This is a genomic window from Streptomyces sp. NPDC057249 (genome assembly GCF_042669245.1).
Taxonomy (GTDB): Bacteria; Actinomycetota; Actinomycetes; order Streptomycetales; family Streptomycetaceae; genus Streptomyces.
This window is the reverse complement of sequence record NZ_JBHUXS010000009.1, coordinates 283,915-339,875: the sequence shown is the minus strand read 5'-3', so window position 1 is coordinate 339,875 and position 55,961 is coordinate 283,915. Positions and strand designations below refer to the sequence as shown.

Genomic DNA, 55,961 nt, shown 5'->3' with positions numbered 1-55,961 from the left:
ACGGACGTCGTACTACGGGATGTATCGTACTAGCGATCCATCCGTACCCGGTGAAACGGAGTCCGTCGTCGTGAGTGCCCTCTTCGAGCCCTACACCCTCAGGTCGCTTGTCGTGCCCAACCGGGTGTGGATGGCCCCCATGTGCCAGTACAGCGCCGCGGTGGAGGGGCCGGAGACGGGTGTGCCCAACGACTGGCACTTCGCCCACCTCGCCGCCCGTGCCACCGGCGGCACCGGCCTGATCCTCACCGAGGCCACGGCCGTCAGCCCCGAGGGCCGCATCAGCCCGGCCGACCTCGGCATCTGGAACGACGCCCAGGTCGAGGCCTTCCGCCGGATCACGGCATTCGTCACGGCGCACGGCTCCGTGGCCGGCATCCAGCTCGCCCACGCGGGCCGCAAGGCGTCGACCGCCGCACCCTGGACCGGCGGCGGACCCGTCGGCCCCGAGGCGCACGGCTGGACCCCGGTCGGCCCCAGCCCGCTGCCGTTCGACGACGGCTACCCGGTCCCGCACGAGCTGACCACCGACGAGATCGCGCGCGTCGTGGACGACTTCCGCCAGGCCGCCCGCCGCGCCGTCGAGGCGGGCTTCCAGGTCGTCGAGGTGCACGGTGCGCACGGCTACCTCATCGGCCAGTTCCTCTCCCCGCACAGCAACCACCGCACCGACGAGTACGGCGGCAGCTTCGAGAACCGCGTCCGCCTCGCCCTCCAGGTGGTCGACGCCGTACGCGAGGTGTGGCCCGAGGAACTGCCGGTCTTCTTCCGCGTCTCCGCGACGGACTGGCTCACCGAGAACCCCGAGGACGAGCGCGAGGGCTGGACGGCCGACGAGACCGTACGGCTGGCGGCGCTCCTCCGGGACCACGGGGTGGACCTGCTCGACGTCTCCACCGGCGGCAACGCGCCCCGCGCCCGCATCGCCACCGGTCCCGGGTACCAGGTGCCCTTCGCCGAGCGCGTGAAGCGGGAGACCTCGCTGCCGGTGGCGGCCGTCGGCCTCATCACGGACCCGCAGCACGCCGAGAAGATCCTCACCGAGGGCAGCGCGGACGCCGTCCTCCTCGGACGCGAACTGCTGCGCAACCCCTCCTGGGCCCGGGACGCAGCCCGCGCGCTCAACGGCACGGTGCACGCCCCCGCCCCGTACGGCTACGCCATCTGACCCACGCTCAGGTCTGCCCTTTCGTACCCGGCCGCCCCCTTCGCACCCAAGGTGTGCGAAGGGGGCGGTCTGCGTGCACCCGTTGCCGGGCTCGGACCGGCCGCGCTTTCTATCGTTGAAAAATCCTCGCGCACGACTGTTGTTTTGCGTTTGGTGCTGTGGCTCAATGTTCGATTGTGTGCTGTGCCTCACAGGTTCGAGGCACTTCAGCTCTCTCGACAGGACGACGCCTTGAGACCACAAACGCCCCACCCCCGCGCTCTGTTCAGGACGGCGGCCTGCGCCGCCGCGCTGCTCATCCCCCTCGGTGCCACGCTCGTCCCGGCCGCTGCGGCCGCCCCCGCGAGTGCCGCCTCGACCACCTTCAAGGCCGGCGACCCGGCCACCACCGTCCACGGGCTGAAGGGCGAGTACTTCAGCATGTCCGCGCCCGGCGCGCGGGACTTCGACAAGCTCGGCGGAGTCGCCCTCGAACCGAACATCAACTTCCCCGGCCTCACCGGCACGTTCGAGTCGACCACCGGCCGGACCGAGAACACCACCGCCCGCTGGACCGGCTTCATCACCGCCCCCGAGGACGGCGACTACACCTTCGCCGCCAGCGGCGACAACGGCTTCCGGCTCCTCATCGACGGCAAGGCCGTCATCGACCACTGGGAGCCCGACTGGGACAACGAGCAGACCAGCGCGCCGATATCGCTCAAGGCCGGCGAGGCGCACGAGTTCAAGCTGGAGATGTTCCAGGACACCGGCGGCGCCAACATGTTCCTGCGCTGGTCCAGCGCGAACCTGGCCAGGCAGTTCGTCCCGGAGTCCGCCTTCACCCCGCCCGCCGACTTCGAGGTCTACCCCGTCGGGCTGAGCGTCGCGGACAACGGCACGGAGCTGCACGCGGTCTTCGAGGACGAGGTCGGCGACTACGCCGATCTGAAGGACCACCTCACCATCGAGGCCGACACCACCCCGATGCCGGTCAAGTCCGTCACCCGGACCCGCGACGGCAGGGAACTCGTCGTCAAGCTGGACGCCGCCGTCCTCAAGGACCAGCGCGTCAAGATCACCTACGACGGCAAGGGCGGCCTGACGTCGGGCGGCGAGGCCGTCCCGGAGATCAACCGCACCGCCACCAACAACTCCACGCACCGCCTCACCACCAAGTGGGGCGACAAGGTGGACCGCGACCACCCGCTGCCCGAGTACCCCCGGCCGCAGCAGGTGCGCGACAGGTGGAAGAACCTCAACGGCCAGTGGGAGTTCGCCGGGGCCGCGGCGGGCGAGAAGCCCGTCTTCGGCAAGAAGCTCGACGAGCGCATCACCGTGCCGTACCCGGTCGAGTCGCAGCTCTCCGGCCTCGAACGCCACGAAGACCACATGTTCTACCGCAAGCTCGTCACCGTCCCGAAGAACTGGGCCGTCAAGGGCGACAAGCACGGCAAGAACAACCGGCTGAAGCTGAACTTCGGCGCCGTCGACTACCAGGCCACCGTCTGGGTCAACGGCAAGCAGGTCGCCGAGCACACCGGCGGCTACACCGCCTTCAGCGCCGACATCACCGACGCGGTCAAGGGCAGCGGCCCGCAGGAGATCGTGGTCGCGGTCACCGACACCACCGGCCCCGACCAGCCCACCGGCAAGCAGTCGGCCAACCCCGGCGGCATCTTCTACACCGCCTCCTCCGGCATCTGGCAGACCGTCTGGATGGAGCCCGTCGCCCCCTCGGCCGTCGACTCCCTGACCACCACCCCGGACATCGACGCGGGCCGTCTGGCCCTGAAGGCGAACTCCGAAGGCGCGTCGAAGTCCGCCACGATCACCGCCGTCGCCCGTGACAAGAAGGGCAAGGTCGTCGGCAGGACCAGCGGCCCGGCCAACCGCGAGCTGAGCCTCCCGGTCGCCAGGCAGCACCTGTGGACGCCGGACGACCCGTACCTGTACGACCTGGAGGTCACCCTCAAGGACGGCCGGTACAAGGACACCGTCGACAGCTACTTCGGCATGCGCTCCGTCGGCATCGCCAAGGTCGGCGGCTATCAGAAGATCGTCCTCAACGGGAAGCCGTTCTTCTCGCTCGCCCAGCTCGACCAGGGCTTCTACCCGGACGGCCTGAACACCGCGCCCAGCGACGACGCGCTGGTCTTCGACCTGAAGGCGCAGAAGGACCTCGGCTTCAACTCCGTGCGCAAGCACATCAAGGTCGAGCCCGCCCGCTGGTACTACCACGCCGACCGGCTCGGTCTGTTCGTGTGGCAGGACTTCGTCTCCGGCAACCTCACCAACGAGAAGGGCCACCAGGCCTTCCTCGACCAGGGCGCCGAGATGATGGAGCAGCTCCACAACTACCCCTCGATCGGCTCCTGGATCGTCTTCAACGAAGGCTGGGGCGAGTGGGACCGCACCGAGACCGGCAAGATCACCGAGCAGGTCCAGGCCGCCGACCCGTCCCGCATCGTCAACGCCCACAGCGGTGTCAACTGCTGCAACTCGAAGGGTGACTCGGGCAAGGGCGACATCATCGACCACCACGACTACAACAACACCGACCCGGCCTTCCCGGACGCCTCGCGCGCCGCGATGGACGGCGAGCACGGCGGCTTCACCCTGCGGATGCCCGGCCACATGTGGCCCGGCGCCCCGACCGTGATCTACAGCGGTGTCGCCGACAAGGCCGCCCTGACCGCCAAGTACGTCGAGAACACCCGCACGTACTACCTGGAAGCGGCCGGCGCCGAACTCTCCGGCTCCATCTACACCCAGGTGACCGACCTGGAGAACGAGCTCAACGGCCTCTGGACGTACGACCGCCGTGAGATCAAGGTCGACGCCGCCCAGGTCCGCAAGATCAACCGCGAGGTCATCGCCGCCGGCGCGGCGGCGGGCTCCCGCACCCCGGTCAAGGGCGGCGGCTCCTGGTCGCTGGACGAGAACAAGGGCACCAAGGCCGCCGACAGCGGCCCGAACCACAAGGACCTCACCCTCTCCGAGGGCACGTCCTGGACCCCCGGCGTGCACGGCTCGGCGCTGAAGTTCAACGGTGAGGGCCAGTACGCGGAGACCGACGGCCCGGTCGTCGACACCACCGGCGACTACACCGTCTCGGCCTGGGCCTCCCTGGACGCGCTCCCGGGCAACTACGCCACCGTCGTCAGCCAGGACGGCCGGCGCCAGGAGAACCCGTTCTACCTCCAGTACGGCCAGGGCGCGTTCGCCTTCTCCACCCCCGGCGCCCACCGCGCCCGGGCGGAGATGACCCCGGAACTCGGCCACTGGTACCACCTGGTCGGCGTCCGCAGCGGTGACGAGATCAAGCTGTACGTGGACGGCAAGCTCGCCGCCACCGCCGCGGCCGGATCGGCCGACGTCAGCAGCGGCGCCCTGTCCGTGGGACGCGCCAAGTGGTCGGGCAACAACACCGACTTCTGGAACGGCTCCGTGGACCAGGTCCAGGTGTACGACAAGGCGCTCACCGACCAGGAGGTGACCGCGCTGTACGACGGCGGGAAGGCGTAAGCCCTCCGCCCCCAGGACCGCTCCCGGCGGTGCGCGGCACAGGCCCGCACCGCCGGGAGCTTCCGGCTGCCCGAGCGCGCCTACGCCCCGCTGCTCTCCCGGACCAGCAGCCGGTGCGGGACCACGATCCGCCGCGCCGCCAGCCCCGAGAGCCGCCCGAGGACGCGCTCGCTCAGGCACTGCACCGCCCGCTCGGCGATCTGCGCCAGGTCGGGCGAGACCGTGGTCAGCGAAGGGGTGGAGAACCGCCCGTCCTCGATGTCGTCGAAGCCCGCCAGCGCCAGGTCCTCGGGCACCCTCACCCCCCGTTCACCGGCCGCCCGCAGCGCCCCCAGGGCCAGTTCGTCGCTGAAGCAGAACACCGCGTCCGGGCGCTCCGGCAGATCCAGCAGCTGGCGCAGCGCCCGCGCCCCCTCCGCCCGGTGCAGGTCCACCACCTCCACCTCGGCGACCGGGCTCAGCCCCGCCTCCGCGAGCCCCAGCCGGAAGCCCTCGGCCCGCAGCTCGGCCGTGCCGTGCCCCAGTGCGGACTGCAGCCCGATCGCGGCGACCCTCCGTCGGCCCGTCGCCACCAGATGCCGGGCGGCGTCCCGGGCCGCCGCCACGTTGTCCAGGGCCACATGGTCGATGGACCCGTGCGGATCGAGTTCGCCGAGCACGACGAGCGGCAGGCCGCCCGCGAGCGAGGCCAGTTCGGCGGGGGGCGTCGACCACGGGCTGATGACCATCCCGTCCACCTGGTGCCCCTCGGAGCCGTCCAGCAGCCTCCGCTCCAGGTCCGCCCGGCCCCCGGTCCGCTCCACGAGCACCGTCCAGCCGCGCTCCTGGGCCGCGTCGATGAGGAGGCCCGTCAGCGCGCCGAAGTAGGGGGAGTGGATCTCCGGGACGGCCACCCCGATGAGCCCGGTGCGGCCCTGGCGGAGGTTGCGGGCGGCGAGGTTGGGCCGGTAGCCCAGCTCCTCCACCGCGGCGAGCACCCGGGCCCGGGTGTCGGGGGCGACGGCGGCGGCGTTGCTCACCACGTTGGAGACGGTCCTGACGGACACACCCGCGAGCGCGGCCACGTCCTTGAGTCTCGCTGCCACGTTCGGTGCTCCTGCTCTCTGCCGGCGGGCGGAGGTCCCGCGCCCTGTGCGCAGTGACCGTAACAGGTGGTGCGAGATCGGACCGCGCAGACTCTTGCCACGTTGGTTGCAACGTTGCAATATGAAGGTGCTCCGAACGAAGGAAGGACCACACCATGACCGAGGCCGCGACCACCACCGCCCCGTTCCCGCCCGCCGAGGACGCGGTGCGCGATCTGTACGGCGCCGGGATCACCGCCTGCCGCGGGGCGTTCAGCCCGCAGTGGGCGGACCGGATGCGCGAGGACATCGACGCGGCGTTCGCCGAGGCGCGCGGCCGGGAGGGCGGCGCGGTCGGCCGCGGCCCGCACCGCTACTACGTGGAGATCCACCCCGAGCAGCTGCGGGGCTTCGTGGACCTGGTCGACCACCCCTGGGTGCGCGCGGTCAGCGAGGCGGTCCTCGGCCCGGACTACCGGATCGTGGAGCTGGGCTTCGACGTGCCGCTGGCCGGGGCGGTGAACCAGCCCTGGCACCGCGACTTCCCGATGCCGGAGGAGACCCGCCGCGACCGCAGGCTCACCTCGCTGGCGTTCAACCTCACCGCCGTTGACACCCGCGAGGACATGGGCCCGTTCGAGATCGCGCCCGGTACCCAGTGGGACGACGACGCCCGCTTCGGGCACGCGATGTTCCCGCGCCGCGAGGACTACCCGCGCTACGCGGCCCTGGCCGAGCGCAAGTACCCGCAGCGCGGCGACATCTCGGCCCGTTCGGCCCTGACCATCCACCGGGGGACGGCCAACCAGTCGCAGGACCCGCGCCCGGTGCTGGTGCTCGGGGTGGACGCCCCGGGCGCGGGGAACGACGGCCACCACGACATGGCGGTCACCCGGGGCTTTTGGGAGTCGCTGCCCGAGCGGGTCCGGGCGCACCTGGGCTGCCCGGTGGTCGACCGCCTCGCGCCGATCGTGCAGAAGCACACCATCGAGGGTCTGGTCATGGGCGACGCGTGACGGGACCGGGGCCCGGCGGGCAGTCCCGCCGGGCCCCGGTGCTCATATCAGGGCGCCCAGGGCGCCTCCACCGCCCAGGTGGTGTCCTCGGTGAAGGTGGCAGGGTTGTCCCAGTCGTGCCCGCCGCCCGGGGTGGCCAGCCACACCTCCGCGTTGATGTGCCGCAGATAGCTGCCCGGCAGGTTCGCACTGGTCAGCCGCACACCGCCGGAGCCCGCGACCGCACACCAGGTGGCATCGGCCCGGTACAGCGCGGAGCCGTCGTTCGCCTCGCGGCGGACCCGGAAGTCCCGGTGGCGCAGATACTCGCCGGGGTAGTTGCGCGACTCGAACGAGTAGCAGTTGCCGTTCGCCAGGCCCGGCACGATCTTCCAGGTGGCGTCGTTCTTCAGCAGGGCGCCGCTGCTGCCGTCGACCACCTCGGTGAAGGCCAGCGAGTCCTGGTGGCGCAGATACCTGTCGGTGTAGCCGGGCGTGGTGACCCGCAGGGACTTGTAGCCCCCGGTGGGCAGGGTCACCGGCGGGGCCGGGTTCTTCGAGGCGTTGATCAGGGCCTGGTTCGCGGCCCGCACCCGTGCCGCGTCCACCTTGACGACCTGGCGGTCATAGGTGAGGAGCCCGTTGGCCTCGTTCTCCACGTCGGTGATCTCGGTGTAGACCGAGGCGGAGAGGCCCGCGGGGAGCTGGCCGACGCGGATGCCGTCGATGAGCCCGACGAACCGGTCGTTCAGCGCGGAGACGCTGGGCTGGTCCTCGTAACTGAAGCCGCCGCCGGGGAACCACTCGTGCCCGGGGACCTTGTAGCCCAGGCCGCCGAACTCGCCGAGGACGGCAGCCCGGGTCGCGGTCGGGGCGGTGTTGCCGGGGCCGACGTAGATGTGGTGGTCCACCACGTCGCCGTTGCCGCCGTCCACCGAGCCGCAGCAGTTGACCCCGCTCATGTTGTCGACCAGGCGGGTCGGGTCGTACGCCTTGACCTCGTTCGCGATCCTGGCCTGGTCGTACTGCCCCCAGCCCTCGTTCTGGTCCACCCACATGACCAGCGACGGCGAGCTGCGGTGCTGGTCGATGATCGCGTGGAACTCCGCCTCCCACTGGGTGCGGGCGGCGGAGTCCGGGGACTTGCCGGTGTCCATGGCCGGCATGTCCTGCCAGACCAGGAGCCCCAGCTTGTCGGCCCAGTAGAACCAGCGCTGCGGTTCGACCTTGATGTGCTTGCGGACCATGTTGAACCCGAGGTCCTTGTGGGCCTGGAGGTCCGACTTCAGGGCGGCGTCGGTCGGCGCGGTGTAGATGCCGTCCGGCCAGTAGCCCTGGTCCAGGGTGCCCGTCTGGAAGACGAACTTGCCGTTCAGGACCGGCCGCAGGACGTTGTCGACCTTCGCGACCGCGATCGAGCGCATGCCGGTGTAACTGCCGACCGAGTCCGTCACCGCCGAACCGTCGAGCAGTTCCGCCCGGACGTCGTAGAGGAACGGGTCGTCCGGGCTCCACAGACGGGTGTTCGGCACCGGTACGGAGACCGTGGAGCCGACCGTACCGGTGGCCGAGCCGACCACGGTGCCACCGCTGGACACGGTGACCCTGGCCGTGCGCCCGGACGCCGAGTCGGCCTGCACCTTCACCCGCAGGGTGCTGTTACCCAGGTCCGGCGTCATGTCCAGCCGGGTGATGTGCGCGGCGGCGACCGGCTCCAGCCACACCGTCTGCCAGATACCGGAGGCCGCGGTGTAGAAGATCCCGCCCCCGCTGTGCGGCTGCACCTCATTGATGCGCTGCTTGCCGACCGCCTGGCCGCCGGTCTGCGTCGGGTCGTAGACGGACACCACGATCGTGTTCGTACCGCCGTTCAGCTGCGGCGTGATGTCGTACGAGAACGAGTCGTAGCCGCCCTTGTGCGCGCCCACCCGGGTGCCGTTGACCCAGACCGTGGTCTGCCAGTCCGACGCGCCGAAGTTGAGCACCGTCCGGCGGCCGTTCCAGTCCGAGGGGACGGAGAAGGCGCGCTTGTACCAGAGCTTGTCGTTCTCGGTGATCCTGCGCTGGATGCCGGACAGCGCGGACTCGGCGACGAACGGCACCCGGATCTGCTCCGGCCACGACGACGGCTGCCCGGCGTCCCGGCCGGTCACCGCGAAGTCCCAGATGCCGTTGAGGTTGGCCCAGTCGGACCGGGTCAGCTGCGGGCGCGGGTACTCCGGCAGCGGCTTGTCGACCGGGACCTGGTTGGTCCAGGGCGTCGTCATCGGCGGGGCCTTGGGCGACCAGGACGCGGCGCCGGCCGGCGCGGCGCCGGCCCCGACCAGCGCGGAGGACACCAGCGCCAGCAGGCCGGTCGTCGCGATCGCCCGTCTCCACCACGGCCTCCGGCCGGGCACACATAAACGGCTCACAGGTTCGTCTCCTTGATTCGGTTCGGCCCCCGGGAGGCGGGAGCGGTAGGGGGGAGCGCGGAGCGCCGGGAATCAGACGAGCTGCCAGAGGTGGTCGTCGGTGCCGTTGTCGCCGAACTGGACGACGTGGGCGCTGTCGTCCATGGACATGTGGTCGACGCCGAGGACCTTGCCCGAGTGGCGGTTGCGGATGCGGTACCAGCCGTCGCCGTCCGGGACGAGCTGCCAGAGGTGGTCGTCGGTGCCGTTGTCGTCGAACTGGACGACGTGCGCGCTGTCGTCCATGGACATGTGGTCGACGCCGAGGACCTTGCCCGAGTGATGGTTGCGGATGCGGTACCAGCCGTCGCCCTCCGCGACCAGCCGCCAGTCGTGGTCGTCGGTGCCCGTGTCCCCGAACTGCACCACGTGCGCGCTGTTGGCGGTGGACATGACGTCGACGCCGAGGACCTTGCCGGAGTGCCGGTTGCGGATGCGGTACCAGCGGTCCGCGAGCCACGGTTCCGCGTCCGGGGCAGCGGTCGGGAAGGAGGCGATGCGCAGCCTGGCGGCCCCCATCGGGACGAGGGTGACCTCCTCCACCGGCTCGGTGCTGAGGGCCGGCGAGTCCTGGAGCGGGGCGACCACGTGCTCGTCGTCGGCCGTCCACTCCGGGATGCGGCGCGCCTTCGCGGTGATGGACAGCGGGGTCCCGTCGAGCGTGAAGGGGTTGCCGCCCTTCACCCGGTGGGCGCGGTGGTGGCGCAGGGACGCGGCGGGCTTCTTCGCGTCCAGGACGAGCCCGTAGTTCCACGGGCCGCTCGCGTGGACCGCGTACTCGGGGAACTGCTCGCTGCCGCCGATGCGCTCGTACGTCTCGCCGATGCGCAGCGCGTACGTGAGCGGGCCCCGGTCCACGCTGACGGAGCCGTGGTTGTGCGCCCAGGTGCGTACGGTGGTGCGCTGCGGGAAGCGCAGGGTGACCCGGTCCCCGTCGGCCCAGGTGCGGTCGATCCGGGTGAAGGCGGGGCCGGCCGGGGCGTCCACGCGCCGCCCGTTCACCGTGATCTCGGGTGCGTCGCACCAGGCGGGGACGCGCAGCACCAGCGGGAAGGCAAGCCGCTTCGGCGCCTTGAGGGTGAGGGTGACGGTCTCCTCGAAGGGGTAGTCCGTCTCCTCGGTGAACGTGACCTCGGTCCCGTCGGCGACCTCGGCCGTCACCTGGCAGGCGGCGTACATCGCGGCGGCCAGGCCCCCGTCGGGGGTGGCCAGCCACAGCTCCTCGGTGAAGTACGGCCAGCCCATGCCGTAGTTGTGCGGGCAGCAGCGGTACTGGTCGACGCCCGGCAGGAACGCCTGCATGGCGAACCCGTTCTGGAACTGGCGCTCCGACTTGGGCACGTTGTCCAGGTCCACGCTGTTGGCGCTGGTGATGTAGTGGATCGCCCTCCCCGACGGGTCGAGCGAGGCGGGCAGCGAGTTGAACGCCAGCTCCTCGCAGCGGTCGGCCCACAGCGGATCGCCGGTGATCCGGGTCAGCAGCTGGTGGCTGGCCATGAACTCCACGATCCCGCAGGTCTCGAACCCCTGCCGGGGGTCGCCGTGCCCGGGCCGGGCGTTCTCGTCCCCGGCGAAGCCGCCGCCGGGGAACTGGCCGTACTGGTCCATGGCCTTGCCGTACGTCCCGTACGTGTCCCGGGTGTCCTGGGCCGAGCCGCTGCGCAGCGCGTACTGGGCGGGCTCGCGGAAGCCCTGGGCGATGTTCACGTTGTGCGGGTTGACCAGATTGTCGCCCCAGTCGGCGCCGTACGTGTGGATCTTGTCGGCGAGGTCCAGGAGGAACGCGTCGCCGGTGCGGTTGAAGAGCCAGAAGACGCTGTCCAGGCCGTCGCCCCAGCGCAGGGCGATCCAGCTGGTGTTGAAAGCGCCCGGGCCCTGGGCGTTCATGTAGCGGAAGAACCGGCTCAGGAAGGGGATGATCCGGGTGTCCCCGGTGTACTCCTGCCAGGAACGCAGGGCCTGCACCAGCGGCAGGAACGGCCAGAAGTCCGGGCCGCCGTTCAGCGAGGTGCGCAGCGCCTTCGGGCCGAAGAACCCGTCGGACTGCTGGGTGGCCAGGATCGCGTCGAACCAGCGGCGCACGGCCGCCAGCGCCTTCGCGTCGCCCGTGACGATCGCCAGGTCGGTGTAGCCGCGCAGCCAGTACGGGACCTCCTCCCAGCCGCCGAGCTCGGGGCGGACCCAGCCGGTGGCCGTGAAGTCGAGGAAGTGCGAGAACTCCTCGTACCGGCCGCACAACCCGTCCAGCTGAAGCCTCAGCTGTCCGGCGAGCCAGCCCCGCGCGGTGACCTTCCCGGGCGGGAGCTTCAGGAAGGCGGTGGGGTGCAGGGGTGCGGCGTTGGGGGAGTAGTGGCCGCCGTACGCGGGCCGCACCCGGTGCTCTGCGGCGGTCGCGGTGGCGGACCAGCGTCCGGCCGCTGTGGTGGCGGCGACGGTGGCGAGGGCGCCGGCCATGAGCTGTCTGCGGTTCAGGGGCATGGGGGAGGGCTCCTGCTCTGCCGGACGCGGAGCTCCGGCTTAAGGAATGCGCATGACAAGAAGAGGGATGTCGCGGGGCGGCGGGTCCGGGCCGGGCGCGCGCACGACGAAGAGCGCCGTCACGATCCGGGCGTGAGTGCGGTGCCTGTTCTGCAACGTTGGAAATCGGGGTTCCGGCGGTATGACAGCACGCCGTACGGCCGCTGTCCAGAGGTGCGGCGGCATCGCCTTCGCCGGGTGCCGCCGCCCGGGTGGGCTCGCGCCGACACATTTTGGAAACGCATCGACAACGCTCTTGCCGCCCGTGCCGCACCGCCTATATAACGTTGTAAACCGAGCCGCCGAGAGGCCGCGCAGGCTCTCACGACCGCAGTTTGTGCAGCTAGGGGCCGTCTCCTAGCGGGGCCGTGAGTGCAGTGCCATCAGCCGCCGCGCAGCGGCCGATGCATCGTCCAGCCATGACCGACCGCACGCTCTTCGGCGTGCCGTCATCCCGCCAAGGAGCCCCCGCGCATGATGATCCAGCGCCGACCCCGTACCCTCGCCGTGGCCTGCGTCCTCGCCGCCACCGCCACGCTGGCCGTTTCCGGCTGCGCCAAGTCGGAGGGCTCGGACAACAACGCGAGCAGCGACAGCAGTCAGGCCGCGCAGGCGGCCGAGACCCCCGAGTCGTCGTCCGGTTCCGGCTGCTCGTTGCAGAGCTACGGCGCGCCGAAGCTCGACCTGAAGAACGCGGTGGTCGGCTTCTCCCAGTCGGAGAAGGAGGCCAACCCCTTCCGCATCGCCGAGACCCAGTCCATCAAGGACGAGGCGAAGAAGATCGGCGTCAAGAAGCTGCTCACCACCAACGCCCAGTCGCAGCTGTCCAAGCAGATCAGCGACATCCAGGACATGCTCGCCCAGGGCGCCCAGTTCCTCATCGTCGCCCCGCTGAACTCGGACGGTCTCGAACCGGCCCTCAAGGCAGCCGCCGCCAAGAAGGTCCCGGTCCTCACCGTCGACCGCAAGCTCAACGCCACCGCCTGCAAGGACTACGTGGCCTTCCTGGGCTCCGACTTCGTGGAGCAGGGCAAGCGTGCCGCCGACGCGATGATCAAGGCGACCGGCGGCAAGGGCAAGGTGGCCATCCTGCTCGGTTCGTCGGGCAACAACGTCACCACCGACCGCACCAAGGGCTTCGTGGACCAGCTCAAGGCCAAGGCCCCCGACATGGAGATCGTCGCCCAGCAGACCGGTGAGTTCGCCCGCGACAAGGGCCAGCAGGTCACCGAGCAGCTGATCCAGTCCAAGCCCGGCATCACCGCCATCTACGCGGAGAACGACGAGATGGGCCTCGGCGCCGTCACCGCCGTGAAGGCCGCCGGCAAGAAGCCCGGCAAGGACATCAAGATCGTCTCCGTCGACGGCACCCGCAACGCAGTCCAGGCCATCGTCAACGGCGAGTACAACGCCGTCATCGAGTCCAACCCGCGCTTCGGCCCGCTGGCCTTCGCGACCGCCCAGAAGTTCTACGGCGGCGAGGAGATCCCCGAGAACGTCATCATCAGCGACCGCTCCTACGACGAGTCCAACGCCAAGTCCACGGTCGGCAACGCGTTCTGATCCCAGCCGGCCCCATCTGCCCGTACCGGCTCCGTCGGTTCTCGGCCGCCGTGGCGCACCCCCGTCACGGCGGCCGGCGGGCCCCCATCCTTGGAAGAGCGGAAGGCCAAGACCAGCCATGGCACCACCCGAAGCAGTACCGCAGCCGCCGGAGCCGGCCGCCGACGTGAAGGAGAGGAGCGCGGCCGGAACGGCCCTCGCGGACGAGACCGGCGCGGCACCGGCCGTCCTGGAGGCCCGCTCGGTCAGCAAGCGGTTCCCGGGCGTCGTCGCCCTCGACGGCGTCTCCTTCTCCCTGCGCGCCGGCGAGACGCACGCCCTGGTGGGGGAGAACGGAGCCGGGAAGTCCACCCTCATCAAGGTGCTGACCGGCGTCTACCGCCCCGACGAGGGCGAACTGCGGCTGGCCGGCCGGCCCATCGCGTTCGCCCGGCCGTTCGAGGCGCAGGAGGCCGGGATCTCCACGATCTACCAGGAGGTGAACCTCGTCCCGCTGATGAGCGTGGCGCGCAACATCTTCCTCGGCCGGGAGCCCAAGAACCGCTTCGGTCTGATCGACTTCCCCCGGATGCACCGTGAGGCGAGCGAACTGCTCGACGGCTTCGGCGTCCGCGTCGACCCGAAGCGCCCCCTGCACACCCTGGGCATCGGCACCCAGCAGATGGTCGCGATGGCCCGCGCCGTCTCGGTGAACGCCCAGGTCGTCATCATGGACGAACCCACCTCCTCGCTGGAGCCCCGCGAGGTGGAGACCCTCTTCCGGGTCATCGAGGACCTCCGCGGACGCGGCATCGCCGTCCTCTACGTCAGCCACCGGATGGACGAGCTGTACCGGATCTGCGACCGGGTCACCGTCCTGCGCGACGGCCACCACATCCACACCGGCGACCTGGCCGACCTCGACCGGATGCAGCTCGTCTCGATGATGCTCGGCCGCGACATGGCCGAGGTGCGCCGCGAAGGGCTCACCAACTTCGACTCCGAGGGCCACGAGGTCGCGCGCACCCCCGTCCTCACCGCTGCCGGGCTCTCCCGCGACCACCAGCTGCACGACATCTCCCTCGACCTGTACGCGGGCGAGGTCCTGGGCCTCGGCGGCCTCCTCGGCTCCGGCCGCAGCGAGACCGCGAAGGCCATCGCCGGAGCGCTCGCGCCGGACTCGGGAGAGGTGAGCATCGCCGGACGCACCCTGCGCCGCCTCACCTCGGCCGGCGCCATCCGGGCCGGCATCAGCCTGCTGCCCGAGGACCGCAAGGCCGAGGGCATCGTGCCCGGCCTCTCGGTCCGCGAGAACATCGTGCTGGCCGCGATGCCCCGGCTCTCCCGCGCCGGCATCGTCTCCCGTGCCAAGCAGGACCGCGTTGTCGACATCTTCATGAAGCGACTGAGGATCAAGGCGGCGAGTCCCGAGCAGAAGGTCGGCGAGCTCTCCGGCGGCAACCAGCAGAAGGTGCTGCTGGCCCGCTGGCTCTGCCTGGAACCCAAGGTCCTGCTCCTCGACGAACCCACCCGGGGCATCGACGTCGGCGCCAAGGCCGAGGTGCAGAGCCTCATCGACGACCTCGCCCGCGAGGGTCTGGCCGTCCTGCTCATCTCCTCCGACATCGAGGAACTGATCGAGGGCGCCGACCGGATCGTCGTCCTGCGCGGCGGGGCGGTCGCGGGCGAACTGGCGGGCGACGAGGTGGCGGAGAGCCATCTGCTCGAAGTGCTCGCCGACCACTCACCGGCAGCCGCGGACAAGGCGCCGGCCGCGAAGGAGGACCCCCGATGACCCAGGCCGCAGTCACCACCCCCGCAGCCCGGCCGCTCGCCCGGCTGCGCGACCCCGCCTGGTACCAGGAGTACGGCGTCTACCTCGCCGTCGCGGTCGTCCTCGTCTTCAACGCCCTGTTCACCGAGCACTTCATGACGGTGGACAACATGCGCACCCAGCTCGTCCAGGTCGCCCCGATCGTCATCGTCGCCCTCGGCATGGCGCTCGTCATCGGCACCGAGGGCGTCGACCTCTCCGTCGGCTCGACCATGGCCCTGGCCGCCGCGCTGCTGCCGCTCTACCTCGGCTACGGGCTGATCCCCGCACTCGTCATGGCGCTGCTGGCCGGCGCCCTCGTCGGAGCGGTCAACGGCACCCTGGTCTCGCTCGTCGGCCTCCAGCCGATCGTCGCGACACTCGCCCTGTTCGTCGGCGGCCGGGGCCTCGCCCTGGTCATGGCGGACAGCCAGCTCAAGCAGATCGTCAACCCCGACCTGCTCTCCCTGGGCACCGGCTCCTTCCTCGGCATCCCGCTGGTCGTCCTCATCGCCGGTGTCCTCGCCGTCGCCGTGGCCTTCCTGGTCACCCGGACCACCTTCGGCCGGCAGGTCGTCGCCATCGGCGGCAACCGCTCCGCCGCCGCCCTGGCCGGACTGCCCGTACGACGGGTGCTCATCGGGGTGTACGTGCTCTGCGGGGTGCTCGCCGCCCTCGCCGGAATCCTGGCCACCGCCAGGCTCACCGCCAGCGACCCCTCCTCGCTCGGCACCCTCATGGAACTCTCCGCCATCACGGCGGTCGTGGTGGGCGGCACCCCGCTCAACGGCGGCTCCATCCGGGTCCTCGGCACGGTCGCCGGCGCCCTGCTGATGCAGCTGCTGCGGGCCACCCTCATCAAGCACGACCTGCCCGACTCCACCGCACAGATCGCCCAGGCGGCCATCATCATCGCCGCCGTCTACGTCGCCCGGGAGCGTCGGTCCCGATGAACGAAACCTCACCCGCCCCGGCGGCCCCCGCCGCGGCCCCGCGCAAGACCCCCGCCGCCTCCGGCACCACCACGCCGGCGACCGCGGCAGCGGCGCCGCGCACGACCGGCCGGAGGATCGCCGAACTCCTGCAACGCCAGGGCGTCCTGGTCGTCTTCCTGACGGTCGTGATCGTCGCGTCCTGCATCTACCCGACGACGTTCTCCACCCTGGACAACGCCCGCGGAGTGACCGTCCAGGCATCGTTCCTGGCCGTCGTCGCGCTCGGGATGACCATGGTCATCATCACCGGCGGCATCGACCTCTCCGTCGGGTCCGTCTTCGCCCTGGGCGGGGTGCTGGCCGCCTGGGCCTCCCCATGGGGCATCCTGCCCGCCCTGTTGGTCCCGCTCGCGGTGTGCGGCGCGATCGGCCTGCTCAACGGCTTCCTCGTGGCCCGGGCCGGAATGGCCCCGTTCATCGTCACGCTCGCCACCCTCCTCGGGGCGCGCGGACTGCTCCTCGCGATCACGGACGAGGGCGCCACGACCTACCTGGTGCCCAAGGACTCCGCCTTCGCCGAACTCGGCCAGGGCGCGGTCTGGGGCTTCGGCTACCCGATCTTCATCGCCCTCGCGCTGTTCGGCCTCGGCGGACTCCTCCTCCAGCGCACCTCGTTCGGGCAGTCGATCTTCGCCGTCGGCGGCAGCAGCGACGCCGCCATGCTGATGGGCCTGCCCGTCGTCCGTACGAAGATGCTCGTCTACACGCTCAGCGGGCTGCTGGCCGGACTGGCCGGTGCGCTCAACGCCGCCCGGCTCTCCTCCGGAGTCACCATCGTCGGCGTGGGCATGGAGCTCGACGCGATCTCCGCCGTCGTCATCGGCGGCACCCTCCTCATCGGCGGCGCCGGCTCCATCAGCGGGACGCTCTGGGGCGTTCTGCTCCTTCAGGTCATCCAGAACCTGATCAACCAGATCGGCTCGCTGAACTCCTCGTACCAGTCGGTCGTCAGCGGCGGTTTCCTTATCGTTGTCGTCGTGGCGCAGCGCTATCTGGCGCGCAGCCGCAGAACCACCTGAACCGGTGCCGGGGCCCCACGGCCCCGGCACCGTTCGAGCCGTTCGAGCCGAACCGGCGGGAGCCGGGCCACCGCGCCTCAGCGCGCGACAAGTCGATTCAGGGAGTGCCGTGGGCGTCAGCCTCAAGGACGTTGCGCAACGGGCGGGTGTGTCCATCAAGACCGTGTCGAACGTGGTGAACAACTATCAGCACGTCACACCGAAGATGCGCGCCAAGGTGCAGCAGGCCATCGACGAGCTCGGCTACCGGCCGAACCTGACCGCCCGTCATCTGCGCAAGGGACGCACCGGGATCATCGCGCTCGCCGTCCCCGAGTTCGGCAACCCGTACTTCGCGGAGCTGGCGGGCGCGGTGGTCGACGCCGCCGCCCGGCACGACTACACCGTGCTGGTCGACCACACCGGCGGACTGCGCGAGAAGGAACTCCTGGTCAGCCAGGGATTCCGGTCGCACGTCATCGACGGGCTCATTCTCAGCCCCATCCACCTGGAGACCGAGGACCTGATGGCGCGCACCGAGACCGCGCCGCTCGTCCTGCTCGGCGAGCGCGAGTACGAGGCCCCGTACGACCACATCGCCATCGACAACGTCGCCGCGGCCCGCCAGGCGGTACGCCACCTCGTCGGGCTCGGCCACCGCCGCATCGCCTTCCTCGGTTCCCGTACCGGCCGCGAACGCCAGCCCGCCCACCTCCGGCTGCGTGGCTGGCGCGAGGAGCTGGCCGCCTCCGGGATCGAGCCCGACGAGGCGCTGGTCGTCGTCACCGACGGCTACGGACGCGAGGACGGGGCCTCGGGCATGGCCGCGCTGCTGGACCGCGGCGAGCGGCCCGACGCCGTCTTCGCGTACAACGACCTCATCGCCATCGGCGCCATGCGCACCCTCACCGCACGCGGTCTGCGCATCCCCGAGGACGTCGCCGTCGTCGGGTTCGACGACATCGAGGAAAGCCTCTACGGCGCGACCACGCTCACCACCGTGGCGCCCGACAAGGAGGCCATCGCCCGGCTCGCCGTCGACAGCCTGGTCGAGCGCCTCTCCGGCGAGCCGGTGGCGGAACCCCGGCGCCCCCGCCCCGGCTACCGGCTCGTCGTCCGCGAATCCACCGTTCCCCGCCCCGCCGCCGGACCCGCGGCGTCCTAGGCACGGGCCGGCCCCCGTCGACTCCGGGGGCCCGAGCCCGGCCCGCCCCGGCCCTCCGGCCTTCCGATCGCCCCAAGGATCATCGATGCCTCGCCCCACCGTGCACAGCAAACCGTTCGGCGCCCACGGGCCCACGGACGTCGACATCTGGACGCTCGACTCCGGCACCGGAGTCCGGGCCGAGATCCTCACCTACGGTGGCATCCTGCACCGGCTCACCGTGCCCGACACCGCCGGCACACCGGCCTCCGTCGTCCGCTCGCTGCCCGCCCTCGACGACTACACGGGCAAGAACCCCTTCTTCGGCGCCCTCGTCGGCCGTTACGCCAACCGCATCGCGCACGGCAGGTTCACCCTCGACGGCGCGGAGCACCGGGTCCCCGCCACCGACCGGGGCCACGCCCTGCACGGCGGGCCGGACGGCTTCCACACCCGGGTCTGGCGGGCCGAGGGCGCCGCCACGGACGAGGCGGCCGTCCTGCGGCTCGCGCTGCGCAGCCCCGACGGCGACATGGGCTTCCCCGGGGCGCTGGACGTGACCGTGACGTACACCCTCGACGCCGCCGGCACCCTCGCCCTCGACTACGCGGCCACCACCGACCGCCCCACCGTCGTCAACCTGACCAACCACGCGTACTTCGACCTCACCGACCGGGGCGACATCCTCGGCCACACCCTCCAGGTGGACGCCGGGCACTACCTCCCCGTGGACGAGGAGGGCATCCCCGAGGGCCCCGCCGTGCCCGTCGCCGCCACCCCGTTCGACCTGACCGCGCCGCAGACCCTCGCGCACCGGATCGCCCTGCCGCACGAACAGCTGCGGCGGGCGGGCGGGTTCGACCACTGCTGGGTCCTCGACGGCGCGGACGCACCGGCAGCCCCCCGCCGCGCCGCCCGCCTCACGGCACCCGGCGGCGGGCGGGTGATGGAGGTGTGGACCACCGAACCGGGCATCCAGGTCTACACCGCCAACCAGCTGGACGGCACCCTGGCCGCCCCCGGCGGCGGCCACCACGAGCGCCACAGCGCCGTCTGCCTGGAGACCCAGCACCTCCCCGACTCACCCAACCGCCCCGACCTGCCGGCCACCGTCCTGCGCCCGGGCGAACACTTCCGCAGCCGCACCGAATACCGCTTCCCGCACCTGGCGGCGCGGAGGGCGTGAGCCGTTCCGGCGGGGGCTCCCGTTCCTTGGACCGAATTACGATGAGCCTCGTAGTATGGGAGCCCCGGACGGAGCGACGATGCGGAGAGCGACCGTGACCCCTGCCAGCACCACCGCCCCGGCGGCGGGCGGGCGCACTTTGCCCCACCCCGCCCGCGAGGAGATCCGGCTCGAAGCGGTCCTGCACGCCCTCTCGGACCCCGTGCGGCTGTGTGTCGTACGCGAACTGGCCGCCGCCGAGGACGAGCTCACCTGCTCCTGCTTCGACCTGCCGGTCACCAAGTCCACCTCCACGCACCACTTCCGGGTGCTGCGCGAGAGCGGCATCGTCCGGCAGACCTACCGGGGCACCGCCAAGATGAACGGGCTGCGCCGGGACGACCTGGACGTGCTGTTCCCCGGGCTGCTCGACCGCATCCTCGAAGCGGCGGCCGGCCAGGCGGTGCGCCTCGGCGAGGGCTGAGGGAAGGGGCCCGTCACCGTGCGGGCCCGCGGCGTCGCGGAGCGTAGTACTTCATTGACCGATCAGCCGTGACGGGACATGCTGTACCCCCGCCACGGACCGGTTCCGGCGACGCAGGGGATCGCCGGAGCCGGGACGTCTCAGTGCGCGGGCCTCTCGCCGCCCCCGGTCGCGGCGGCCCACTCGACCAGCAGACGCTGGTACTGCTCCTCGTCCTCCGGGGACAGATGGCCGCCCGAACGCCGCCACAGGTCGCGAATGTCATCATTCACCACTGCTGCGGGGCGTACGGAATCGGACGGGCACGGAGTCGGGGACATGTTCTCCAGGCTAAGGCCACGATGTGACAATCCGACCCATTGCGCGTCAGGGACATCTCTCACATGTGTCTCAGGCAACCTTCCCGGCCAGTCCGAGCTCCCGCAGCCCGTCGGGCCGCTCGTCCACCGGCAGATGGCGGACGAAACGCACCTCGCAGCCCAGTGCCGCGGCCCCGCCGTCGGCGCGCCGGTCGTCGCCGACCATCACCACATCCGCCGGATTCTGTCCCAGAAGTGTGCACGCGGTGTGGAAGAGCCGTGCGTCCGGCTTCTGGACGCCGTGCTCGAAGGAGAGGACGTACGCGTCCACGTAGCGGTCCAGACCGTGCGCGCGGAAGACGGGACGCAGATCCCAGCCGATGTTGCTGACGACCCCGATCCGGACCCCGGCCGCGCGCAGCCCGGCCAGCACCTCCGCCGCGTCCGGGTAAGGGCGCCAGGCGTCCGGGCTCAGATGGCGGTCGTAGAGCGCGTCGTACAGGCCGGGGTCCGGCAGGGCCACCTGGCGGGCCAGACCGGTGTACACCGCGCGGTGCAGCTCCGCGCTCTCGTCGCGGTGCGCCCAGCCGTCCGCCAGCTCCTCGGGCATCCGCCTCGGGGCGGGCCCGCCCGGCAGCGCGCCGAACGCCTCCAGCTCCGCCGCGTACCGCTCGAAGGCCGCCTCGTCCACGCGCACGCCCCGCGCGGCGAGAGTCGAGGTGAGCCAGGAACGGACCGGCTCGATACGGAACAGCGTTCCGGAGAAGTCGAAGAGGGCACCCTTGATCGGCATGGCAGCGATCCTCGCCGAACCGGCGGGCCCCGGGCAAGGGCGCCTGTCCGGCCACCCCGGGGCCCGCCTGCTCAGGGCGCCCGGCGCGCGGGTGCGGCGGCACACCACCGGTCGAAGCCGAGGATCGCGAAGGCGGCCAGCGCGGCCCCCAGGAGCCACCCGCCCAGCACGTCGGACGGCCAGTGCACGCCCAGATACAGCCGGGTGAGTCCGACCCCGAGCACCGAGACGGCCGCCGCGCCCACCGCCGCCCGCCACACCCCGCGCCGCGGACCGGACCGGTGCAGCAGCCACAGCAGGAGCCCGCAGCTCACCGTCGCCGTCATCGCGTGCCCCGAGGGATAGGCCGCGTAGTGGGCGGTGTCCACCGGGTCCGCCCACCGGGGCCGGTCCCGGTCGACGGCGGCCTTGATCCCCTGCTGGACCAGGGCCGAGAGCAGCGTGACCGCCGCCGACCACACCGCGAGCGACCGGGCCCCGCGCCACCACAGCGCCACCACCGCGACGGCGATCAGGGCGCGGAACGTCCACGGGTCCCACAGCCAGTCCGTCAGCAACCGGTTGACGTGGACGAAGCCGGGCTCGGTCACCGCCCGCCGGTGCAGTGCCTCCGCGATCCGTGCGTCCAGGTCCATGAGCGGCCACCAGCGGGCGACGACCAGCGCCGTCACCGCACCGCCGAGCACCGCGCAGACCGCGCCCGCCCGCGAGAGGCGCGAAGCCGCGCGGACCTGGCCGACGGGGGAGAGCAGCGGAATGTGCATGGCACGATCCTCGCCGACCGGCACCCCCTCCGGCCATTCCAGCGCGCCGGAGAACGAAATCGCCGCTCCGCTACTTCAGCGCGCTGAGTCCCGGAACGAACGCCACCAGCAGCGGTACCACGGGCACCAGGGCCGCCGCCGCGGTCAGCCGCAGCCGCCGTCCGGCCGTGAGCCTGCCCGCCGGGGCCAGCAGCCGGTTCACCCGCAGCGGCAGTTCCGCGTCCGCGGCCGAGGACGGGCCGAACACGCCCCGGTCCTCGTTGAGTTCGACCAGGGCGAGGGCGATCGTCAGCCGGCCGAAGCGCCGCGACGCCACATCGTCGGCGGCCAGCTCGACCAGTCGGTGCATCTCGTTGCGGAAGGCCGCGAACACCGGGACCTGGGGGAAGCCGGAGGCCAGCGCCTCCGAGCAGTTGAGCAGCCAGTCGTGCCTGGCCTGCGCGTGGCCCTGCTCATGGGCCAGGACCGCGTCGAGTTGGCGTCCCTTCAGCCGCCCCAGCGCGGCCGTGGTGATGACGAGTTGGGGCGCGGACCCCGGCAGCCACCAGGCGTCGGGGCGGTCGCCCTCCAGCACCACGAGCCGCCCGGCACCGGGCTCCTCGCCGGGCATCAAGGGGGCGCGGACCAGGAGTTCGGTCCGCCGGTGCCTGCGCCGCAGATGCGCCCGGTGGATCTCCCGGGCCAGCATGGCGGCCGTCCACACCCCGCCGAGGGCCAGCAGTACGGCCATCACCGCCGACCACGCCCCGTGGCCGGCGAGCGCGTACGCCTCCACGACGGCGTGCGGCGCGGGCGCGAAGACGTGACCCCGTACCGCCTGCCAGGCGGCGGCCGCGCTGAACGTCATGGAAAGGGCGAACGACAGCAGCACCGCGGCCACCACGCACTGCCACACCCACAGCGCCACCACCGGCTCGCGCTCGGGCCACTCGGCCCGCGCCATCAGGCGCGGGGTCACGACGGCGGCCAGTGCACCGAGCAGCAGCAGCGCTAGGGAGACCCACATGGCGTCAGCCTATGAGGGCGCGCCACACACGGGTATGGCTCCGCGCGCCAAGTGACGCACACCACGAAGGGAGGGCCGCCCCGTCTCACAGGGTGAGCAGCATCGCGAACATGGCTATGCCCATGGTCAGCCGGCACGCCAGAGCCAGCTCCGGGCGCGCCCCCCAGCTCCCGGGCGCGGGCCCGCCCCCGGTGGCCGCAGCGGCCACCGGCACCAGCCGGACGCCCGAGCGCAGGACGTACACCGCGTAGTAGAGGAGGAGCAGTCCCGTGAGCAGGGGTATGCCGCCCGCGCCGGCCATGCCGGGGGAGCCCGTCGCGTGCGAGCCGTGGCCGCCGTGCCCGCCCGCCCCGGCCCGGGCCATCACGACCGCCATGTAGACCATCGCGGAGGAGCCGACCAGGTGGTGCAGATGGTGTCCGCTGAGCCGGGAGAACCACAGCGCCCGCAGGGCCGCGATCCCGAAGAACACCGCGTAGACCCCCCACCCCCACGCGGGCGGGGCGACGGCGGCGGCCGGTATCGCCATCGCGGCCATGCCGAAGCCCATCAGCGCCTCGGCCCGCGCGGCTCGGCGCTCCTCCGCGCTCCCCGTACGGGTGCGCAGCAAGCAGTACGAGCCCGTCACCGCACACAACGCCATCAGCAGCCATCCGGACGTCGCCGGTCCGTGCACAGCGGCCCTCCCCCCGGGCGAACGACATCGCCGTCGACCAGTAGATGCCCGGAGCCGGACACCCGCACGCGGCGCACGGGGGTGCGGCAGCAAGAGCGCACGTTGGGAGTGCTTCCGCGGCGCGCCCCCGCACGCCCCGTGCGCCCCTGCGCGCCCTGCCCGCAGCCCGGGCGCGGCCCCGGAGTTACGCTGCTCCGGCATCGCCCCCGCACAGAATTCGGAGACCACCCCGCCATGGACACCGCCCCGCCCCGGGACACGGGAGAACTGACGTTCCGCGACGCCGTCGAAGCGGACGTCCCCGCGCTCGTCGAGCTGATCGAGTCGGCGTACCGCGGTGACAGCAGCCGCGCCGGCTGGACCACCGAGGCGGACATCCTCCAAGGACAGCGCACCGACCCGCAGGGCGTGCGCGAGGTGGTCGAGAGCCCGGGCAGCCGGCTGCTCGTGGTGGAGCGGGACGGCGCGCCCGTCGCCTGCTGCCAGCTGGAGCACCGCGGGGACGCCGCGTACTTCGGCATGTTCGCGGTCCGTCCCGCGCTTCAGGGCGCCGGCCTCGGCAAGGTGGTCCTCGCCGAGGCCGAGCGTAGCGTCCGGGAGGGCTGGGGCGTACAGGAGATGCACATGACCGTGATCTCCGTCCGTGCCGAGCTCATCGCCTGGTACGAGCGCAGGGGCTACCGCCGCACGGGCAAGCTGTCCCCGTTCCCGTACGGCGAAGAGCGCTTCGGCATCCCGCTCCGCGACGACCTGGTCTTCGAGCTGCTGGTCAAGGAGCTGGACGGCTGACCGCTACGCGGCTGCGCCGCCCCCGCGCCGGATGTCGGGGTGGTCGGTGGTCACGCCGTCGAGCCCCAGCCCGTCGGCCAGGCGCAGCTGCTGCTGGGTGTTGACCGTCCAGCCGAAGACCGTCAGCCCCTCGGCGTGGGCCTTCTCGACCAGCTCCAGCGTGACGCGCCGGACGTTGAGGATCAGCCGGGTGGCGCCCACCGCCTTCGCGCGGTCCACCAGGTCCCCGCCCCAGCGGCTGGCCACCAGCGCCGTCCGCACGCCCGGGACCAGCTGCGCGATCTCGGCGATCGCCTCGTCGTGGAACGAGATCACCTCGACGCGCTCGACCAGGTCGCGCTCGCGCATGACCCGGGCCAGGGTGCGGGCCGCGGCCACGTCCTTGATCTCCGCCTGGAGCGGCGAGCGCACGGCGTCCAGGACCTCCTCGAAGACGGGCACCCGCTCGCCGAGGCCCGCGTCGAGCGCGCGCAGCTCGGCGAGCGTCTTCTCCGCGATCGGGCCCTCGCCGTCGGTCGTACGGTCCACCTCCGCGTCGTGCATGACGGCCAGCGCGCCGTCCTTGCTCAGATGCAGGTCCAGCTCGATGAGGTCCACGCCCTCCTTCTCGGCGCGGACGAACGAGCGCAGAGTGTTCTCCGGCTCGACGCCCGCCGCTCCGCGATGACCGATCGTGAGAAAAGACAAGGCCCGCTCGCTTCCGTCGACGCTCCGTTCCCTCGCAGCCTAGTGGCCTCGGATCGCCGTACGGGGGAGGGGCGAGGCCGGCCGCGCACCGCCCCGCGAAACCCCCGAAGAAACCGCCACAGGGGCATGCCACAGGAAAAACAGCGGTGACCATGGGGGTCGACAGGATAATTTCCACGACCCCACTTGTCCCCGGGACTCGCGCGCGGATACGGTGGTCAGACGCGAGGTTCTCCCGTGGAGGAAGTGTGATGACGGAAATTCTTGTGCACGACGCCGCATCCGGCGACATAGCTGCCGCCCCACGGGTGATCGAGCACCCGGCCTGGCCCGCGCTCAAGAACGCCGTGGAGGAGATCCGCCCCTGGCAGTCGAAGGACGGCTCCATCGACTTCGACGCCGAGGGCGCGCCCGCCCCGGCGCTCGCCGAGGCCGCCGTGGAGCGGGTCATCGACGCCGTCGAGGAGCTGTCCCCGCTGCTGCCGCACGACGCCGCGTACCACCGCGCCCTCGTGAAGGACCTGCGCGGCTGGGTGGGCGGCGGTTTCGACGTGCCCGACTTCCTGGACTCCCTGCTGGCCTTCCAGCCGGCCAAGAGCCGCGCCGACGGCCTCCAGCACCTGGTCGTCTTCGCCATGTACACCCAGAACGGCAACCCCGACCGCAATCTCGAAGCGGTCGTGCTGCGGATGGTCTGGCCCGACTGGCTCGCCGAGCTGGAGGCCACCCGCTACGACAACCCGCTGTTCTGCGGCATCACCTTCGAGGACTTCACCTCCGGCTACGACACCAACTCCGCGGTGCTCTTCCCGGAGACCATCGCCGTCCGGGAGGCCCCCGAGCGCTTCAGCTGGGGCGGGATCTTCTGCGACCGCGAGGCCGCCCGCTTCCGCCGCGTCACCGAGGCGGCCGTCGGCCTCCTCGGCGTCGAACTGCCCGACGACATCCGCGCGATGGTCGGCGACCAGCAGCGCTGCGAGCAGGCGTTCGTGCTCTGGGACATGGTCCACGACCGCACCCACAGCCACGGCGACCTGCCGTTCGACCCCTTCATGATCAAGCAGCGCCAGCCGTTCTGGATGTATGGCCTGGAGGAGCTGCGGTGCGATCTCACCGCGTTCAAGGAGGCCGTGAAGCTGGAGGCCGAGGGCAACCCGCACGGCCGCGACGTGCAGTACGCCGTGCTCTTCGACCGGATGTTCCGCTTCCCGGTCACCGGCGAGCGCGTCCGCAACTACGACGGCCTTGGCGGCCAGCTCCTCTTCGCGTACCTGCACAAGCACGACGTGGTGCGCTGGACCGACAACACGCTGCGGATCGACTGGGAGCGCGCCCCGCGGGTCACCAACCAGCTCTGCGCCGAGATCGAGAAGCTGTACCGGGACGGCATCGACCGGCCCAAGCTGGTCCACTGGTTCGCCGCGTACGACCTCGTCTCCACCTATCTCGCACCGCACCCCGGCTCCCGCTGGGCCAAGGGCCCCGACGCCCTGGACCTCTCCCAGCCGCCCCGGAAGCTCGTGGACGACGTGCTTCCCGACGAGTTTCCTCTGAGCATGTTCTATGAGGCCCTCTCCAAGAAGCTGAAGGGCGTGATCGCCTCGGCCAAGGGCATCACCGGCTCGGACGCGGGGAAGGCTGCCGCGTGAGCACAGGTTCCAAGGAGGCGGAGACCATGAACGGAACAAGCACGGGCGACGCGAGCGGCGCGCTCGAAGGGGCCGTGGTCGCCGTCGCGGGAGCCGCCGGACCGGCCGGCCGGGCCACGCTGCTGCGGCTCGCCGAGGCGGGCGCGGTCGTCGTCGCCTCGGACTCCCACCCCACCCGGCTCGCCGAAGCCGTCGACGCGGCACGGTATGCCCACGGCGGCGCGACCGTCACGGGCGACACCGTCGACCTGCTCGACCTGGCCGCCACCAGGGAATGGGCGGCCAAGACGGAGAAGGAGTTCGGCCGTGTCGACGGCGTCGTCCACCTCGTGGGCGGCTGGCGCGGCAGCGCGACCTTCGCCGAGACCGACCCCGCCGACTGGACGCTGCTGGAGAAGCTGCTGATCCGCACGGTGCAGAACACCTCGCTGGCGTTCCACGACTGCCTGCTGCGCAGCGACCGGGGGCGCTTCCTGCTGACCAGCGCGGCCGGTGCGAGCAAGCCCACCGCGGGCAACGCCGCCTACGCCGCGGCCAAGGCCGCCGCCGAGGCGTGGACCCTCGCGCTCGCCGACTCCTTCCGCAAGGCGGGGGGCGAGGACGGCCCCCGCAGCGCGGCTGCGATCCTGGTCGTGAAGGCACTGGTGCACGACGCGATGCGCGCCGAGCGCCCGAATGCGAAGTTCGCGGGCTTCACCGACGTCGAGGACCTGGCCGATGCCATCGCCGGCGTCTGGGACCGGCCCGCCCCGGAAGTGAACGGAAAGCGCCTGTGGCTGACCCCGCAACCGTAAGGACCGACGCGCGTCGCCATCACGACCCGCAGGTCCGCGGTTTCGCCAGTGACAACTACGCGGGGACGCACCCCGAGATCCTCGCGGCACTCGCCCTCGCCAACGGCGGCCACCAGGTCGCCTACGGCGAGGACGACTACACGGGCCATCTCCAGCGCGTCATGCACAGCCACTTCGGCCCCACCGCCGAGGCGTTCCCCGTCTTCAACGGGACCGGCGCCAACGTGGTGTCGCTCCAGGCCATGACCGATCGCTGGGGCGCGGTCATCTGCGCCGAATCCGCGCACATCAACGTGGACGAGGGCGGGGCGCCCGAGCGGGTCGGCGGCCTCAAGCTGCTCACCGTCCCCACCGAGGACGGCAAGCTCACGCCGGAGCTCATCGACCGGCAGGCGTACGGCTGGGACGACGAGCACCGCGCCATGCCGCAGGTCGTCTCGATCACCCAGAACACCGAGCTGGGCACCGTCTACACACCCGACGAGATCCGCGCCATCTGCGAACACGCCCACGGGCACGGCATGGCGGTCCACCTCGACGGCGCCCGGATAGCCAACGCCTCGGCGTCCCTGGACGTGCCCATGCGCACGTTCACCAACACCGTCGGCGTCGACGTGCTCTCCTTCGGCGGCACGAAGAACGGGGCCATCTTCGGCGAGGCCGTCGTCGTCCTGAACCCCGACGCGGTCCGCGCCATGAAGCACCTGCGCAAGCTGTCGATGCAGCTCGCGTCCAAGATGCGCTTCGTCTCCGTGCAGCTGGAGGCGCTCCTCGCGGGCGATCTGTGGCTGCGCAACGCCCGGCACGCCAACGCCATGGCCCAGCGGCTCGCCGAGGGCGTGCGCGGGATCGACGGCGTGGAGATCCTGTACCCGGTCCAGGCCAACGCCGTCTTCGCGCGGCTGCCGCACGCGGTAACCGAACGGCTCCAGAAGCGCTTCCGCTTCTACTTCTGGGACGAGCAGGCCGGGGACGTGCGCTGGATGTGCGCCTTCGACACCACGGAGGAGGACGTCGACGCGTTCCTCCTCGCGCTCAAGGAGGAGATGGCCGCCGCCTAGCGGCCGGAGAACCGGGCCACGGGGGTGCGGACGGACCGTCCGCACCCCGGTGTGCCGTTTCAGCCGCGCTCGCGGACCTCGGCCGCCGTCGGAGCCGTACCGCCCAGGTGCGCGGGCACCCACCACGTGTCACTCGCGTCCTTCGGCCGGACCGGATAGGCCCGCTGGGCCGCTTCGAGCAGCTCCTGCACCCGCTCGCGCAGCCGCCGCGTGATGGCGCCCGCGTACTGGTCGGTGGGGGCCTCCACGGGCTCCCCGACGCGGATGGTGATCGGGGTGTGGTTCCGCTTGAAGCTGCGCGGACGGCCCTTGGTCCACAGCCGCTGCGTGCCCCACAGCGCCATCGGGATCAGCGGCACCCCGGCCTCCTGCGCCAGGCGCGCGGCACCGGACTTGAAGCTCTTGAGCGTGAACGACTCAGAGATCGTCGCCTCGGGGAACACCCCGACGATCTCGCCGGACCGCAGCGAGGCCAGCGCGTGCGCGTAGGCGTCCTCGCCCTGCTTGCGGTCGACGGGAATGTGCTTCATGCCGCGCATCAGCGGTCCGGAGACCTTGTGCCGGAATACGGATTCCTTGGCCATGAAACGCACCAGCCGCTTCTGCGGGAGCGCGGCCAGGCCACTGAAGATGAAGTCCAGATAACTGATGTGGTTGCTGACCAGAACCGCGCCACCGGTCTTCGGGATGTGCTCCGAACCCTGAGTGTCGATCTTCAGGTCGAGCGCCTTGAAAAACGTGCGAGCGGCGCCGATGACCGGCCGATAGACGAGTTCTGCCATCTGGGGAAGACCCTTTCTTCAGCGCCCGCGGAGGTTCTCCCGGCGGAAGTTACGCAGCCGTAGGTTTTCGGCATTGCGCCGATCGTGCCCCATGCGGCGACGTGGTGGCCAGTCCCGGCGGCGCCGGGCCGCGAGATTCTCGTCACGTGGGGCGTCCGGGAATGCCCGCACCGTCGCGGACGCTGACCCTCTGCGTAGAACTCTGACAGGAGGCCGAAGGTGGACGGGCAGGCAGGGGCCGAGAGGCTGGACGCCGCACAACTCGGTGCGGAGCTGGGGGAGCGGGCCACGCTCGTCCAGTTCTCCACCGCCTTCTGCCAGCCGTGCCGGGCCACGCGCCGCACCCTCGCGGAGGTGGCCGGAATGGTCCAAGGCGTCGCCCATGTGGAGATCGACGCGGAGGCGCGTCTCGCGCTCGTACGCGCCCTCGGCATCAACCGGACCCCGACCGTCCTGGTCCTCGACGCCGGGGGCCGGATCGTCCGCAGGGCCGAGGGGCAGCCCCGCACCGTCGACGTCGTCGCGGCCCTCGGCCGGGCGATGTGACGGACCGTGATGCTTCTCCCACCTGATGGGACGCCCTTGACGGCACGGACCGTGCATCGTCAGTCTGACGTTATGCCGTCAGATCCCCACGACCCCGCTTTCCCGACGCGCAGAAGGGCATCTCGATGACGGCATCACCCGGGCTCGGCACGACGCGCACGGCATCCCCGGACCTCCTGCGCTCCGTGTTCCGCCGGCATGCCGCCGGAGTCGCCGTGATCACCGCCGCCGGGGAGCGCCCGGTCGGCTTCACCGCCACCTCGCTCACCTCCGTGGCCGCGGAGCCGCCCCTCGTCTCCTTCTGCGTCGGCACCGCCTCCTCCAGCTGGCCGGTGCTGGCCGAGGCCGAGCACGTGGGCGTGCACATACTCGGCGAACACCAGCGGGAGCTGGCCGCCACCTTCGCGCGGAGCGGTGCCGACCGGTTCGGCCCGTCCACCTTTTGGCGCAGCGGCCCGGAGGGTGTTCCGCTGCTCGACGACGTGCAGGCCTGGCTGGTCTGCCGCGTCGTGGCCCGGGTTCCGGCGGGCGACCACCACATCGTGATCGCGCAGGTGGTCGAGGGCGATACGGACGGCGGAGGCCGGCCGCTCGTCTATCACCAGGGGCGGTTCACGGCTCTGCGGGACTGACGAGGTCCCCGGAGGCCGCCGGGTGGATCGCGTTGGGCAGATCACAGTGCAAAGCGCTTGCTCATTGGGCCCACGCTGGGTGTACTGGCGAGTAATATGACGGTCGGAGCGTCGGTCGCCCCGACCGGAAAACGCCCCATCAGGCGCCTATGCTGCGTGCAACAAGGCAGCCCCGGAAATGACGATGCAGTAGGAGAGCCGGCGTGAGCTTGAGGATCGTTGTCTGTGTGAAGTACGTGCCCGACGCGACCGGTGACCGGCATTTCGCCGATGACCTGACGTTGGACCGTGAGGATGTCGACGGTCTGCTGTCGGAGCTGGACGAGTACGCGGTCGAGCAGGCGTTGCAGATCGCGGAGGCGGCTGATGACGCGGAGGTCACCGTGTTGACGGTGGGTCCGGAGGATGCCAAGGACGCGTTGCGCAAGGCGTTGTCGATGGGTGCGGACAAGGCGGTTCACGTCGAGGACGACGATCTGCACGGTACGGACGCGCTGGGTACGTCGCTGGTGCTGGCGAAGGCGGTCGAGGAGACCGGGTACGACCTGGTGATCTCGGGGATGGCGTCGACGGACGGCACGATGGGTGTGGTTCCGGCGCTGCTGGCAGAGCGGCTGGGTGTGCCGCAGGTGACGCTGCTGTCGCAGGTGTCGGTCGAGGGCGGTGTGGTGCGCGGCCGTCGTGACGGGGACAGTGCGTCGGAGGAGCTGGAGGCGTCGCTGCCGGCGGTGGTGTCGGTGACCGACCAGTCCGGTGAGGCGCGTTACCCGTCGTTCAAGGGGATCATGGCGGCGAAGAAGAAGCCGGTGAAGTCCCTGGACCTGGACGACCTGGGTATCGACGCCGAGCAGGTGGGTCTGGCGGGTGCGTGGACCGCGGTCGACTCCGCGACCGAGCGTCCGGCCCGTACCGCGGGCACGATCGTGAAGGACGAGGGCGAGGGCGGCAAGCAGCTGGCCGAGTTCCTGGCCGGCCAGAAGTTCATCTGAGCCCCGGCGCCCCCCTCACCACCCCCGCCTACTTCGCACACGCAGGAGATTGAAGTCCCATGGCTGAAGTTCTCGTCTATGTCGACCACGTGGACGGTGCCGTCCGCAAGCCCACCCTGGAGCTGCTGACGCTCGCCCGCCGCATCGGCGAGCCCGTCGCCGTCGCCCTGGGCAACGGCGCCGCGGACACCGCCGGCGTGCTCGCCGAGCACGGCGCGGTCAAGGTGCTGACCGCCGAGGCCCCGGAGTTCGCCGACTACCTGGTCGTACCGAAGGTGGACGCGCTCCAGGCCGCCTTCGACGCCGTGTCCCCGGCCGCCGTGCTGCTGTCCTCCTCCGCCGAGGCCAAGGAGATCGCGGCCCGCCTCGCCGTCCGGATCGGCTCCGGCATCATCACCGACGCCGTCGACCTGGAAGCCGGCGACCAGGGCCCGGTCGCCACGCAGTCCGCGTTCGCCGCCTCGTACACGACCAAGTCCCGTGTGTCCAAGGGCGTTCCGGTCATCACCGTCAAGCCGAACTCGGCCCCGGTCGAGCCGGCCGCGGCCGGCGGTGCCGTCGAGGCCCTCGCGGTCTCCTTCTCGGCGCAGGCCACCGGTACGAAGGTGCTCTCGCGTACGCCGCGTGAGTCGACGGGCCGTCCGGAGCTGACCGAGGCCGCGATCGTGGTCTCCGGTGGCCGCGGCGTGAACGGCGCGGAGAACTTCGCGGTCATCGAGGCGCTCGCGGACTCGCTGGGTGCCGCGGTGGGCGCGTCGCGCGCGGCGGTGGACGCGGGCTGGTACCCGCACACCAACCAGGTCGGCCAGACCGGCAAGTCCGTCTCCCCGCAGCTGTACATCGCCTCCGGCATCTCCGGCGCGATCCAGCACCGGGCCGGGATGCAGACCTCGAAGACGATCGTCGCGGTCAACAAGGACGCCGAGGCCCCGATCTTCGACCTCGTGGACTACGGCGTCGTCGGCGACCTCTTCGACGTCGTCCCCCAGCTCACCGAGGAGATCAACACCCGCAAGGGCTGATCGCCTGACGGTTTCGTACGAGCGACGGCCCGGGGCCGCACGGTGAACGCACCGTGCGGCCCCGCGGCGTATCCGGACACCGTTGACTCGGATGCGCGTGCCTTATAACTTCACTATACGGATTGTTGTTTCCGGGAAGCGGAAACGACCGGAGTGTGGAGGGTGCGGACGATGGGTCAGCAGGAGAAGGTGGCGACGAGCCTCGCCGGTGCGGTCAGCGACGGGATCAGCGCGTCCCTCGCGCCGGTGGACGCCGAACTCGCCCGCCGCTACCCGGGCGACCCCGGCACCCGCCAGCCCGTGCACACCGTCTACGTACCGGGCGACACCTTCACGGCGACCACCCTGCGCACCTGGGGCGACGAGGCGCTGAAGGCGCTCGACGAGCACGCCCCCGACGCGGCGGCCCTCGCCGAGGTGCTCGGCATCCCGGACGAGCTGGCCGGACCGGTCCACGACCGCGTACGCGCCAAGCTGGAGCGCGAGCCGGTCGAAGACCTGAGGATCGACTTCGAGGACGGCTACGGACCCCGCTCCGACGCCGAGGAGGACGAGGCGGCGGCCCGCGCGGCCCGGCTCGTCTCGGAGGCGTACGCCCAGGGCACCGCCGCCCCGTACATGGGCATCCGGATGAAGTGCATGGAAGCCGCCGTCCGGGACCGGGGCATCCGCACCACGGACGTCTTCCTCACCGGCCTCATGCGGGCGGGCGGGCTCCCCGACGGGCTCGTCCTCACCCTGCCGAAGGTGACGTACCCCGAACAGGTCACCGCCTTCGTCCAGCTCCTCGAAGCCTTCGAGCAGGCGCACGGGCTGCCGGACGGGCGGCTCGGCTTCGAGATCCAGATCGAGACCAGCCAGTCCATCCTGGCCGCCGACGGCACCGCCGCCGTGGCCCGCATGATCGACGCGGCCCGGGGACGGGCCACCGGCCTGCACTACGGCACGTTCGACTACAGCGCCTGCGTCGGCGTCAGCGCCGCGTACCAGGCGAGCGACCACCCGGCCGCCGACCACGCCAAGGCCGTCATGCAGGTCGCCGCCGCCGGCACCGGCGTACGCGTCTCCGACGGCTCGACCAACGTCCTGCCCGTCGGCCCCACCCCGCAGGTCCACGAGGCGTGGCGGCTGCACCACGGCCTCACCCGGCGCGCCCTGGCCCGCGCCTACTACCAGGGCTGGGACATGCACCCCGGCCACCTGCCGACCCGGTACGCGGCCGTCTACACGTTCTACCGCGAGGGCCTGGAGCAGGCCGCCGCCCGGCTCGCCGCGTACGTCGCCAAGGCGGGCGGCGACGTGATGGACGAACCGGCCACCGCCAAGGCCCTCAGCGGCTACCTGCTGCGCGGCATCGACTGCGGCGCCCTGGACACCGACGAGGTGGCGGCGCTGACCGGGCTGACCCGCACGGACCTCGACGCCTTCGCCTCGCCCCGGCGCGGCACCCTGACGGTCACGGCGCCGTAGCGGCCGGACAGGGCGTCAGGCGGGGACTCCCTCACCTGCGGGGTTCATCGGCGGCTCGGGGGCGGGCGCCGAAGGACCCCGCTCCGGGACCAGGGACTCCAGGCCGGAGCGCAGGGTGTGCCCCTCGTCCCGGAGCAGACGCGTGCCCCTCTCGCAGAGCCGGGCGTCGCCGAGCGCGCGGGCGCTGAACTCCTCCGGAGTGCCGCCGAACCACTCGCGCAGCAGCGGCGACCGGGCGATCAGCTCCGTGAGCACCTGCCGCTCCCCGGGATGGACCCACGGCGCGCCCGTCCCGTCGGCGAGCACGCCCAGGCGGTGGACGTACGCGTGGACGCCGTTCAGGAGCTCACCGGACGGCATCTCCACGGGGAAGCGGTCGGCCGGCAGGAAGACCCGGTCGTACGCGCCCTCCGGGAGGAAGACGCCCTCGCTGTGATCGACGTGTTCCAGCTGGACCGCGTCCAGCCACGTGACGAACAGGTCACGCGTCCGCCCCGGCGCGTGGAACGGTGACGCCGAGACGTAGCCGAGCGGGCTCACATGGGCGGAGACGCCGGCCTCGATGCCCGTCACGCGCGCCATGACCATCGGGATCACCGCGGAGAGGCCCCGTTCCGCCATTTTGTACCGGAGCTGCCCCGGGCAGGCGTTGGACCCGATCGCGAGCACGGGGGTCCGCTCGTCGACCGGCGGCGCACCCATGCCGGCGAGCACCTCGTCGAGCGGCACCCCGCTCCCGGGCCCGTCGCCCTGCACCGGCCACCGGTCGAGGCCCGTGTCCGGCTCGGGGGACACCCGCAGATAGGTGTCCCCGAGCAGCAGACCCGACTCCGTGGGCCAGGCCCCCGGGTAGGTCAGCGGATGCTCGCGCGGTGCCGCGTCGAGACCGAGAGCCTCCAGTGTGCGTTCCCCCATCCGGATTCCGGACCCTTCCCCGATCGGCCACATGGCGCGTCAGGGTACCCAACCCCGTTCAGGACGGCGGGATTTCCCCGGTGCCGCGGGCGATCAGCCGGGTCGGGAGCTCCACCCGGGCCGGGGGGTGGCCGGCCCCGTCCAGGCGCCGGAAGAGGTGTTCGGCGGCGGTGCGGCCGGCCGCTGCCGGGTCCTGCGAGATGACGGTGATGCCGAGCAGGTCCGCCAGTTCGATGTCGTCGAAGCCCACCAGGGCGACCGGGCGCTCCCGGTCCGCCAGGACGCGCACCACGGTCACCGTCACCCGGTTGTTGCCGGAGAAGAGCGCCGTCACGGGTTCCGGGCCGCCGAGCATCGTCTCGGCGGCGGCGCGGACCCGGTCGGCGTCCGTGGGGCCGAGCGAGACCCAGGAGTCCTCGACGGTTATGCCCGCCTCGGCCATCGCCGCGTGGTAGCCGCGCAGCCGCTCGGTCGCGGTGTGGATGCGCGGCTGGTCGCCGATGAAGCCGATCCGGCGGTGGCCGTGCGCGATCAGATGGGCGACGCCCTCACGGGCCCCGCCGAAGCTGTCCGAGAGGACCATGTCCGCCTCGATGCGCCCGGCCGGGCGGTCCACGAAGACCGTCGCGACCCCGGCCTTGATCTCCGGCTCCAGATAGCGGTGGTCGTCGGCGGCCGGGATCACGATCAGCCCGTCGACCCGGCGCGCGCACAGGGCGAGGACCAGTTCCTGCTCGCGCTCCGGGTCCTCGGCGCTGGACCCGTTGATGAGCAGGGCGCCGTGCGCGCGGGCCACCTCCTCGACCGCGCGGCTCAGCGGCCCGTAGAAGGGGTCGGCCAGGTCCTCCAGGACCAGCCCGATGGAGGCGGTGCGGCCCTTGCGCAGCACCCGCGCGCTGTCGTTGCGGCGGAAGCCCAGCGCCTCGATGGCCTCCTGCACACGGCGCTCGGTGTCCGGGGTGACCCCCGGCTCGCTGTTGACCACGCGCGAGACCGTCTTCAGGCCCACCCCGGCCCGGGCGGCCACGTCCTTCATGGTCGGCCGGTTGCCGTAACGGGGCTCGGGATGACGGGCGGTCTCGGCCACGGTGCGCTGTCCTGTCGTCGGTCGGGCGGTCCCGGCGGGCCACGGCGGCTGCCGTGGGGGCTCCCGGAGGGTGTGGCGTCGAGCATAGGCCCTGGACAACGTTGTCAAGGGAATGGAGACTGGGCAGACTGTGCACCTGAGCCGCAGGTCCCGTCCACACCACCCGGAGCCACACCGATGCAAACCGACCTCGTCGCCGCCCTGGACATCGGGGGCACCAAGATCGCCGGCGCGTTGGTGGACCGGGACGGCACGCTCGTGGTGCGCGCACAGCGGCCGACGCCCGCCCGGGAGAGCGGCGAACGCGTCATGGAGGCGGTCGGCGGTGTCCTGGCCGAACTGGCCGCCTCCCCGTACTGGGGCGACGCGACGGCCGTCGGCATCGGCAGCGCGGGCCCGGTGGACGCCGCCGGCGGGACGGTCAGCCCGGTCAACGTGCCGGGCTGGCGCGGCTTCCCGCTCGTCGAGCGGGTCGCCGACGCGACGGGCGGCCTTCCGGTCACGCTGGTCGGCGACGGCGTCGCGATCACCGCGGCGGAGCACTGGCTCGGCGCGGCGCGCGGTCATGACAACGCGCTGTGCATGGTCGTCTCGACCGGCGTCGGCGGCGGCCTCGTCCTCGGCGGAGCCCTGCACCCCGGACCCAGCGGGAACGCCGGCCACATCGGGCACATCAGCGTGGACCTCGACGGCGACCCCTGCCCGTGCGGGGCGCGCGGCTGCGTCGAGCGCATCGCGAGCGGCCCCAACATCGCGCGCCGCGCGCTGGACGCCGGCTGGCGGCCCGGCCCGGACGGCGACGCGACCGCGGTCGGCGTCGCGGCCGCCGCGCGGGCCGGCGACCCGGTGGCCGTGGCCTCCTTCGAACGCGCCGCGCAGGCCCTGGCGGCGGGGATCGCCGCGACGGCGACCCTGGTCGAGATCGACATCGCGGTGATCGGCGGCGGGGTCGCCGGGGCGGGCGACCTCCTGTTCGCCCCGCTGCGGACGGCCCTGCGCCGGTACGCCACGCTCTCCTTCGTCCAGCACCTGACGGTGGTGCCCGCGGTCATGGGCAACGACGCGGGCCTGGTCGGGGCGGCGGCGGCCGCGCTGGCCACCGCCGCCCGGCCGCTCGCCGATCCGCTCAGCAGGTGATGCGCAGGTCCCCCCAGTCCGCGTGGTCCGAGTCCACACCGTCGCCGGCGTCCGTGACCACCAGCCGGACGACCTGCGCCCCGGTCACGTCCGCCGAGAGCGGCTGCGGGGCCATCGCGTTGGTGAGGACCCCGGTCGAGGCGGCCTTCTCGCCGTCCGCCCGGACCTCGAAGGTCACGCTGCCCTTGGCGCCCTTCTCGTCGTCCACGCCCACCTGCGCCGTCACGGTCTCGCACGCGCCGCCCGTGTAGAACTCGACGCTGCTCGCCGCGTGCACGCCGAGCCCCTTGGCGTACACCTGGCCGCCGATGGACAGCGGATGGCCGTCGCCCGCGGCGCTCTCGCCGTTGCTGGTGTCCGTCTCCACCGGGCCGTAGCCGTTGGAGGCGCTGAGCCGCGGCAGGTCGCTGAGGTAGCCGCCGCCGGCCGGGGGCGGCACCACCACATGGGCCTGGAACGGGACGGTGGACCGGATCGGCTCACCGGCGGGGGAGCGGTACCGGGCGGTGAGCGTCAGGTCGTAGCTCCCGGGGGCCGTTCCGGCGGGGGCCGTCACCTGCCACCGCGTGGTCAGCGCGTGGCCGGTGGGCAGCGTGGACGTCCGCGTCGCCGATGCCGCCCGCACCCGCCAGCCGGCCGGGCCGGCGAGCGCGGCGGACACCGTGCGCGCGGGCGTGCGGCCCAGGTCGGTGACCTCGGTCGTCAGCGCGGCGGTGCGGCCCGCCTCGATCAGCGGGCTGCCCTCCAGGGCGAGTCCGACGGCCGGCGGGTACGCGGCCCACCGGTGGCCGGCGGCGACGCGCAGCAGCACGGTGCCGTGCGCGGGCACGGTCGCCGAGAGGCCGCCCGCCGTGTTGCGTGTGGTGTGCTGCCACAGGTCGCGGACGGTGTACCCGGAGGCGGCCGGCAGGCCCACCGCGGCTGCCGTGGTGGAGATCCGCCGCGCGTCGCCGGTCTCGTTGAACAGCGCCACGGCCCGGGAGCCATCCGCCATCTCCTTGGCGACGACCCAGCGTCCGTCCTCGGAGGAGAGCACCTCTCCCTGCCGGCCCAGCGGGTCCTGGTCGACCGCGATGACCTCCTCGTTGGAGAGGATGTCGAACGTCTCCTGCGAGGCGGTGCGCAGGTCGGAGCCGATGAGCAGCGGCGCCGCCATCACCGACCACATCGAGAAGTGGGTGCGGTACTCGGTGTCCGTCATCCCGCCGTTGCCGACCTCCAGCATGTCGGGGTCGTTCCAGTGCCCCGGGCCGGCCGCGGCGGCGAGCGGGAGGTTCTGCTTCATGATCGACAGCATGCTGCCCCAGCTGTCGTTGATGTCGCCCGTGGTGCGCCAGAGGTTGCCCAGTTCGGCGGCCCATTCCCAGGGCTTGTTCTGGCCCCATTCGCACATGCTGTAGACAATGGGCCGGCCGGTCGCGGCGAGCGCGTCCCGCATCGTCGTATAGCGCTCCACGGCATCCACGCCCTGGTTGTTGCAGTTGTCGTACTTGAGGTAGTCGACGCCCCAGTCGGCGAACTGCCGGGCGTCGCTGAATTCATGGCCGAGCGCGCCGGGGAGACCCACACTGTCGCAGGTCCTGGTGCCGGCGCTGGTGTAGATCCCCAGCTTCAGGCCCTTCGCGTGCACATAGTCCGCGACCGCCTTGATGCCGTGCGGAAAGCGCACCGGGTCGGCTACCAGCTTTCCTTCCGCGTCTCGCTCCGGAAGCGCCCAGCAGTCGTCCAGATTGACGTACTTGTACCCGGCCTCCTTCAGCCCCTTCTCCACGAAGATGTCGGCGATGCCCTTGACCATCGCCTCATTGAACTCGGCGCGGCAATGCGTGGAGTTCCAGTTGTTGAAGCCCATGGGCGGGGTGAGGGCGAGTCCGTTCGCGGCCCGGGCCACGGCGGTCGGTGCCGGTGCCGGTGCCGGGGAGTGCGCGGCGGCGGGAACCGCGGTCCCCGCCGTGCACAGGAGGCCCGCGGCCAGGGCTCCGAGGACTCTGCGGCGGCTCGCTCGGGTGGGACGGCTTGGAAGATGACGCATCGTTACGTTCCTCCGTACTCGTGCCGGATCAGGTGGCGACATGCGCACGCCAAGACGAGCGAATACGTTAGAGCGTGTTGAACTCTGTTGGAAGAGGGCGGCTGTCCGGTCGGCTGCATCTCGTCAAAACCCTTGACTGCGCCCCCTGTTGGGAGTGAGATCCAAGCGCACGTTCGGTTGTGTTCGGTTGCCTTCCGGAGGACGGGGTCATGGCACACTCGTACAACAGATCGGATCTGCCCGGCAGTGTGACGGGGCACCGGATGTCCCGGCGGAGCCTGCTGCGAGGCGCGGCGCTCGGTGCCGGCGCGGTCACACTGCCCGCCCTGCTCGCCGCGTGCGGCGGAGGCCCCGGCGGGGACGGCAAGACCATCACCCTGGGATCGAACGCGTCGGACCCCGTTCCCAAGAAGGCGTTCGCCGACGCGTTCAAGGCGTACGCCGCGCAGTCGGACGGCCGGAAGGTCGAGGTCAACACCGTCGACCACAACACCTTCCAGGAGAACATCAACCGCTATCTCCAGGGCAAGCCCGACGATGTCTTCATGTGGTTCGCCGGGTACCGCATGCAGTTCTTCGCGAAGAAGGGACTGCTGTACGACATCAGCGACAACTGGCAGCACTACACGGGATTCTCCGACGCCCTGAAGGACCAGTCCACCGGCGAGGACGGCAAGCAGTACCTCACCCCGTACTACTACTATCCGTGGGCCGTTTTCCACCGGAAGAGCCTGTTCACCGAGCGCGGATATCAGGCGCCCAAAACGCTTGACGAGTACGTCGCGCTCGCCAAGCAGATGAAGAAGGACAAGCTGGACCCCATCGCGTTCAGCGACAAGGACGGCTGGCCCGCCATGGGCACGTTCGACTACATCAACATGCGCACCAACGGATACGAATTCCACAAGAGCCTCATGGCCGGTGAGGAAGCCTGGACGGACAAGCGCGTCCGGGAGGTCTTCGACACCTGGCGGCGCCTCCTCCCGTACTGCCGGCCCGGCGCCAACGGCCGTACCTGGCAGGAGTCCGCCGCCAGTCTCCAGAAGCGCGAGGCGGGCATGACCGTGCTCGGCCTGCCGCACCCCGGGCAGCAGTTCCCCAAGGACCAACAGGCCGACCTGGACTTCTTCCCGTTCCCCGTGATCAACCCCGAGCACGGCCAGGACGCCGTGGAGGCGCCCATCGACGGGTTCCTGCTCGCCAAGAAGTCCAAGAACCTGAAGAACGAGAAGACGCTGGAGAGCGCCAAGGACCTGCTGAAGTGGCTCGCCACCGGCAAGGCCGAGGACGTCTACCTCAAGGGCGACCCCAACAACATCGCGGTCAGCGACGAGGCGGACACCTCCACGTACACCCCGATCCAGAAGAAGGCCGTCGGACTCGTCTCGGGCGCCAAGCAGATCTCGCAGTTCCTCGACCGCGACACCCGGCCGGACTTCGCGTCCACGGTCATGATCCCCGCGATCCAGAAGTTCATCAGCAGCCCCGACGACGTGGACGGCCTGGTCAACGACATCGAACGGCAGAAGAAGTCCATCTTCGCCTCGGACTGAACCGGGAGTACCCACCGTGCCGTTCATCTCGGGGAGGCGCACCGGACGTCGGGGCACGCGGCGGTACACCCGTCGCGACCTCGTCGTGCTCGGTGTGCTGCTCGGTCTGCCCGTCCTGCTCGACCTCGCCATCGTCTGGGGCCCGACCCTGGCCTCCGTCGTCCTCTCCTTCACCAGCTGGGACGGGATCGGCGACATCGAGTGGGTCGGGACCCGCAACTACGCGAACATCTTCACGAACTACCCGCAGTTCTGGCCTGCCGCGCGGCACAATCTGCTCTGGCTCGCCTTCCTCGGGCTCGTCGCCACCCCGTTCGGGCTGCTCCTGGCCGTGCTGATCGACCGGGGCGTGCGGTTCAGCCGGTTCTACCAGTCCACGCTGTACATGCCCGTCGTGCTCTCGCTCGCGGTGGTCGGCTTCATCGCCCAGCTCGTGTTCTCGCGGGACCAGGGCGCGCTCAACGCGGTCATCGGGGACACGGAGACCCCGACGGACTGGCTCGGCGATCCGGACCTCAACATCTGGATGGTCCTGCTGGCCGCCGCCTGGCGCCACACCGGCTATGTGATGATCCTCTACCTCGCCGGGCTCAAGGCCGTCGACCGGTCGCTCAAGGAGGCGGCGGCGATCGACGGGGCGAGCGAGGCGCAGACCTTCTTCCGCGTCGTCTTCCCCACCCTGCGGCCGGTCAACGTCATCGTCGGCGTGATCACCGTGATCGAGTCGCTGCGCGCCTTCGACATCGTGTACGCGGTCAACCACGGCCGCAACGGCCTCGAACTGCTGTCCGTGCTCGTCACCGACAACATCATCGGCGAGGCCAGCCGCATCGGCTTCGGCTCCGCGATCGCCGTCGTCCTGCTGGCCGTCTCCCTCGGATTCGTGGCGACGTACCTGGTCCAGGAGCTCCGAGGGGAGAAAGACCGATGACCACCACGCAGCCCGCCCGCGCGGTCCCGGCCGCCCCCGCCGGGGCCCGCCGCCGGCTCCGCCCCGGCCGGCTCGGTGTGCACGCCTTCCTGATGGCGGTCTCGCTGGCCTTCCTCGCCCCGCTGCTGCTCGCGGTGTACGCGTCCCTGCGACCGTACGACGAGACCTCCGAGTACGGCTACTTCTCACTGCCGCGCCATCTCTCCCTGGACTACTACCGGCAGGCGTTCACCGACTCCGGCATGACGAAGTACTTCGTCAACACCCTGATCATCGCGGTACCGGGCGTCCTGATCACCCTGTTCCTCGCCTCGTTCGTGGCCTTCGCGCTCGCCCGGCTGAAGATGCGCGGCGGACTGGTCCTGCTGATGCTCTTCACGGCGGGCAACCTGCTCCCGCAGCAGGTGATCGTCACCCCGCTGTACGTCGTCTTCAACCGCATCCCGCTGCCGTACTGGATGTCCGACTCGATGACCATGTTCGACTCCTTCTGGGCGGTCATCCTGGTGCAGATCGGCTTCCAGATCGGCTTCTGCGTGTTCGTCCTGGCCAACTTCATGCGCACCCTCCCGCCGGAGATCCTGGAGGCGGCCGTGGTGGACGGGGCAGGGGTGTGGACGCGGTTCTGGCGGATCACCCTGCCGCTGTGCCGCCCGGCGCTCGCCGCGCTGGGCACGCTCCAGTTCACCTGGATGTACAACGACTTCCTGTGGGCGCTCGTCTTCATCTCCGACGGCGACAAACTGCCCATCACCTCCGCGCTGAACAACCTGCGCGGGCAGTTCTTCACCGACTACAACCTGCTGGCGGCCGGCTCGGTGATCGTCGCGCTGCCGACCCTCGTCGTCTTCCTGCTGCTCCAGCGGCACTTCATCGCCGGACTCACGCTGGGGTCCGGAAAGGGGTGAGAGGGGGGTCCGGGGACGGCCGGGCACCCCGCTCGCCGGCACGGTCTATTCGCAGGCCACGCCGTCCCCGTCGCGGTCGAGGTGCCGGCCGTACCCCGGGTCGCCCCGGTGGATCGGGGCCGCGCCGGCCGCGCGGACGGCGGTGCAGTTGGCGTAGTACGCCGAGCCCCCGCCACCCGAGCCGGAGTCGTCCGGGCCGGAGTCGTCGGAGCCCCCGGCGGGGGCCTCGGGCGCGACGGTGACCCTGACGGTCTTCGTCTTCGTGACGGTCGGCACCGGCTTCGGGCTCGCCGTGACCGTCTCGGTCACGGCGGGCTCCGGCGCGGGCGTGACCGACACCGTGGCGGTGACGGTCGGCGCGGGCGAGGACTTCGCCGCGGCCCCGGTCTCGTCCGCGCCGGAATCCCCGCCCGCGGCGCCCATGCCGACACCGATGAGGAAGAGGACGGCCGCCGCCGGGATGACGATACGTTTCCTCGCCCAGCCGGGCGCGCCGCCCCCGGGGGCGCCCGGACCCCGCGGGCCGAACGGGGACGGCTGCGGCGGCGGCCCCCAAGGAGGCGGCTGCGGCGAAGGGTTGTGCGACATGGGTCCCCCCAGAAGTTGCGTGGAGGGACGACCGTAGCCACGGCGCCGAACGGGTGGGAGGTCAATCCTCCGCAAGTGATGGAGTTGTGACCATCGCGTGAAGCCGGTGGCCCGCCACGGCCCGCGCGGGCCCGCCGTTGTCAGTGGCGGGTGCGATCCTGCGGGCATGGACGAGATCATGCGACGGCGGGTGTACGGCGCCGACCACGAAGACCCCGACCCGGGCCCCCGGCCCGGCCGCGACTACCGCGAACTGGTCGGCGGGCCGCTCGACGGACTGCTCCTGGATGTGACGGGGTGGACGCCGGTGGCCCTCGCGGACGGCTCCGCCCTGGTCACCGAGATCGGCGCCTACGGACCGGGCGGCCGCGCGGAGTACGGGCCGCGCCCGGACGAGCCGGACAAGTGGGACTGGCGGGGCGATACGCCGTAGCCCGCGGACGGCCCCCGCCGTCCCCTGCGCGCAACGCATCCCCTCGGTCGGGTTTTCGCGGCAGGGTGTTGCGGGCAAGCCACAGGGGGCTGCTACGGAAGAGGGGGAACCGTGATCGTCTGGATCAACGGTGCGTTCGGCGCCGGAAAGACCAGCGCCGCGCGTGAACTGATCGATCTGATCCCGAACAGCACCTTGTACGACCCGGAACTCACCGGCACGGGGCTCGGAAGCCTGCTGCCCCAGAAGAAACTGGCCGAGGTGACGGACTTCCAGGACCTGCCGATCTGGCGGCGCCTTGTGGTGGACACCGCCGCCGCGCTCCTCGCCGAGCTGGGCGGGGTTCTCGTCGTGCCGATGACGCTCCTGCGGCAGGAGTACCGCGACGAGATATTCGGCGGCCTCGCCGCCCGGCGCATACCGGTGTGCCATGTGCTGCTCTCACCTGAGGAAACGATCCTGCGCACCCGTATCGCCCACCGGGCGCAGTACCCGGGCGACGCGGAGGGTGTGGACCCGACCGGACGCTGGGCGTACGACCGGATCGAACCGTACCGATCGGCCCTCGGCTGGATCACCGGGGACGCCCACACCGTCGACAACAGCGCGCTCACCCCGCGCGAGACGGCGGAGCGCATCGCGGAGGCCGTACGCACCGGCGCCGCCCCCGCCTGCGAGATCGTCCAGACCCCGGAGCCGACCGCGGAGACCGTCGCCTCCGGGGTGCTCCTCTTCGACGAGCACGACCGGTTCCTGCTCGTCGACCCCACGTACAAGCCCGGCTGGGAGTTCCCCGGCGGCGTCGTGGAGGCGGGTGAGGCCCCGGCCCAGGCCGGGATCAGGGAGGTCGCCGAGGAGATCGGCATCCAGCTCGAACGGGTGCCCAAGCTCCTCGTCATCGACTGGGAGGCGCCCGACCCGCCCGGGTACGGAGGTCTGCGCCTCCTCTTCGACGGCGGACTGCTGCCTCGGGCGGACGCGGAACGGCTGCTGCTCCCCGGCTCCGAGCTCCGCGGCTGGCGGTTCGTCACGGAGGCGGAGGCGGCCACCCTGCTGCCGCCCACCCGCTACGAGCGGCTGTGCTGGGCGCTGCGGGCCCGCGAACGCTCAGCCGTGCTCAACCTGGAGGCCGGCGTCCCCGTCGGCTGAGGCACGCAGGACCGCGGCGGCGTCCTCGGTGAGGGGATCGCCGTGGCCGAAGCAGACCGTGGCCGGTTCCAGCGCGGCCAGCCGCTGGAACGAGGCCACGGCCTGCTCCCGGTCGATGTTGAAGACGCCCAGCATCACCTGCCCCACCCCGGCCACGCAGTCGCCGGTGAACAGCACGCCGTGCCCGGGCAGATGCACACCGATGGAGCCGGGCGTGTGCCCGGGGGAGTGGACCACCCGCGCCCCGCCCCCGAACGGCAGCACCGCCCCGTCGGACAGCTCGGTGTCGACCCGGGTCGCGGGAGCCGGGGGAACGGTCAGCGCGTGCTCGTACAGCGGGCGTTCCCAGTCCAGGAGCACCGGCTCCCCGACCTCGGCCTCACCCCGGATCACCGGCGCGTCCAGCCGGTGGGCCAGGATCTCGGCCCCGTGGCGGTCGGCCAGCTCCTGCGCGGCGCCGTAGTGGTCCCGGTGGCCGTGGGTGATGACGATGCGGGCGATGTCGGCGGGATCGTGGCCGAGGCCGCGCACCGCCTCCTCGATGGCGGACGCCGCGTTCACGTCGCCCGCGTCGATCAGGGTCAGCTCCGTCCCGTCGCGCCAGAGGTACGCCTGGCCGATCGGGAAGCGGAACATGTGCAACCGCGGAAGCACTTCTACGAGATCCATGCGGCGAACGTAAGCGGCGGCGCCCGGCCGCCGCATGGATCTACGCTCTCGGCGAGCTTCGCTCAACGCGTAGCCCGCCCCCGGCGCGGACTCAGACCGCCTTGGAGACCGCGTAGTTGCGAAGGAACAGCGCCTCGGCCACGGACAGCCGCTCCAGCTCGTCGGGCGACACGCTCTCGTTCACCGCGTGGATCTGCGCCTCCGGCTCGCTGAGCCCGATCAGCAGGATCTCCGCCTCCGGGTACAGCCCGGCCAGCGTGTTGCACAGCGGGATCGAGCCGCCCATGCCGGAGGACTGCATCTCCTGACCCGGATACGCCACCCGCATGGCGTCGGCCATCGCGGTGTACGCCGGGCTCGCGATGTCCGCGCGGAACGGCTGCCCCTGGCCGACCTGCTCGACCGAGACCTTCGCGCCCCACGGGGCGTGCGCGAGCAGGTGAGCGGTCAGCAGCTTCGTCGCCTCCTCCGCGTTCTGCCCCGGAGGAACCCGCAGGCTCACCTGGGCCCGGGCGCTCGCCTGCACGGACGGCGTCGAACCGACCACCGGCGGGCAGTCGATGCCGATCACCGTCACCGACGGCCGCGCCCAGATCCGGTCGGCCACCGTGCCCGTCCCGACGAGTTCCACCCCGTCGAGGACCTTGGCGTCCTTGCGGAAGTCCTCCTCCGGGTACTGGAGGCCGTCCCACGCCTCGTCCGCGGTCAGGCCGTCGACCGTGGTCGAGCCGTCCTCGGCGCGCAGCGAGGCGAGCAGCTGGATCATCGCGGCGAGCGCGTCGGGCGCGGCGCCGCCGAACTGCCCGGAGTGCAGGTTGCCCTCCAGGGTGTCGAGCCGGACCCGCAGCAGCGTCATCCCGCGCAGCGTCGACGTGACGGTCGGCAGGCCCGCCCGGAAGTTGCCGGTGTCGCCGATCACGATGGTGTCCGCGGCGAGCAGGCCGGGGTGCGCCTCGGCGTACCGCTCCAGACCGCCGGTGCCCTGCTCCTCCGAACCCTCCACGATCACCTTGACCGAGACGGGGACCCCGCCGTCCGCCTTCAGGGCGCGCAGCGCGAGCAGGTGCATGATGAAGCCGCCCTTGCAGTCGGCCGTCCCCCGGCCGAACCAGCGACCGTCACGCTCCGTCAGCTCGAACGGCGGGGACAGCCAGGCGGCCTCGTCCAGCGGCGGCTGCACGTCGTAGTGCGCGTAGAGCAGCACGGTCGGAGCGCCCGCCGGACCGGGCAGGAAGCCGTAGACGGACTGGGTGCCGTCCGGGGTGTCGAGCAGGGCCACGTCCTGGAAGTCCTCGGTACGCAGCGCGGCGGCGACCCACTCGGCGGCGCCCTCGCACTCGCTCTTGGGATAGACCGCGGGGTCCGCCACCGACTGGAAGGCCACCAGCTCGGTCAGCTCCGCCTTGGCACGGGGCATCAGTGAGGCGACGGTCTCGGAAATCGGATGGCCGGTCATGGGGCACGCTCCTGGTAGGTGCGACGTTATGTGTACGTTTCCGGCCACTCGCCCGCCTGGAGTGCGGCGTCGCGGGTACGTCGGAGACTCGGCCGATCCTCCCACAGCGGTTCTCGGCCAGAACGCGCCGTAGGATGCCGTGAGCAGCTTGGGCCACTGGTCGGATCGGGAGCAGAAGCACATCGTGAGCAGCGAGAACGCAGACGCCGGACATGAGCACGAAGAGTCGTCCGTGTGGGACGTCGTCGTAGTCGGCGCCGGACCGGCGGGAGCCTCCGCGGCATACGCGGCGGCCGTCGCCGGCCGCAAGGTACTGCTCCTGGAGAAGGCGGAGCTGCCCCGTTACAAGACGTGCGGCGGCGGCATCATCGGATACTCGCGCGACGCGTTGCCGCCCGGGTTCGAACTGCCCCTGCGGGACCGGATTCACGCGGTCACCTTCTCGCTCAACGGCAGACTGGCGCGCACCCGCCGCTCCAAGCGGATGCTCTTCGGCCTCATCAACCGCCCCGAGTTCGACGCGGGCCTGGTCGAGCAGGCGCAGAAGGCCGGTGCCGAACTGCGCACCGGGGCGACCGTCTCGCGGGTGGAGCAGCACGGCGCCGCGGTGCCCGACCGGCGCACGGTCGCGGTCGTGCTGTCCGGCGGCGAGACCGTCCTGGCCCGCGCGGTGGTCGGCGCCGACGGCAGCGCCGGGCGCATAGGGGCGCACGTCGGGGTGAAGCTCGACCAGGTCGACCTCGGCCTGGAGTCGGAGATCCCGGTGCCGCCCACCGTCGCGGAGGACTGGGCGGGCCGCGTCCTCATCGACTGGGGTCCGATGCCCGGCAGTTACGGCTGGGTCTTCCCCAAGGGCGACACCCTGACCGTCGGCGTGATCTCCGCGCGCGGCGACGGAGCCGGCACCAAGCGGTATCTGGAGGACTTCGTCGCACGGCTCGGCCTCGCCGGGTTCGAGCCCAGGATCTCCTCCGGCCACCTCACGCGCTGCCGCAGCGAGGACTCGCCGCTCTCGCGCGGCCGGGTGCTGGTGTGCGGTGACGCGGCCGGCCTGCTGGAGCCGTGGACCCGCGAGGGCATCTCCTTCGCGCTGCGCTCGGGCCGGCTCGCCGGTGAGTGGGCGGTGCGCGTCGCCGAGGCGCACGACGCGGTGGACGCCCGCCGCCAGGCGCTCAACTACGCCTTCGCCATCAAGGCCGGGCTCGGCGTCGAGATGAGCGTGGGCCGGCGCATGCTGAAGCTGTTCGAGCGGCGCCCGGGCCTGCTGCACGCCGTTCTGACGGGCTTCCGCCCGGCATGGAACGCGTTCGCGGGCATCACGCGTGGCACGACCTCGCTGGCCGAGCTGGTCCGTTCGCACCCGCTGGCCCAGAGGGCGCTCTCCGCGATGGACCGTTAGGACGCGGGGTTCCGGGGGCTGACGCGCCGTCCGGTGCGTCAGCCCGCGTCGGCGATCCGGAAGACGGGGTGGTCCGGGCAGGCCGCCAGGATCTCGGCGTCCGTGGACTTCGCGGTGACGCCCTGGAAGTACTGGTTGACCTCCCAGCCCCACCGCTTCAGGTAGGCGCGGAGGACGGCCGCCTTGTGCGCGTCGTCCGCGATCTCCACCGCCGAGAAGGCCCGCGTCCTGCGGCCGCGGCGCAGCTCCCCGCCGCCCGCCACCCGCATGTTGCGCACCCACTGCGAATGGCCGCGGGCGGAGACCAGGTACCGCACACCCTCGTAGAGGTGCGGGTTGACCGGGACACGCTGCAGCCTGCCGCTCTTGCGGCCCCGCACCGACAGCTCCTGCGAGCCGAGCAGGCTGATTCCGTGCCGCGCGAGCCAGCCGACGAGGCTGTTGAAGCGGACGTTGAGCGGGCTGCCCTGCAGGTAGTACGGCTGCGTCCGGGACGGAGACATGGTGGGACCCCCACGGTGCGATTGCATTTTCGAGAGCGCTGCTCTCGCTTGAGATCAGTGTGTGCGGAACTCGTGCTCAAAAGCAAGAGCACTGCTCTCGTTATTGGTCGCTGCTCTGCGCACGTGGCAGACTGGGCGCCATGAGCGCTATCCGGGGGGCCAGAGAACGGGCCCGTATCGAGGTCACCGCCGCCATCAAGGACGAGGCGAGGAAACAGCTCGCCGCCGAGGGCGCGGCGAAGCTGTCGCTGCGCGCCGTCGCGCGCGAACTGGGCATGGCCTCCTCGGCCCTCTACCGCTACTTCCCCAGCCGGGACGACCTGCTGACCGCTCTCATCGTCGACGCGTACGACGCGGTCGGGGAAGCCGCAGAGCATGCCCGGCGCGCCGCCAACGGGGAGCCCGGTGCCCCCGCCGCCGGCCTCACCCGCTGGGTCGCCGTCGCCTGCGCCGTACGCGACTGGGCGCTGGCCCACCCCCACGAGTACGCGCTCATCTACGGCTCGCCGGTGCCCGGATACTCGGCTCCGCAGGACACCGTCGGGCCCGCGGCACGCGTCGGCATGGTGCTCATCGCGATCGTGGAGGAGGCCCGCCGCGACGAGGGCCTGGCGCTTCCGCCGCTCCCGGACGAACTGCGCCCGGAGGCCGAACGGCTCGCCGCCGATGTGGCCCCCGGGCTGGCTCCGGCGGTGGCCGCCCCGCTCGTCGCGGCCTGGGCGCAGCTGTTCGGGCTGATCTCCTTCGAGGTGTTCGGTCAGTTCAACCGGGTGGTGGAGGCGCGCGAGGTCTTCTTCCGCCAGGCCGTCACGGAACTGGCCCGCACGGTGGGTCTCCTGGGCCGGCGCGGCTGAGCCGCCACGGCGTCAGGACCAGGTGATCGCGGAGTTGTCGCGCCAGAGCCGGGCCAGGTCCCCGTCGCCGGTCACCGCGAGGGCGGAGAGCGGGAGCCGGTTCCACAGCGCGAGGTAGAGCGTCCCGGCCGGCGCGCTCAGCTCGCAGTCCACGGGGGAGGTCGCGGCCGGGGCCTCCTCGCGCACCGCCGCCGGCGGCTCGGCGGACAGCCGTACGGTCCACACCGTGTCCGTGTCCGTCGCCCGCACCCGAAGCGTGCGCGGGCTCCCGGTGCGCACCCGGCTCTTCGGGCGGGCGTGCATCCCCCGCAGCAGTTCGTCGATGCCGTCCAGCGCGAGGGCGGGCGCGACCGGGGAGAGGCCGCCGCCGCGCGCGGACTCGGCGTCCACCCGGTGGATCGTCGTCTCATGGGCCTGGCGGCGGGCCCAGAAGGCGAGCGGTGAGGGCGCGGGGAGGAACGACCAGCACTCCACGTCCCGCGGTGCGTTCTCCAGCGCCACCACCAGGAGCCGGTGTCCTTCGCCGAAGTGCGCCAGCAGCTCCGGCCCGTCGAGCTCCGTCTCGCCGCCGTCGGGGACGTACGAGGTGTGCCCCTCGCGTACGAAGGCGGCGGCCCAGGCGTGCACCATGGCGGTGTGCCTGAGCAGATCGCGTACCCGCCAGTCGGGACAGGTCGGCACCGGGGCCCCGGTGCCCGCCTCGTCGGCCGCGTCCGCCAGCAGGCGGCCCTCGGCGGCCAGGGCCGCTATGTGTTCCGTGATCTCCATGGCCGGATTGTGCCAGCCGGGCGGGCCCGGAGGGGGCCGGTCAGGCGCTCCGGGGGCGGACCGTGCGATCGCGGCGGGCGCCGCCGCGTACCAGCCGTACGAACCAGCCCAGCGCCAGCGACTGCGCCAGCACGGACACCGTCAGCGCCAGGTACACGAACCAGGCGGGGCCGAAGGACTCCGCTCCGGCCGCCGAACTGCCGAGCAGGAACACGAAGACGGTCGGCGCCGCCAGCAGGAACAGCCAGACACCGGCGAACGAGGCGTCCTCGTGGGCGACGAACAGGGTGTCCACGGCGACCAGGACGGCCGCCGCGACAACCGCCCCCAGGTACAACAGGGACGCGGCGTTGCCGAAGGTGAGCCGGACGAGCGTGCGCGTCGTCCGGCGGCTGATGGCGGGCCTGTTCATGGTGTGCTCCCCGTGGCTGGCTGTTCCTCCATCGTGCGTGCGGGGAATCGTTCCTGCCTGAGTACCGCTACTCATTCGGTCAGGTGAGCGCCGCCTTGCGGGCGCCGTACCCCAGGGCCGCCGCGGCAGCGGCCAGCACCGCCACCGTGGTCAGGGCCACCGGGAGCGAGAACCAGTCGGCCAGGAAGCCGATGGCCGGCGGCCCGAGCAGCATGCCGCCGTAACCGAGCGTCGAGGCCGCCGCGACCCCGCCGGGCCCGGCCAGCTCGCCGGCCCGGCCGACCGCCACCGGGAAGATGTTGGCGAGGCCGACCCCGGTGACGGCGAAGCCGAGCAGTGCCAGCCAGGCCGTCGGGGCGAGCGAGCCCAGGAGCATCCCGGCTGCCGCCATGGCGCCGCCCGCCACCAGGGTGCGGGTCTGCCCGAGCCGTTCGAGGAGGGCGGTGCCGCTGAGCCGGCCCGCCGTCATGGCCAGCGCGAACAGCGAGTATCCGGCGGCGGCCACCCCGGGCCGGGCGTGCAGGTCCTGTTCCAGGTGGAGGGCGCCCCAGTCGGCCAGCGCGCCTTCGCCGTACGCGGTGCAGAGCGCGATCAGGCCGAACAGCAGCACCACCCTGCGCGCCCGCCCGGACAGCCGCTGCGCGGACCGGCCGGCGGGCGGGGCGTCCGCCGGCTCCGGGGGTACGGGCGCCGGGTGCCGCAGGAGGACCGGGCCCGCGAGCGCGGTGACGCCCAGTCCGATTCCGGTCAGGAGGGAGAGGTGCACGGAGGGCGAGAGGCCGCCCGCGACGAGCCCGCCGAGCCCCGCGCCGAGCATCCCGCCGAGGCTGAACGCGGCGTGGAAGCTGGGCATCACGGGGCGGCGCAGAGCGGCGACCAGGTCCACCGCCGCGCTGTTCATCGCCACATTCGCCCCGCCGTACGCGGCGCCGAAGAGCAGGAGCACGAGCCCCAGCGACAGGGCCGAGTGCGTCCGGGCGGGCAGCGCGATGCTGAGGGAGAGGAGTACCGCGCAGACCACGGTCACCGCGTGGCTGCCGAACCGGCGGCAGAGCCGGCCGGTGAGCGTCATGGTGACCACGGCTCCGGCGGAGACGCCGAGGAGTGCGAGGCCGAGGGTGGCGGCCGAGGCGCCGGTCTGGTGCTTGATGGCCGGGATGCGGACCACCCAGCCGGCGAAGAGGAAACCGTCGAGGGCGAAGAACACGGTCAGCGCGGTACGGAGACGGGCCGACGAGAGCGGGGCGGTGTTGCCGCCCAGTCCCCCCGGGAGTGCCGTCCGCAGTTTGTTTAGTTGCGGCACAAACTTAGCATAGGGCTGGCCCGGCGGCCGGTGCAAGACGGTTGCCCCGGTCGGCCCGAAGCGCTCGGCCCCGGAGTGCGCGGCGGTCCGTCACCCGGGGCAAGTCGGCCACCACGGCGTCAAAGGAACCTCCGGATCATGGGAGACTCGCCCCCATGAACGGCAAGGCGACCACCACCCGGACGAAGTTGGAGAGGGGCCGCAGCGCGCTCGGACCCGCCCTGGAACTGGTCCACACCGGACGCGCGCCCACGCGTGCCGTCCTCACCTCCGAGCTGGGGGTCACCCGCGCGACGGCGGGCGCGGTCGCCGCCGAGCTGGAAGCCCTCGGCCTCATCCGGGTCGACTCCAGCCCCGGCTCGGCGGCGGGTTCGCAGGGCCGCCCCTCGCACCGGCTCGCCGTACGGGAGTCCGGTCCGGTGGCCGTCGCCGCCCAGGTGCACGCGGACGGCTTCCGCGCCGCGCTCGTCGGCCTCGGCGGCCGGCTCGTCGCGACCGCCCCCGGCTGCGTCACCATCACCGCCGACCCCGCCCAGGTCATCGGCGAGGTCGTGGACCACTGCGCTCGGCTGCTCCGGGACAGCGGACTGCGGTGCGTCGGGGCCGGGCTCGCGGTGCCGTCGGCGGTCGCCGAGCCGGAGGGCACCGCCCTCAACCCGCTCCACATCGCCTGGCCGGCCGGAGCCCCGGTTCGCGAGATCTTCGCCACCTGCGTACGCGAAGCGGGCATCGGGGGACCGGCGTTCACCGGCAACGACGTCAACCTCGCGGCGCTCGCCGAACACCGGCACGGCGCCGGGCGCGAATCCCAGCACCTGCTGTGCGTCGCCACCGGACACCGGGGTGTGGGCGGGGCGCTCGTGCTCGACGGGCGCCTGCACACCGGGAGTTCGGGGCTCGCCCTGGAGGTCGGCCACCTCACCGTCAACCCCGAGGGGCGGCCCTGCCATTGCGGGGGGCGCGGCTGTCTGGACGTTGAGACGGACCCGCTCGCCTTCCTCACCGCCGCCGGGCGCACCCCGGGCCCCGAGGAGTCGCTGCTCAAGCAGTCCGGGGACCTGCTGCGCAACGAGTACGGGGACCCGGCCGTGCGCACCGCCGCCGAGGAACTGATCGACCGGCTCGGCCTGGGGCTCGCCGGTCTCGTCAACATCCTCAACCCGGACCGGATCATCCTCGGCGGGCTGCACCGCGCCCTGCTCGACGCCGACCCGGAGCGGCTGCGGGCGGTGGTGGCCGACCGCAGCCTCTGGGGCCGCAGCGGGAGCGTGCCGATCCTGCCCTGCACCCTCGACCACAACAGCCTGGTCGGGGCGGCGGAACTGGCCTGGCAGCCGGTCCTGGACGACCCGCTGGGGGCGCTGGCCTGAGAGGTCAGGCGCCTCGCGCCGACCCGCTCTCCACCGGCGGTTCGAACGCGAACGCCCGCGCCGGATTGGCCACCAGCACCGTCTCCATCGCCTCGGCGCCCAGCACCTCCTCCAGACGGGGCCGCAGCCGGCGCAGCAGGAACGGCATGCCGGGGGTCTCCGGGACCGTCGTGTCTCCGCCCAGCAGCAGCTGCCCGGTGAACCCCGCCCCGGCCAGCTCCGCCAGTTCCTCCGGCAGCCGCCAGTCCGTCGCGTGGTTGGCCCGCGACGGCCCGTCGAACGCCAGGAAGGCACCCGCCCGCGCCGCCTCCCGCTGCACCGCCCCGTCCGGGGAGCGGCCGAGGTGGCCGAGGATCACCCGGTGCGGCGGGACGCCCAACTCCCCGCACAGCAGCTCCAGGACGTCGAGCGCGGCCGTGCCCAGCTCCAGGTGGACGGCGATCGGCGCGCCCGTGCGGTGATGGGCGCCGGCCGCGGCGGTCATGGTGAGCCGGGCGTGCGCGTCGAGGGTGTGGAAGGCGCCGGCCACCTTGATCAGGCCCGCCCGCACCCCGGTGTCGCCGATGCCCTCGGTGAGTTCGGCGACGAAGAGTGCGGCGAGGTCGTCCCTGATCCGGTCCAGCAGTTGGGGCGGGTAGTGCGCCGCCCGGTGCAGCCCCGTGGCGGCGACCACGTGCGTGCCCGTCGTCCGGGACAGTCCGGCCAGGGCGTCGGCCCCGCGCCCCATGCCGTGCGGCGTCCACTGCACGACGGCCCGGCCGCCCAGGGCGTGGAAGGCGCGGAGCCGGTCGGCCGCCGACACGGGGTCGTCCAGCTCCTGCCCCGGCAGCACCGGGCTGCGCAGGAAGAGGTGGTCGTGGGCGTCGCAGACCCCCAGCTGTCCGGGCGCGATGTCGCCGAGGACGGTACGGACGGCGGCTACCACTGGCGCCCCTTCGCGATCCGGTCCTGCTCGGGACGGCTGAGGTGGAGCACCCGGTAACGCTCGCCCGGCGCGGCCGGGGCGTCGTGGTCCCAGAGCGTGAAGTGCAGGAGCTCCCAGTGACGCGGATCGGCCGCCAGCGCGGAGGCCACGGCCCCCGGTGCCTTCGCCAGCCGGCGGCTCTCCTCCAGGGCCGCCTCCACCGCGTCGGCCGGGGAGACCGACGCCGGTACGGACGAGCGGTGGCGGGTCGCCGAGCGGGGGAGCGCGGACGACGCGGGCCCCTCCTCGTACGCGAGTCCGGTCCAGTGCTGCACCACGGGGCGGCCGAAGTCCTGGACGATGCCCTGGAATCCGGGGCCCCAGAGGAAGGCGTTCATGCCCTCGGGCCGGGTCCACAGGTAGAACGGCGCGTACTGGTTGACCGGGGAGTCCTCGCCGCGCTCCCGCATCAGGTACGCCTTGAGCCCGAGACCCGGGAAGTCGTCCAGGAGGTGGCCCCTGGCCGCCACCCGGTGGCGGATGACGGCCATGTCGTAATCGGCGGGCAGGGTGATCTCGTACTGCATGGCATGCATCGAGGGCTCCTCAGGACGCCGGGTAGTCGGCGACACCGGAGTCGGTGTGCCAGTGGATGGTGCTGCCGTCCTCGACCACGGCGAGATGGGTCATGAACGTGCGCGGGGACGCCCCGTGCCAGTGCCACTCGTCCGGCTCGATCCACACGGTGTCGCCGGCCCGGATCGTCTCGACCGGGCCGCCCCTGCGCTGCACCAGGCCCTCGCCCTCGGTGACGTGCAGGACCTGGCCGTGCGGGTGGGTGTGCCACGAGGTGTGGCCGCCCGGCGCGAAGTGCACGCTGAACATGCGCAGCCGGGAGGGCGGTTCGGGGGCGGCGATCTCGTCGAGCCACACCGTGCCGTTGAAGTGTGCGGAGGGGCCCGGTTCGGTGTCCGGGCGGTTCCTGGTGATACGCATGTGCGTCTGCTCCTGAAGCGGTCGATGGGTCAGGCGGGCGGGGCGAGCAGCGTCAGCAGCCCTCGTACGCCCGCGTCGAATGCGTCCGTGGAACCCGAGGCGCGGGCCAGCACATAGCCGCCCTGCACCGTCGCGACGATCGAGGCGGCGATGTCGTCGGGCACCACACCGGGGTCGAACTCGCCCCCGTCGACGCCCTCGCGGACGATGCCGGCGAGCCTGCCGCGCAGCCAGGCGATGGTCTCGTCCACCGGCTCCCGCAGCTCGTCGCTCGCGATGATGTCCGGGTCCATGGTCAGCCGCCCCACCGGGCAGCCGCGCAGCACGTCGCGCTCCCGCAGCAGGTAGGCGGAGATCCGCTCGTACGCCGATCCGGGCGTGCCGAGCGCCTGGTCCGCGGCTTCCCGCAGCTCGTCGGCCGTGCGGCGGATGGCGGTGAGGGCCAGGTCCGGCTTGCCGGTGAAGTGGTGGTACATGCTGCCCTGGCCCACCCCGGCGTGCTGCTGGATGGCCTTGGGGCTCATGCCCACGTATCCGCGCTCCCAGAGGAGCTCCCGGGTGGCTTCGATCAGACGGTCCGGAGTGCTCATGCCCGTACTGTACATACTAGTAGGTACAGAAAGGAAGCCGCCGTCGCGCACACGTGAGTGGGGCACCCCGGTCCGGGGTGCCCCACTCCTGTCGTGTCAGCCCACCACGGCCGACCGCGACGCCGAGGGCGGTGAACCGTCCAGATGTCGGAGGACGCCCAGGTCGAACGGCCCGTCGGTGGTCGCCCCGTACACCATGT

At 72.0% G+C, this 55,961-nt stretch carries 53 protein-coding genes (1 of these 53 running past the window's edge); 28 read left to right on the top strand and 25 right to left on the bottom strand.

Annotation, left to right across the window (positions count from 1 at the left end):
• The first annotated feature begins 70 nt into the window (after window positions 1–70).
• Window positions 71–1,168: an NADH:flavin oxidoreductase/NADH oxidase gene (locus tag ACFUJY_RS19610; RefSeq protein WP_383300994.1), complete on the top strand. Its 1,098-nt coding sequence runs from the start codon at window positions 71–73 to the stop codon at window positions 1,166–1,168.
• 231 nt (window positions 1,169–1,399) lie between these two features.
• Window positions 1,400–4,675, top strand: a complete 3,276-nt coding sequence (locus ACFUJY_RS19605; RefSeq protein WP_383300991.1) for a LamG-like jellyroll fold domain-containing protein — start codon at window positions 1,400–1,402, stop codon at window positions 4,673–4,675.
• Between the two features lie 80 nt (window positions 4,676–4,755).
• Here ACFUJY_RS19605 and ACFUJY_RS19600 read toward each other — a convergent pair whose 3' ends face one another.
• Window positions 4,756–5,760, bottom strand: a complete 1,005-nt coding sequence (locus tag ACFUJY_RS19600) for a LacI family DNA-binding transcriptional regulator (RefSeq protein ID WP_383300989.1) — start codon at window positions 5,758–5,760, stop codon at window positions 4,756–4,758.
• A gap of 155 nt (window positions 5,761–5,915) precedes the next feature.
• On the opposite strand from ACFUJY_RS19600, the gene ACFUJY_RS19595 reads away from it, so the two are divergent.
• Window positions 5,916–6,755, top strand: a complete 840-nt coding sequence (locus ACFUJY_RS19595; protein ID WP_383300986.1) for a phytanoyl-CoA dioxygenase family protein — start codon at window positions 5,916–5,918, stop codon at window positions 6,753–6,755.
• Window positions 6,756–6,802: 47 nt separating this feature from the next.
• On the opposite strand, the gene ACFUJY_RS19590 is transcribed toward ACFUJY_RS19595, so the two are convergent.
• Window positions 6,803–9,073 carry an AbfB domain-containing protein gene (locus ACFUJY_RS19590; protein ID WP_383301061.1) on the bottom strand — a complete coding sequence of 757 codons (2,271 nt, stop codon included), beginning with the start codon at window positions 9,071–9,073 and terminating at the stop codon, window positions 6,803–6,805.
• A 147-nt stretch (window positions 9,074–9,220) separates the two neighbouring features.
• Window positions 9,221–11,665 (bottom strand): RICIN domain-containing protein, encoded by a 2,445-nt coding sequence (locus ACFUJY_RS19585; RefSeq protein ID WP_383300984.1) that lies wholly within the window; start codon window positions 11,663–11,665, stop codon window positions 9,221–9,223.
• A gap of 513 nt (window positions 11,666–12,178) precedes the next feature.
• On the opposite strand from ACFUJY_RS19585, the gene ACFUJY_RS19580 reads away from it, so the two are divergent.
• The 7 genes from ACFUJY_RS19580 to ACFUJY_RS19550 all read left to right on the top strand — a co-directional run bounded on the left by ACFUJY_RS19580 (window position 12,179) and on the right by ACFUJY_RS19550 (window position 19,845).
• Entirely contained in the window at window positions 12,179–13,267 is a 1,089-nt protein-coding gene (locus tag ACFUJY_RS19580; protein WP_383300981.1) for an ABC transporter substrate-binding protein, read from the top strand.
• Between the two features lie 118 nt (window positions 13,268–13,385).
• A complete protein-coding gene (locus ACFUJY_RS19575; RefSeq protein ID WP_383300978.1) occupies window positions 13,386–15,041 on the top strand; it encodes a sugar ABC transporter ATP-binding protein in 1,656 nt (551 codons plus the stop codon).
• A complete protein-coding gene (locus tag ACFUJY_RS19570) occupies window positions 15,038–16,012 on the top strand; it encodes an ABC transporter permease (protein WP_383300975.1) in 975 nt (324 codons plus the stop codon). Before ACFUJY_RS19575 ends, ACFUJY_RS19570 begins: the two co-directional genes overlap by 4 nt.
• The gene (locus ACFUJY_RS19565; protein ID WP_383300973.1) at window positions 16,009–17,073 is read left to right on the top strand and encodes an ABC transporter permease; all 1,065 of its coding nucleotides are present in this window, start codon (window positions 16,009–16,011) and stop codon (window positions 17,071–17,073) included. The genes ACFUJY_RS19570 and ACFUJY_RS19565 overlap by 4 nt, the downstream gene beginning before the upstream one ends.
• A 109-nt stretch (window positions 17,074–17,182) precedes the next feature.
• Window positions 17,183–18,217, top strand: coding sequence for a LacI family DNA-binding transcriptional regulator (locus ACFUJY_RS19560; protein ID WP_383300971.1), 1,035 nt, complete (start codon window positions 17,183–17,185; stop codon window positions 18,215–18,217).
• Window positions 18,218–18,302: 85 nt separating this feature from the next.
• On the top strand, window positions 18,303–19,382 hold the full coding sequence (locus ACFUJY_RS19555) for an aldose epimerase family protein (protein WP_383300968.1): 1,080 nt from the start codon (window positions 18,303–18,305) through the stop codon (window positions 19,380–19,382).
• A 94-nt stretch (window positions 19,383–19,476) separates the two neighbouring features.
• On the top strand, window positions 19,477–19,845 hold the full coding sequence (locus ACFUJY_RS19550; RefSeq protein WP_383300965.1) for an ArsR/SmtB family transcription factor: 369 nt from the start codon (window positions 19,477–19,479) through the stop codon (window positions 19,843–19,845).
• Window positions 19,846–19,985: 140 nt separating this feature from the next.
• Here the strand turns inward: ACFUJY_RS19550 and ACFUJY_RS19545 are convergent, their stop codons facing one another.
• From ACFUJY_RS19545 to ACFUJY_RS19525, 5 genes are all read right to left on the bottom strand, one after another.
• Window positions 19,986–20,165 carry a hypothetical protein gene (locus ACFUJY_RS19545; protein ID WP_383300963.1) on the bottom strand — a complete coding sequence of 60 codons (180 nt, stop codon included), beginning with the start codon at window positions 20,163–20,165 and terminating at the stop codon, window positions 19,986–19,988.
• A gap of 70 nt (window positions 20,166–20,235) precedes the next feature.
• Window positions 20,236–20,937: an HAD family hydrolase gene (locus tag ACFUJY_RS19540; protein WP_383300960.1), complete on the bottom strand. Its 702-nt coding sequence runs from the start codon at window positions 20,935–20,937 to the stop codon at window positions 20,236–20,238.
• A gap of 71 nt (window positions 20,938–21,008) precedes the next feature.
• Window positions 21,009–21,701: a phosphatase PAP2 family protein gene (locus ACFUJY_RS19535; RefSeq protein ID WP_383300957.1), complete on the bottom strand. Its 693-nt coding sequence runs from the start codon at window positions 21,699–21,701 to the stop codon at window positions 21,009–21,011.
• A 70-nt stretch (window positions 21,702–21,771) separates the two neighbouring features.
• Window positions 21,772–22,707, bottom strand: a complete 936-nt coding sequence (locus tag ACFUJY_RS19530) for a M56 family metallopeptidase (RefSeq protein ID WP_383300955.1) — start codon at window positions 22,705–22,707, stop codon at window positions 21,772–21,774.
• Between the two features lie 85 nt (window positions 22,708–22,792).
• Window positions 22,793–23,383 (bottom strand): DUF5134 domain-containing protein, encoded by a 591-nt coding sequence (locus tag ACFUJY_RS19525; protein ID WP_383300952.1) that lies wholly within the window; start codon window positions 23,381–23,383, stop codon window positions 22,793–22,795.
• Between the two features lie 234 nt (window positions 23,384–23,617).
• Here ACFUJY_RS19525 and ACFUJY_RS19520 point away from each other — a divergent pair, with 234 nt between their 5' ends.
• Window positions 23,618–24,172, top strand: coding sequence for a GNAT family N-acetyltransferase (locus tag ACFUJY_RS19520; RefSeq protein WP_383300950.1), 555 nt, complete (start codon window positions 23,618–23,620; stop codon window positions 24,170–24,172).
• Window positions 24,173–24,175: 3 nt separating this feature from the next.
• On the opposite strand, the gene ACFUJY_RS19515 is transcribed toward ACFUJY_RS19520, so the two are convergent.
• A complete protein-coding gene (locus ACFUJY_RS19515) occupies window positions 24,176–24,859 on the bottom strand; it encodes a glycerophosphodiester phosphodiesterase (protein ID WP_383300947.1) in 684 nt (227 codons plus the stop codon).
• A gap of 251 nt (window positions 24,860–25,110) precedes the next feature.
• Here ACFUJY_RS19515 and ACFUJY_RS19510 point away from each other — a divergent pair, with 251 nt between their 5' ends.
• From ACFUJY_RS19510 to ACFUJY_RS19500, 3 genes are read left to right on the top strand one after another with little or no spacing between them, the layout of a single operon-like run.
• Window positions 25,111–26,508, top strand: a complete 1,398-nt coding sequence (locus tag ACFUJY_RS19510) for a DUF6421 family protein (RefSeq protein WP_383300944.1) — start codon at window positions 25,111–25,113, stop codon at window positions 26,506–26,508.
• A gap of 26 nt (window positions 26,509–26,534) precedes the next feature.
• The gene (locus ACFUJY_RS19505) at window positions 26,535–27,302 is read left to right on the top strand and encodes an SDR family NAD(P)-dependent oxidoreductase (protein ID WP_383300942.1); all 768 of its coding nucleotides are present in this window, start codon (window positions 26,535–26,537) and stop codon (window positions 27,300–27,302) included.
• Window positions 27,281–28,363 (top strand): threonine aldolase family protein, encoded by a 1,083-nt coding sequence (locus ACFUJY_RS19500; protein ID WP_383300939.1) that lies wholly within the window; start codon window positions 27,281–27,283, stop codon window positions 28,361–28,363. Before ACFUJY_RS19505 ends, ACFUJY_RS19500 begins: the two co-directional genes overlap by 22 nt.
• Before the next feature lie 59 nt (window positions 28,364–28,422).
• Here ACFUJY_RS19500 and ACFUJY_RS19495 read toward each other — a convergent pair whose 3' ends face one another.
• Window positions 28,423–29,145, bottom strand: coding sequence for a lysophospholipid acyltransferase family protein (locus ACFUJY_RS19495; RefSeq protein WP_383300936.1), 723 nt, complete (start codon window positions 29,143–29,145; stop codon window positions 28,423–28,425).
• A 219-nt stretch (window positions 29,146–29,364) separates the two neighbouring features.
• On the opposite strand from ACFUJY_RS19495, the gene ACFUJY_RS19490 reads away from it, so the two are divergent.
• The 5 genes from ACFUJY_RS19490 to ACFUJY_RS19470 all read left to right on the top strand — a co-directional run bounded on the left by ACFUJY_RS19490 (window position 29,365) and on the right by ACFUJY_RS19470 (window position 33,804).
• Entirely contained in the window at window positions 29,365–29,691 is a 327-nt protein-coding gene (locus tag ACFUJY_RS19490; protein WP_383300933.1) for a TlpA family protein disulfide reductase, read from the top strand.
• Between the two features lie 125 nt (window positions 29,692–29,816).
• Window positions 29,817–30,323, top strand: a complete 507-nt coding sequence (locus tag ACFUJY_RS19485; protein ID WP_383300930.1) for a flavin reductase family protein — start codon at window positions 29,817–29,819, stop codon at window positions 30,321–30,323.
• 203 nt (window positions 30,324–30,526) lie between these two features.
• Window positions 30,527–31,312: an electron transfer flavoprotein subunit beta/FixA family protein gene (locus ACFUJY_RS19480; protein WP_164399387.1), complete on the top strand. Its 786-nt coding sequence runs from the start codon at window positions 30,527–30,529 to the stop codon at window positions 31,310–31,312.
• 59 nt (window positions 31,313–31,371) lie between these two features.
• Window positions 31,372–32,334 (top strand): electron transfer flavoprotein subunit alpha/FixB family protein, encoded by a 963-nt coding sequence (locus ACFUJY_RS19475; RefSeq protein ID WP_383300927.1) that lies wholly within the window; start codon window positions 31,372–31,374, stop codon window positions 32,332–32,334.
• Between the two features lie 171 nt (window positions 32,335–32,505).
• Window positions 32,506–33,804 carry a DUF6986 family protein gene (locus tag ACFUJY_RS19470; protein WP_383300924.1) on the top strand — a complete coding sequence of 433 codons (1,299 nt, stop codon included), beginning with the start codon at window positions 32,506–32,508 and terminating at the stop codon, window positions 33,802–33,804.
• Window positions 33,805–33,819: 15 nt separating this feature from the next.
• Here the strand turns inward: ACFUJY_RS19470 and ACFUJY_RS19465 are convergent, their stop codons facing one another.
• On the bottom strand, window positions 33,820–34,719 hold the full coding sequence (locus ACFUJY_RS19465; protein ID WP_383300921.1) for a hypothetical protein: 900 nt from the start codon (window positions 34,717–34,719) through the stop codon (window positions 33,820–33,822).
• Window positions 34,720–34,777: 58 nt separating this feature from the next.
• Window positions 34,778–35,806 carry a LacI family DNA-binding transcriptional regulator gene (locus tag ACFUJY_RS19460; RefSeq protein ID WP_383300918.1) on the bottom strand — a complete coding sequence of 343 codons (1,029 nt, stop codon included), beginning with the start codon at window positions 35,804–35,806 and terminating at the stop codon, window positions 34,778–34,780.
• A gap of 177 nt (window positions 35,807–35,983) precedes the next feature.
• Here ACFUJY_RS19460 and ACFUJY_RS19455 point away from each other — a divergent pair, with 177 nt between their 5' ends.
• Window positions 35,984–36,943, top strand: a complete 960-nt coding sequence (locus tag ACFUJY_RS19455; protein WP_383300915.1) for an ROK family protein — start codon at window positions 35,984–35,986, stop codon at window positions 36,941–36,943.
• Here the strand turns inward: ACFUJY_RS19455 and ACFUJY_RS19450 are convergent.
• Complete coding sequence (locus tag ACFUJY_RS19450; protein ID WP_383300912.1) at window positions 36,933–38,975, bottom strand: NPCBM/NEW2 domain-containing protein; 2,043 nt, start codon at window positions 38,973–38,975, stop codon at window positions 36,933–36,935. The genes ACFUJY_RS19455 and ACFUJY_RS19450 overlap by 11 nt on opposite strands.
• Window positions 38,976–39,238: 263 nt before the next feature.
• Between ACFUJY_RS19450 and ACFUJY_RS19445 the strand changes: the two genes are divergently transcribed.
• From ACFUJY_RS19445 to ACFUJY_RS19435, 3 genes are read left to right on the top strand one after another with little or no spacing between them, the layout of a single operon-like run.
• Window positions 39,239–40,528 carry an ABC transporter substrate-binding protein gene (locus ACFUJY_RS19445; protein WP_383301058.1) on the top strand — a complete coding sequence of 430 codons (1,290 nt, stop codon included), beginning with the start codon at window positions 39,239–39,241 and terminating at the stop codon, window positions 40,526–40,528.
• A gap of 16 nt (window positions 40,529–40,544) precedes the next feature.
• Complete coding sequence (locus ACFUJY_RS19440; RefSeq protein ID WP_383300909.1) at window positions 40,545–41,459, top strand: carbohydrate ABC transporter permease; 915 nt, start codon at window positions 40,545–40,547, stop codon at window positions 41,457–41,459.
• Window positions 41,456–42,367: a carbohydrate ABC transporter permease gene (locus ACFUJY_RS19435; protein WP_383300907.1), complete on the top strand. Its 912-nt coding sequence runs from the start codon at window positions 41,456–41,458 to the stop codon at window positions 42,365–42,367. Before ACFUJY_RS19440 ends, ACFUJY_RS19435 begins: the two co-directional genes overlap by 4 nt.
• 45 nt (window positions 42,368–42,412) lie before the next feature.
• On the opposite strand, the gene ACFUJY_RS19430 is transcribed toward ACFUJY_RS19435, so the two are convergent.
• Window positions 42,413–42,955: an excalibur calcium-binding domain-containing protein gene (locus ACFUJY_RS19430; protein WP_383300905.1), complete on the bottom strand. Its 543-nt coding sequence runs from the start codon at window positions 42,953–42,955 to the stop codon at window positions 42,413–42,415.
• A 166-nt stretch (window positions 42,956–43,121) separates the two neighbouring features.
• On the opposite strand from ACFUJY_RS19430, the gene ACFUJY_RS19425 reads away from it, so the two are divergent.
• Together ACFUJY_RS19425 and ACFUJY_RS19420 are read left to right on the top strand one after the other, a co-directional pair.
• Window positions 43,122–43,388 carry a hypothetical protein gene (locus tag ACFUJY_RS19425; protein ID WP_383300902.1) on the top strand — a complete coding sequence of 89 codons (267 nt, stop codon included), beginning with the start codon at window positions 43,122–43,124 and terminating at the stop codon, window positions 43,386–43,388.
• A 111-nt stretch (window positions 43,389–43,499) separates the two neighbouring features.
• Window positions 43,500–44,537, top strand: coding sequence for an NUDIX domain-containing protein (locus ACFUJY_RS19420; RefSeq protein ID WP_383300900.1), 1,038 nt, complete (start codon window positions 43,500–43,502; stop codon window positions 44,535–44,537).
• Here the strand turns inward: ACFUJY_RS19420 and ACFUJY_RS19415 are convergent.
• The gene (locus ACFUJY_RS19415; RefSeq protein ID WP_383300897.1) at window positions 44,496–45,206 is read right to left on the bottom strand and encodes an MBL fold metallo-hydrolase; all 711 of its coding nucleotides are present in this window, start codon (window positions 45,204–45,206) and stop codon (window positions 44,496–44,498) included. The two genes, ACFUJY_RS19420 and ACFUJY_RS19415, sit on opposite strands and share 42 nt — an antisense overlap.
• Window positions 45,207–45,297: 91 nt before the next feature.
• Window positions 45,298–46,662, bottom strand: coding sequence for a dipeptidase (locus ACFUJY_RS19410; RefSeq protein WP_383300894.1), 1,365 nt, complete (start codon window positions 46,660–46,662; stop codon window positions 45,298–45,300).
• A 184-nt stretch (window positions 46,663–46,846) separates the two neighbouring features.
• Here ACFUJY_RS19410 and ACFUJY_RS19405 point away from each other — a divergent pair, with 184 nt between their 5' ends.
• Entirely contained in the window at window positions 46,847–48,061 is a 1,215-nt protein-coding gene (locus ACFUJY_RS19405; protein WP_383300891.1) for a geranylgeranyl reductase family protein, read from the top strand.
• 38 nt (window positions 48,062–48,099) lie between these two features.
• Here the strand turns inward: ACFUJY_RS19405 and ACFUJY_RS19400 are convergent, their stop codons facing one another.
• Complete coding sequence (locus tag ACFUJY_RS19400; RefSeq protein WP_383300889.1) at window positions 48,100–48,564, bottom strand: nitroreductase/quinone reductase family protein; 465 nt, start codon at window positions 48,562–48,564, stop codon at window positions 48,100–48,102.
• 140 nt (window positions 48,565–48,704) lie between these two features.
• On the opposite strand from ACFUJY_RS19400, the gene ACFUJY_RS19395 reads away from it, so the two are divergent.
• A complete protein-coding gene (locus tag ACFUJY_RS19395; RefSeq protein ID WP_383300886.1) occupies window positions 48,705–49,418 on the top strand; it encodes a TetR/AcrR family transcriptional regulator in 714 nt (237 codons plus the stop codon).
• A gap of 12 nt (window positions 49,419–49,430) precedes the next feature.
• Here the strand turns inward: ACFUJY_RS19395 and ACFUJY_RS19390 are convergent, their stop codons facing one another.
• From ACFUJY_RS19390 to ACFUJY_RS19380, 3 genes are all read right to left on the bottom strand, one after another.
• A complete protein-coding gene (locus ACFUJY_RS19390; RefSeq protein WP_383300883.1) occupies window positions 49,431–50,186 on the bottom strand; it encodes a maleylpyruvate isomerase family mycothiol-dependent enzyme in 756 nt (251 codons plus the stop codon).
• A gap of 40 nt (window positions 50,187–50,226) precedes the next feature.
• On the bottom strand, window positions 50,227–50,598 hold the full coding sequence (locus ACFUJY_RS19385; RefSeq protein ID WP_383300881.1) for an SCO4225 family membrane protein: 372 nt from the start codon (window positions 50,596–50,598) through the stop codon (window positions 50,227–50,229).
• 79 nt (window positions 50,599–50,677) lie between these two features.
• Window positions 50,678–51,901 carry an MFS transporter gene (locus ACFUJY_RS19380; protein WP_383300879.1) on the bottom strand — a complete coding sequence of 408 codons (1,224 nt, stop codon included), beginning with the start codon at window positions 51,899–51,901 and terminating at the stop codon, window positions 50,678–50,680.
• Window positions 51,902–52,056: 155 nt separating this feature from the next.
• Here ACFUJY_RS19380 and ACFUJY_RS19375 point away from each other — a divergent pair, with 155 nt between their 5' ends.
• Window positions 52,057–53,271 (top strand): ROK family protein, encoded by a 1,215-nt coding sequence (locus ACFUJY_RS19375; RefSeq protein WP_383300877.1) that lies wholly within the window; start codon window positions 52,057–52,059, stop codon window positions 53,269–53,271.
• A gap of 4 nt (window positions 53,272–53,275) precedes the next feature.
• Here the strand turns inward: ACFUJY_RS19375 and ACFUJY_RS19370 are convergent, their stop codons facing one another.
• From ACFUJY_RS19370 to ACFUJY_RS19350, 5 genes are all read right to left on the bottom strand, one after another.
• Entirely contained in the window at window positions 53,276–54,196 is a 921-nt protein-coding gene (locus ACFUJY_RS19370; RefSeq protein WP_383300874.1) for a phosphotriesterase, read from the bottom strand.
• A complete protein-coding gene (locus ACFUJY_RS19365; protein WP_383300871.1) occupies window positions 54,190–54,771 on the bottom strand; it encodes a DUF4865 family protein in 582 nt (193 codons plus the stop codon). Before ACFUJY_RS19365 ends, ACFUJY_RS19370 begins: the two co-directional genes overlap by 7 nt.
• Window positions 54,772–54,781: 10 nt before the next feature.
• A complete protein-coding gene (locus ACFUJY_RS19360) occupies window positions 54,782–55,171 on the bottom strand; it encodes a cupin domain-containing protein (protein ID WP_383300869.1) in 390 nt (129 codons plus the stop codon).
• Between the two features lie 29 nt (window positions 55,172–55,200).
• Window positions 55,201–55,776 (bottom strand): TetR/AcrR family transcriptional regulator, encoded by a 576-nt coding sequence (locus tag ACFUJY_RS19355; protein WP_383300867.1) that lies wholly within the window; start codon window positions 55,774–55,776, stop codon window positions 55,201–55,203.
• An 81-nt stretch (window positions 55,777–55,857) separates the two neighbouring features.
• A protein-coding gene (locus tag ACFUJY_RS19350; protein ID WP_383300865.1) for an ATP-binding protein crosses the window boundary here: on the bottom strand, window positions 55,858–55,961 show its 3' end. The gene runs 415 nt beyond the window's last position; the window shows 104 of its 519 coding nt (coding positions 416–519); the start codon falls outside the window, past its right edge — the gene reads right to left on this strand; it ends in the stop codon at window positions 55,858–55,860.

Excerpts from the sequence above, each read along its gene's own strand:
- ACFUJY_RS19555 (WP_383300968.1), top strand. The coding sequence starts at position 18,303 with ATGCCTCGCCCCACCGTGCACAGCAAACCGTTCGGCGCCCACGGGCCC.
- ACFUJY_RS19530 (WP_383300955.1), bottom strand. The coding sequence starts at position 22,707 with ATGTGGGTCTCCCTAGCGCTGCTGCTGCTCGGTGCACTGGCCGCCGTC.
- ACFUJY_RS19565 (WP_383300973.1), top strand. The coding sequence starts at position 16,009 with ATGAACGAAACCTCACCCGCCCCGGCGGCCCCCGCCGCGGCCCCGCGC.
- ACFUJY_RS19535 (WP_383300957.1), bottom strand. The coding sequence starts at position 21,701 with ATGCACATTCCGCTGCTCTCCCCCGTCGGCCAGGTCCGCGCGGCTTCG.
- ACFUJY_RS19450 (WP_383300912.1), bottom strand. The coding sequence starts at position 38,975 with ATGCGTCATCTTCCAAGCCGTCCCACCCGAGCGAGCCGCCGCAGAGTC.
- ACFUJY_RS19365 (WP_383300871.1), bottom strand. The coding sequence starts at position 54,771 with ATGCATGCCATGCAGTACGAGATCACCCTGCCCGCCGATTACGACATG.
- ACFUJY_RS19355 (WP_383300867.1), bottom strand. The coding sequence starts at position 55,776 with ATGTACAGTACGGGCATGAGCACTCCGGACCGTCTGATCGAAGCCACC.
- ACFUJY_RS19385 (WP_383300881.1), bottom strand. The coding sequence starts at position 50,598 with ATGAACAGGCCCGCCATCAGCCGCCGGACGACGCGCACGCTCGTCCGG.
- ACFUJY_RS19415 (WP_383300897.1), bottom strand. The coding sequence starts at position 45,206 with ATGGATCTCGTAGAAGTGCTTCCGCGGTTGCACATGTTCCGCTTCCCG.
- ACFUJY_RS19585 (WP_383300984.1), bottom strand. The coding sequence starts at position 11,665 with ATGCCCCTGAACCGCAGACAGCTCATGGCCGGCGCCCTCGCCACCGTC.
- ACFUJY_RS19390 (WP_383300883.1), bottom strand. The coding sequence starts at position 50,186 with ATGGAGATCACGGAACACATAGCGGCCCTGGCCGCCGAGGGCCGCCTG.
- ACFUJY_RS19580 (WP_383300981.1), top strand. The coding sequence starts at position 12,179 with ATGATGATCCAGCGCCGACCCCGTACCCTCGCCGTGGCCTGCGTCCTC.
- ACFUJY_RS19375 (WP_383300877.1), top strand. The coding sequence starts at position 52,057 with ATGAACGGCAAGGCGACCACCACCCGGACGAAGTTGGAGAGGGGCCGC.
- ACFUJY_RS19400 (WP_383300889.1), bottom strand. The coding sequence starts at position 48,564 with ATGTCTCCGTCCCGGACGCAGCCGTACTACCTGCAGGGCAGCCCGCTC.
- ACFUJY_RS19485 (WP_383300930.1), top strand. The coding sequence starts at position 29,817 with ATGACGGCATCACCCGGGCTCGGCACGACGCGCACGGCATCCCCGGAC.
- ACFUJY_RS19395 (WP_383300886.1), top strand. The coding sequence starts at position 48,705 with ATGAGCGCTATCCGGGGGGCCAGAGAACGGGCCCGTATCGAGGTCACC.
- ACFUJY_RS19430 (WP_383300905.1), bottom strand. The coding sequence starts at position 42,955 with ATGTCGCACAACCCTTCGCCGCAGCCGCCTCCTTGGGGGCCGCCGCCG.
- ACFUJY_RS19425 (WP_383300902.1), top strand. The coding sequence starts at position 43,122 with ATGGACGAGATCATGCGACGGCGGGTGTACGGCGCCGACCACGAAGAC.
- ACFUJY_RS19575 (WP_383300978.1), top strand. The coding sequence starts at position 13,386 with ATGGCACCACCCGAAGCAGTACCGCAGCCGCCGGAGCCGGCCGCCGAC.
- ACFUJY_RS19445 (WP_383301058.1), top strand. The coding sequence starts at position 39,239 with ATGTCCCGGCGGAGCCTGCTGCGAGGCGCGGCGCTCGGTGCCGGCGCG.
- ACFUJY_RS19505 (WP_383300942.1), top strand. The coding sequence starts at position 26,535 with ATGAACGGAACAAGCACGGGCGACGCGAGCGGCGCGCTCGAAGGGGCC.
- ACFUJY_RS19545 (WP_383300963.1), bottom strand. The coding sequence starts at position 20,165 with ATGTCCCCGACTCCGTGCCCGTCCGATTCCGTACGCCCCGCAGCAGTG.
- ACFUJY_RS19520 (WP_383300950.1), top strand. The coding sequence starts at position 23,618 with ATGGACACCGCCCCGCCCCGGGACACGGGAGAACTGACGTTCCGCGAC.
- ACFUJY_RS19540 (WP_383300960.1), bottom strand. The coding sequence starts at position 20,937 with ATGCCGATCAAGGGTGCCCTCTTCGACTTCTCCGGAACGCTGTTCCGT.
- ACFUJY_RS19595 (WP_383300986.1), top strand. The coding sequence starts at position 5,916 with ATGACCGAGGCCGCGACCACCACCGCCCCGTTCCCGCCCGCCGAGGAC.
- ACFUJY_RS19360 (WP_383300869.1), bottom strand. The coding sequence starts at position 55,171 with ATGCGTATCACCAGGAACCGCCCGGACACCGAACCGGGCCCCTCCGCA.
- ACFUJY_RS19410 (WP_383300894.1), bottom strand. The coding sequence starts at position 46,662 with ATGACCGGCCATCCGATTTCCGAGACCGTCGCCTCACTGATGCCCCGT.
- ACFUJY_RS19570 (WP_383300975.1), top strand. The coding sequence starts at position 15,038 with ATGACCCAGGCCGCAGTCACCACCCCCGCAGCCCGGCCGCTCGCCCGG.
- ACFUJY_RS19510 (WP_383300944.1), top strand. The coding sequence starts at position 25,111 with ATGACGGAAATTCTTGTGCACGACGCCGCATCCGGCGACATAGCTGCC.
- ACFUJY_RS19495 (WP_383300936.1), bottom strand. The coding sequence starts at position 29,145 with ATGGCAGAACTCGTCTATCGGCCGGTCATCGGCGCCGCTCGCACGTTT.
- ACFUJY_RS19465 (WP_383300921.1), bottom strand. The coding sequence starts at position 34,719 with ATGGGGGAACGCACACTGGAGGCTCTCGGTCTCGACGCGGCACCGCGC.
- ACFUJY_RS19470 (WP_383300924.1), top strand. The coding sequence starts at position 32,506 with ATGGGTCAGCAGGAGAAGGTGGCGACGAGCCTCGCCGGTGCGGTCAGC.
- ACFUJY_RS19455 (WP_383300915.1), top strand. The coding sequence starts at position 35,984 with ATGCAAACCGACCTCGTCGCCGCCCTGGACATCGGGGGCACCAAGATC.
- ACFUJY_RS19475 (WP_383300927.1), top strand. The coding sequence starts at position 31,372 with ATGGCTGAAGTTCTCGTCTATGTCGACCACGTGGACGGTGCCGTCCGC.
- ACFUJY_RS19435 (WP_383300907.1), top strand. The coding sequence starts at position 41,456 with ATGACCACCACGCAGCCCGCCCGCGCGGTCCCGGCCGCCCCCGCCGGG.